This is a genomic window from Corynebacterium bouchesdurhonense (assembly GCF_900078305.2).
Classification (GTDB): domain Bacteria; phylum Actinomycetota; class Actinomycetes; order Mycobacteriales; family Mycobacteriaceae; genus Corynebacterium; species Corynebacterium bouchesdurhonense.
In genome coordinates this window covers 1,204,887-1,259,399 of record NZ_LT546028.1, presented here as the reverse complement: position 1 = coordinate 1,259,399, position 54,513 = coordinate 1,204,887, and the positions used below count along the sequence as shown (strand labels likewise).

Genomic DNA, 54,513 nt, shown 5'->3' with positions numbered 1-54,513 from the left:
ACGGGGATCTACTGCGCGGCGTGTCGTACCGCAAGGCCGGCGCCACCACCCGCTCCCTGGTCATGCGCTCGAAGTCCGGCACGGTGCGTTACGTGGAATCCATGCACAAACTGGCCAAGCTGCAGGAGTACTCGGTGATCGACTACACCGACCCGACCAACTAGAGCGCGAACAGGGCCGCGAACACGCCGAGGCTCGCCACCACATTGTTCACCAGGTGGGCGATGAAGCTGCCCGTGATGCCGCGGTGCAGGCGGGCGAGCCACGCTAGGCCGATGCCTAGGAAGAAGGTGTAGATGACGGCCTGCGGCACCACGTGCACGGCCCCGAAGAGGAGCGAGGTAAGCAGGACGCTCGTCCACCCCGGCATGCGGGTGTCGAAGTAGCCGAGCAGCACCCGGCGGAAGACGAGCTCCTCGATGAACGGGCCGAGCAGCAAATACCCCGCGAGTGTCAGCAGGATCGGCAAGGAGCTCGTCGCCTCGCCCGCAATAGATTCCGCCGCGGTGTCCGGCGACGGCTCGAGGCCGAACAGCGGCGCGACGGTGGCGGTGGCCAACCCGGCGGCGATGATGAGCGCGGGGATGCGCCACAGCAGGTGCCAGCCTCCCTTGCCCAGCGGCGTGAAGCCGAGCTCGAGCCCGCGGCGCCGCATGTGGCGGACCAGGAACCACGCGGGTGCGGCAAGTGACAGCGCGATCGCCGCGGGCAGGGCAACCACGGCCGCCTCCCGCGGAGGACGCAACCGGATCAAGATCAGCCCCTGCCCGATCAGGAGAAGGTAGGTCGCCGCCATGGCCCCCACCGCCACCAGCGCGTCCCTCCCACGCGGCGGGGTGAGTTCCGGCATATCTGCTCCTCGAACGTGACCCATCGGGCATAATCCCAAGGTGTAAGCGTTAACTGCAACGGCAAAGGATCGTAATGGCTGATCAGGAATACCGCATCGAGCACGACACCATGGGCGAGGTCAAGGTGCCCGTCGACGCCCTGTGGCGCGCGCAGACCCAGCGCGCCGTGGAGAACTTCCCCATCTCCGGTCGCGGGCTGGAAGCGCAGCAGATCCGCGCGCTCGGTCTGCTCAAGGCAGCCTGCGCGCAGGTGAACAAGGACCTGGGCAACCTCGATGCCGCCAAGGCCGACGCCATCATCTCCGCGGCGAAGGAGATCGCTGACGGCAAGCACAACGACCAGTTCCCCATCGACGTGTTCCAAACTGGTTCCGGCACCTCTTCCAACATGAACACCAATGAGGTCATCGCGTCGATCGCAAAGGCCAACGGCGTTGAGGTGCACCCGAACGACGACGTGAACATGGGCCAGTCCTCCAACGACACCTTCCCCACTGCCACGCACGTCGCCGCCACCGAGGCCGCCGTTGAGGACCTCATCCCGGCGCTGAAGGTGCTGCACCAGTCCCTCTCCAACAAGGCTGCCGAGTGGCACGACGTGGTCAAGTCCGGCCGCACCCACCTCATGGACGCCACCCCGGTCACCCTCGGCCAGGAGTTCTCCGGCTACGCCCGCCAGATCGAGCTGGGCATCGAGCGCGTGGAGAACACCCTGACCCACCTGGGTGAGCTGGCCATCGGCGGCACCGCCGTGGGAACCGGCATCAACACCCCGGCAGAGTTCGGCGGCAAGGTGACCGAGGAGCTGCGTAAGCTCACGGGCGTCGAGCAGCTGTCCGAGGCGAAGAACCACTTCGAGGCGCAGGCAAACCGCGACGGCTTGGTCGAGTTCTCCGGCGCGATGCGCTCCGTGGCGGTTTCCCTGTACAAGATCGCGAATGACATCCGCCTGATGGGCTCCGGCCCGCTCGCTGGTATCGGCGAGATCCACCTGCCGGACCTTCAGCCGGGCTCCTCGATCATGCCGGGCAAGGTCAACCCGGTGCTGTGCGAGACCGCCACCCAGGTCTCCGCGCAGGTGATCGGCAACGACGCTGCGGTGGCGTTCGCGGGCACCCAGGGCCAGTTTGAGCTGAACGTGTTCATCCCGGTCATGGCCCGCAACGTGCTCGAGTCGGCGCGGCTTTTGGCCAACACCGCCCGCCAGTTCGCTACCCGTTTGGTGGACGGCATCGAGCCGAACGTTGAGCGCATGCGCACCTTGGCCGAGTCCTCCCCGTCGATCGTGACCCCGCTGAACTCGGCGATCGGCTACGAGAACGCGGCAAAGATTGCCAAGCACGCCGTGAAGGAGGGCATCACCATCCGCCAGGCCACGATCGACCTCGGTTTCGTGGACGGCGAGAAGCTCACCGAGGAGGAGCTGGACAAGCGCCTCGACGTACTGTCGATGGCGAACACCGACCGCGCGTAGTGCCCCGCTAAGCTCTACCCCCAGCAACGTCGTCGAGCTGGGGGTTTAGCTATGCCCGATTCCTTTTCTGAGCTGCGCGCCGCCGGCGGCTCCAACCGGCCGTGGGTGATTGCCGGGGTGATTGCGCTCGCGATCGCGCTCATCGGCGTCGCGGCCGCGGCCGGGTATCGGTATGCGCACCCCCGCCAGGAGCTTTTGCTTGGCGACGCCTCCCCCACCGGACCGTACTCCGGCTCCCTGACCCCAACCGGCGGGGCCGCCGAACCGCAGCCGTGGCCCGTGACGGCGGTGTTCGGTGGCGGCACCGCCACGGTGACGCTCACCGAGACCGGCTGCACGGCCTACTTCGATACTTCGCTGCGGTCAGTCCCGCTCACGGGTGCGTGCGCCGGCGCGATCGGCGACGGTTCGTGGCGCGTGGAGGTGCCGGAGCGCGGCAGGGTGGTGGCGTCGTACGTGGAGGACGGGCTTGTGGTGGCGGAGGGCGAATTGACCCCCGGCCTGCGTCGATAGCGCGGACTTGCCCCTTGTTGCACCGGGTGTAATATTGCACCCCGTGCAAAACGAGGATATCGGGATTCGGGAGCGGAAGCGGCTCGCCACCAAGCGCCGCATTTGCGACGAAGCCGCCGCGCTCGTGGATGCCCGCGGTTACGACAACGTGACCGTCGATGACATCTGCCGGGCGTCGGGGATCTCGCGCCGCACCTTCTTCAATTACATGGACTCCAAGGATGAGGCGGTCCTCGGGGTCTTCCCCTTCACCTGCTCGGAGGAGGGCCTCGCCGCTATCCGCGAAACGCGGGCGGACAACGTCCTCGACCTGGTGTTGCGTTCGATCGAGGTCGTTCCCGGCGCCGAAGGCGGAATTTCCCCCAACCAAGCCTGCCGCCGGGAGCTCATCGAGTCGAACCCCGGGCTCCTGCACGCGGAGGCCACTCGGAGGCGGGGTTTCCTCACCGGGATCGCCCAGGCGGTGCACGACCACCTCGAGCGCTTCCCCGAGGATCGGCGTTTCGACGGCCCGCCCGAAGTGGAGGCCCACTCGATCGTCGGGCTGCTGCAGGTGGTGGTCAGCCTCTACCTCTGGCACCCGCCGGACGGCGCGGACCCAACCGAGCACCTCCGCAACCACGCTACCCACCTATCGAACTACGCAAAGGACCTGAAATGGTAGAAACCCGAGGCGCGCGCCCGGACGCGCCCGCCGGATCCGGTGAAGGTCGCAAGCCGAACGTCGGCCTGATCTTCGCCGCACTGCTGCTCACCATGCTGATGAGCTCACTGGGTCAGATGATCTTCTCCACCGCGCTTCCCACCATCGTGGGCGAGCTCGGCGGCGTCGACCACATGAGCTGGGTCATCTCTTCGTTCCTTGTCACGATGACGATCGCGATGCCCATCAACGGCAAGCTCGGCGACATCCTGGGACGCAAGTGGCTCTACATCACGGGCATCGCGTTCTTTGTCATCGGCTCGACGATCGGCGGCTTCGCCAATTCGATGACCTTGCTGATCATCGGACGCGCCGTCCAGGGCCTTGGTGCCGGCGGCATGATGGTGAACTCGCAGTCCATCATCGCTGAGGTGGTCCCGGCCCGCGAGCGCGGCAAGTACATGGGCGTGATGGGCGCGGTCTTCGGCGTCGCCTCCGTGCTCGGCCCAGTGCTCGGCGGCTGGTTCACCGACGGCCCCGGCTGGCGCTGGGCCCTGTGGATGAACATCCCCCTCGGCCTGCTTGCCATGGGTGTGTCCAGCGCGGTGCTAAAACTGCGGACCGGATCGCTGAAGGGCGTCGAGGTTGACTGGCTGGGCACCATGCTGATGGCTATCGCCACCGCATGCCTGATCCTCACCACCACCTGGGGCGGCACCCAGTACGAGTGGAGCTCGCCGATCATCATCGGCACCGCAACCGCGTCGGCCGTCTCCGCCGTGCTTTTCGTGCTAGTCGAGCTGCGCAGCGGCAACCCGCTGATCCCGATGCGCCTGTTTGCCAACCGCAACATGGTGCTCACCACCGCGGCCGGCACGGTGCTGGGCCTGGCCATGACGTCCTCCCTGGCCTACCTGCCCACCTACCTCCAAATGGTGCACGAGCTGACACCGACCGAGGCGGGCCTGATGATGCTGCCGATGGTGGTCGGCATGCTTGCAACCGGCATGGCGGTGGGCTTCATCATCTCGAAGACCGGTCGGTATAAGATGTACCCGCTTGTCGGCATGGCGATCACCACCGCGGGGCTTTTCCTGTTTTCCCGCCTCACCCCGGGCACGTCGCTGACCACGCTGGGCGTCTACATGTTCATCTTCGGCTTCGGCCTAGGCCTGGTGATGCAGGTGCTGGTGCTCATCGTCCAGAACTCCTTCCCCATGTCGGAGGTCGGCACGGCTACGGCCACCAACAACTTCTTCCGCCAGATCGGTTCCGCCGTCGGCGCTTCCCTGTCCGGCTCGCTGTTCATCCACAACATGCGCGAGCACCTGGAGGAGCGGCTGCCTGAGGCTCTGCAAAAAATGGGCCCGGACGCCGCGGCGTGGGCCGAAAAGTTCGGCGAGGGCGCCGCGAACAACCTGACGCCGGAGCTCGTGACCCAGCTCCCGCCGGAATTGAAGGAGGCGGTGCTGAGCAGCTACAACGACGGCCTCACCCCCGTGTTCCTTCTGATGGTGCCGCTGGCGATCCTCGCCTTCATCCTCCTGCTCCCGGTGGAAGAAGAGCCTCTGAAGGAGGATTTGAGCTAGAGCGAAGCCGCCCCGTGGCCCGGCTCAACGGTGGCCGCCGGCGCCGGGGCGCTCCGGGCGAAGAGGGTGCGTTTGGGGGCGTAGGGGTGGGTGGTGTTTTCGGCGGGGTAGCCGCGCGGAGAGACCCAGGTGGGGGTGCCACTTATGTTCTCTACGCGGCCGCGGCGGGGGTTGGTGGGATCGTCGTCGTTGGTTCCGTTGTGGTAGCGGCACAGGGGCGCAAGGTTATCGAGGTTGGTTTCTCCGCCGAACTTCCATGCGGTGATGTGGTGGATTTCGCAGGAGTCGGCACCGTGGCGGCAACCGGGGACGGGGCAGATCGGCATGGCGGCGCGGGCGAGGTCGCGTTGCTTCTTGTTGGCGAAGCGCTCGGTGCGGTAGAGGTTCACGGGGCCGTGCTGGGGGTGGAAGGCGGCGACTTCGATGGTGTCCGCGTGATGCTTAGTGAGGTATTCGGCGCCGGTCATGGTGGTGCCGTCGGTGAGCCCTAGGGTGATGTCGTCCCCGTCGCCGGCCACAATGCGGGTGTAGTCGGGCAGCGGGATGAGCAACAGCGGCCTCGGCACGGCACGGGGCACCCCTACCCCGTCGCGCAGCGTGGTGAGGAAATTGTCCAAGAATTGCCCCGAGGCGGGACGGTCGGGGTCAATATCCCGGCTGATGAGGTGTTCGATGTCGGCGATGTCGCGCTCATCCGCGGTGACTGTCATGGTGCGGGTGCGGTTCCTCGACGCGGTGAAACGCACGCCCTTCTTCGGCGCGGTGGTGGTTTTCGGTACCAGCTGCTTGATCAGCGCGCGCAGGGCTTTGTAGTTCATCGCGGTCGCGAGCAGGCGCAACCGCAGCCGCATGCGGGCGGCGGGGTTGGCAACGGGTTTCAGCGCGTTTTCGATCAGGGTGAGCTGGTCGAGGCTGAATCGCCCCTCGGAGGCGCGGCGCAGAGCCTTTGCACGTTGTTTGTTAGCTTTGGCGGGCCCGTAGTAGACATCGTGGAGGTGTTGCCACTGGTTGACTTTGGCGGTGGAGAACCCTGCGGCGAGCGCGTCATTGCGGCTGAAATCGGCCAGGGTGTCGATGGTGTGGGCGTTGAGCATTGCTTGGAACGGTGTCATGCCCGGCACACTAGAACACAACAGACGAAACGTAAAGGGAACGCAAAACGCCCTGTGGATAACTCGGGTTATCCACAGGGCGCGGGGGCCAAAATGCTTACTTGTTGCCCTTTTCCTCTACAAACGCGCGGAAGGCAGCGTCTGCGCCGCCATCGCGGGTCCACTCGATGGTGCCATTCTCGAACTCCTGGTTCCAGCCAGACTGGTCGGTGTTCGGAGTTTCGGGCATCTTCGGGAAGCCCACGACACGGGCGCCGCGAACGTCGTTCAGCCAAGAGTTGGCAATCTCGCCCCAGATCGGCGCGCCGCCGGTGCTCTCCTTCCAGGTGATGTAGTGCTCGCCGTCGAACGACACGACCCAGCCGCCGTCAATCTCCTCGGCGGCGGTGGGCTGGCCCCAAGAGGCATCGGCGTACTTGTCGATGGTCTCGATGACCCCCTGGGGCACGAGTGCGGTGGCGCCGTCGGCAAGCGCGAGCTCCTCGGTCGCAGCCGGGGTTGCGGCGGAGCTGGAGGCGGACGCCGCAGAGGAGGTCACCGTCGCGGTTGCGGTGCTGGCCTCGGTTTCGGTCGTGGCCGGAGTGGTCACCGTTTCCGAGGCGGTCGCAGTGGCGGTCTCCGAGACCACTGAGGTGGCGTCGGCGCCGGTCTCCTCGTTGGAGCAGGCCACGAGGCCGGTTGCCAGGGAGAGCGCTGCTGCGGACGCGAAAATCTTGCGGTTCATGTCTTAAATATCACCTTTCATCGATATTTTGGGACTTCGGCCATTATGCATTCGCACGCTTTTCGACGCTCCCCCCTCACCCCCTATCGGGGGCCAGCACCGCGCTTCCGGTTGCGGGATCGTTGCTTATGCCCATTGCTGTTCACCCTGCCGCTTATGCCCATTGCTGTTCACCCTGCCTTTCGTCCCGCCCTTTCGCCACGCCCACGAAGTCTTGGATGTCATCGGCGTCGCGCTCCTTCAGCCAGACCAGCGCCACCTCGGTTGCCGCGGCGACCCCGGTCGGAGCCGCCAGCGGCAGCGCCGCGACCTGCTTCTTACTCAGCGCGCGAAGCAGGGGCAGGGGCCCCACCGCGATGCCCACGTTCGCCGCCACCACCTGCAGCGCCGACCGCAGCTCAGCCTCCGCCTCCGCAGTCGGCCCCGCAGCAGAAAAGGCGTAGTTGAGGTGTTCCCCGGACACGTCGGACCAACGCACCTCCTCCCCCACCTCGGCGTAGACGGAATCCTTCGGCACCGCGACGCCGGCCGCCTCCTCGTAGAGCCGCACCACGTGGTACTCCTCGCCGACCCGCGCATCGGGGAGGCGCGCCAGCGCAAGGTCGGCGCCGCCGGGGGCTGTCAGGAGGGGGAATGGGTCGCTTGCAGGGAGCGTCGACAAGCGAGCCCCCGAAAATTCCTCGTAGCGGCGAAACCACTTCCCCGGCTCGGTGCCCGTGACGAACGCGATGGTGAGCATGCCCGAATGCTACCGTCTCAACCATGACTGACCAGCACCCCTCCGGCACCGCGATGAAGCCGGCGACCGCCGCGAAGAAGCTCGGCGTGTACCTGCCCGCCACCCCCGAGACGTTCCAAAGCGGCGCCGTCACACACGCCGAGCTGCGGGAGCTGCAGGACAACCCGCCCGAGTGGCTGACCGCGCTGCGCCGCGAGGGCCCCCACCCGCGGCCCGAGGTCGCGCGCAAGCTCGGCATCAGCATCACCGCGCTGAAGAATAACGGGATGGACCGGCCGCTGACCACCGCCGAGATCAAGGAGCTGCTGGAAAACCAGCCCGATTGGCTGCGAAAGGCCCGCGCCTTACTCGCGGAAGAACGCGGGCCTGCAGAGCCGGGCGCTTAAAAAGCGCTTGGAAAACTAGAGCATCTTCCAGTCTTCCAGGCCCGGGTAGAGCGGGTACTTCTCGCCCAGCGCCGCGGAGCGGGCCTGCAGCGCCTCGAGGTCGGCCGCCTCGCCCTTGATCAGCGCCTCGGCAATGATATCCGCAACCTCGCGGAAGTCCTCGTCGCCGAAGCCGCGGGTGGCCAGCGCCGAGGTGCCGATGCGCAGGCCGGAGGTGACGGCCGGCGGGCGCGGGTCGAACGGCACCGCGTTGCGGTTGACGGTGATACCGGCACCGTGCAGCAGATCCTCCGCCTGCTGGCCGTCCATCTCGGAGTTGCGCAGGTCCACCAGCACCAGGTGCACGTCGGTGCCGCCGGAAACGACGCCGACTCCGGCCTCCTGCGCGTCCGGCTGGGTGAGGCGCTCGGCCAGGATGCGCGCGCCGTTGACGGTGCGCTGCTGGCGGTCCTTGAATTCCTCGGTGGCCGCGATCTTGAAGGCGGTGGCCTTCGCCGCCACCACGTGCATCAGCGGCCCGCCCTGCTGGCCCGGGAACACGGCGGAGTTGATCTTCTTGTACAGCGCCTCGTCGTTGGTGAGGATGAAGCCGGAGCGCGGGCCGCCCAGCGTCTTGTGCACCGTTGAGGACACTACGTGCGCGTGCGGCACCGGCGACGGGTGCAGGCCTGCAGCAACCAGGCCAGCGAAGTGCGCCATGTCCACCCACAGGTAGGCGCCGACCTCGTCGGCGATGGAGCGGAACTCAGCAAAGTCTTCATGGCGCGGGTAGGCGGACCAGCCGGCGATGATCACCTTCGGCTTCACCTCGCGCGCCTGCTCGCGCAGCTTGGCCATGTCAATGAGGTGGGTGTCCTCCTCCACGCCGTACGCCGCCACGTTGTAGAGGCGGCCGGAGAAGTTGATCTTCATGCCGTGCGTGAGGTGGCCGCCGTGGGCCAGGGAAAGGCCCAGGATAGTGTCGCCGGGCTCGGCCAGCGCCATGAGCACCGCGGCGTTGGCCTGCGCGCCGGAGTGGGGCTGCACGTTGGCAAACTCCGCGCCGAAGACCTCCTTAGCGCGGTCGCGGGCGAGGTCTTCCACCACGTCGGCGTGCTCGCAGCCGCCGTAGTAGCGCTTGCCCGGGTAGCCCTCGGCGTATTTGTTGGTGAACACGGAACCCTGCGCCTGCAGCACGGAGCGCGGCACAAAGTTCTCGGATGCGATCATCTCCAGCGTGTTGCGCTGGCGGTCGAGCTCACCGACGATTGCGGCGTGCACTTCAGGGTCAAAGGTTTCCAGATCCTGGTATCGGAGGTCGTCGGTTGCAGACACTTCCACCGGGTCCTTTCGCGTTAGGCAGTAGGCGTACCCGAGCAGTATAAGCCGGGCGGCGCACCGCCCCGTAAGAAAACCTCCGCCGGCAACAGTGACACAATGGTTCCCATGTCTCGTGCAGCGCGCGGCGGGGAGTCGAGCCCCTACCTGGATTTCCACCGCAACGATTGGAAGCAGCGGCGCGCCGGCCTGCCGCAGGTGCTCACCGAGGAAGAGGTGGAGAAGCTGAGCGGCATCGGCGAGAACCTGGATCTGGCGGAGGTGGAGGAGATCTACCTGCCCATCTCCCGCCTCATCCACCTGCAGATCCGGGCGCGGCAGAAGCTGATCAAGTCCACGGAAACCTTTATCGGCGGCGACCCCGGCCACGTGCCGTTTGTCATCGGTATCGCGGGCTCCGTCGCCGTGGGCAAGTCAACCACGGCGCGCGTGCTCCAGGTGCTGCTGCAGCGGTGGGACAGCCACCCGCGGGTGGACCTCATCACCACCGACGGCTTCCTCTACCCCACCGAGGTGCTGCGCGAGCGCAACCTGCTCACCCGCAAGGGCTTCCCCGAGTCCTACGACAGGCGCAACCTGATGCGCTTCGTCACCGAGGTGAAGTCGGGCCAGCCGCTGGTCACTGCGCCCGTCTACTCGCACAATGCGTACGACATCGTGCCGGGCGAGGTCATCGAGGTACGCAAACCCGACATCCTCATCCTGGAGGGGCTCAACGTGCTGCAGACGGGGCCGACGCTGATGGTCTCGGACCTCTTCGACTTCTCCGTCTACGTCGACGCCCACACCGAGGACATCGAGCGGTGGTACATCGAGCGCTTCCTCAAGCTGCGCGAGACGGCCTTCCTGGAGCCGGGCGCCCACTTCGCCGAGTACGCGCAGCTGGACGAGGCCCAGGCCGCGCACAAGGCCCGCGAGCTGTGGCAGACAATCAACCTGCCCAACCTGGTGGAGAATATCCTGCCCACCCGGGTCCGCGCCTCGCTGGTGTTGCGCAAGGGGCACGACCACGCGGTGCAGCGCGTGCGCATGCGCAAGATCTAGCTATTTACCGAAGCGCCTGGAGCGCTGCGAATAGTCGCGCAGCGCGCGCAGGAAATCCACCTTTCGAAACGCCGGCCAGTACGTGTCGGTGAACCAGATTTCCGAGTACGCCGCCTGCCACAGCAAAAATCCGGAAAGCCGCTGCTCACCGGAGGTACGGATCACTAGGTCGGGGTCGGGCTGCCCCGAGGTGTACAGGTGCTCGCCGATAGATTCCACACTCACCTTTTGGGGCATATCGCTTGCCGACGCCCCCTTCGCCGCCTCCTCCCGCAGCAGCGACCGCACGGCGTCCACGATCTCTTGGCGGCCCCCGTAGCCCACCGCGATGTTGACCGTCAGCCCGGCCTTCTCTGTGGTGGCGTCCGCGGAGCGCCGCATCCGCTCCGCCACCTCCGCCGGCAGGAGGTCCAGGTGCCCGACGAGGCGCACCCGGCACGTGTAGTCCTCGGTGGCCAGCTCCTCAATCACCTGCGAGATGATGCCGAAGAGCAGCTCCACCTCCTCCGAGGTGCGCTGCAGGTTCTCGGTGGACAGAAGGTAGATGGTCACCACGTCCACCCCCATCTCGGCGGACCAGCGCACCAGCTCGCCGATCTTGGCGCCGCCGGCGCGGTGGCCGTGAGAGACGTCGTCGTAGCCCTCCTCGCGCGCCCACCTGCGGTTGCCGTCCGCCATCACGGCGATGTGCTTCGGCTTCTTCTTGCCGCGCAGCTCGCGCTTCAGGCGGGCCTCGTACAGGGGGTACAGCAGGGTGGGCAGCACAGACACGAGCGCCATCCTACTCCCGGCAGGTGGCGCCGCGGTTAGATGAACCGGCGCTTGCCGCGGTCCAGGATCCCGGCCTCGGCCATGGCGGCGTCGATCGCCTGCTCGTCGAAGGGGTCGATGCCGTGCATCTCCGCGAACGCTTGGCGGCGGCGAAACCGCGAGTAGCGTCGGTGGAAGGCGAAGCCGATGAACAGCACCACGGCGAGGAGCCCGACGATGATGAGCAAGCCGATCGGCGAGGCCTTGCCGAAGTCGGGCCCCACCGGGGTCTCGGCCGGCTGCTGGGCGAGGAGATACGCCGCGGCGTTGACGGCTGCTGCGTGGACGGTGGTGGTCATTTAGGCGTTGTCCTCCGTATCGTCGACAAGCAACTGCTCCCCCTCGATGCCCGCGAACAAATCGTCCTCCGGCAGCGGCGACTCGACGCGCGACGCCGCGAGCTCGAACTCCTCAGTGGGCCACACGCGCTGCTGGTCCTCGACGGGGCTGGCCAAAAACGCTCCCGCCGGATCAATCTGCGTAGCGTGCGCAGCGAGCGCCCGCGCGCGCTGCCCGAAGTAGCCCGCGCAATCCACCTGCGTGGTCACCCGGGCCATGATGTCCGCCTCGTTTTCCTTCCAGCGCTTGATCATCAGCTCGTACGGGCTCTGCTGGCCGCGCTCCAGCATCAGCGCGTGGAGTAGCTCCATACGCTGCAGGATGAAACCGTGGCTGTAGTAGAGCTTCAGCGGAGTCCACGGCTCGCCGACCTCGGGGGCGAAGGACGGGTCGCCCGCCTTCTCCCACGCGATCATGGAGACCTCGTGCACCTTCAGATGGTCCGGGTGCGGGTACCCGCCGTTCTCGTCGTACGTGATGATTACGTGCGGGCGGAAGTCGCGCACCGACGCGACCAGGCGCTTCGCCACCTCCTCCGACGGCTGGAGCGCGAAGCAACCCTCGGGCAGTGGCGGCAGCGGGTCACCCTCGGGCAGGCCCGAATCCTCGTAGCCCAGCCACTCGTGCTCGATGCCGAGGGCGTCTGCGGCGGCCGCCATCTCCTCCTCGCGCACCTTAATAATGTTCTCCAGCACACCCGGGCGGTCCATGGCCGGGTTGAGGATGTCGCCGCGGCGCCCGTCAGTGCAGGTCACCACCTTCACCCGGTTGCCCTCGGCGGCGTACTTGGCCATGGTGGCCGCGCCCTTGGAGGATTCATCGTCGGGGTGCGCGTGGATTGCCATGAGGCGCAAGCCGCTCACTCGAGCACCAACTTTCCTAAACGTTGCTACGGGGGCATTGCTGAAACAAAGGGCCATCTTAGTACCATCGACGCCGAATCCCTTCTTTCCCCGAAGCGAGGTCGAACACCGTGCCCACCCCGAATCGCACACCCGCCCCGGCGCAGACCGCGGGCCGCTCCCGCTACGGCGGCGCAAGCCGCCAGGGCATCAGCGGGAAAGTGATCGCGGTATTCGTGGCCGCGCTGCTCGCGCTCGTGGTGTTTATGGGTGGGCGGGCGTTCATCAACGACAGGTCCCAGCCGGTGAAGGCGGAGTTTATCTCGCAGGAGCGTGTCGACGACTCCACGGCCCGCCTCTGGGTCGACGTGAAGCGCGCCGACACCACGCGCGACGCCTACTGCCTGGTGTTCGCCGTGAGCTACGACCACTCCGAAATCGGCCGGCGCGCCCTAGTGATCCCCGCGGGCGGTGAGGGCAACCAGCGCTTCCAGGTGGACCTGCCCACCCGGGAGCCGGTTGCGTCGGGGCGCGTCTACGGCTGCTCCCAGGACATCCCGAGCTACATGGACACCTCCTCCACCTACCTCGGGGCCCGCTGAGGGCGCCGGCCCGTGTGATAAAATCCGACGCAGTTAGGTACCTGGCCCAGTCCGCCTGAAGCGGGCGGGCCGTTTTTGGACGTATGAGGGAAGGTAATTCACCCCATGGCTGAGACCCAGCAGCAGTACATCACTCCCGAGATGAAGGCGAAGCTGGAGTCCGAGCTCCAGCAGCTGATTGATAACCGTCCGGTCATCGCGGCCGAGATCAACGAGCGCCGCGAAGAGGGCGATCTGAAAGAGAACGCCGGCTACGACGCGGCCCGCGAGCAGCAGGACCAGGAAGAAGCCCGCATCAAGCAGATCTCCGAGCTGCTGGCCAACTCCACCACCGAGCGCACCGGTGTCGTGGAGGGTGTCGCTCACGTCGGCTCCGTGGTGCACGTGTACTACGACGGCGACAAGAACGACAAGGAAACCTTCCTCATCGGCACCCGCGCCGCGTCCACCGGCAACAAGGACCTTGAGACCTACTCGGAGAACTCCCCGCTGGGCGCCGCCGTGGTCGGCGCGGCCGAGGGCGAGACCCGCTCCTACACCGCTCCGAACGGCCGCGAGATTTCGGTGACGATCATCTCCGCCGAGCCCTATGATTCGGATAAGGCCTCCACGCCGCGCTCGAAGCAGCGCCCGCACTGAAGTCATCTCCCGTACCGAACACACGCAAAGGACCAGACCCGTGACCTCCTCCCACTCTCGCACCGCCGCTGCTGCCCTCGCCGCCGTCGCCGCGCTCGGCCTCGCAGCCTGCACCCCGCCGCACGAGAACCCGTCGGACCTGAAGGTGGACACCGCGACGAGCCAGGACCCGGACTCCCTGGCTTCCACCGGTGAGACCGGCAACGCCGCCACCGCCGCCGCTACCGCCACCAACGTCGCCGAGGCCTCCTCCGTGCGTGCCTCCTCCACCGCGTCCGCCACCGCGACGGCCCGCGCCGCCGGCGACAACACGCCGCTGGTGGACAACTGCGGCCAGACCGGCCTCGAGCGCCCGACCAGCCTGAACCTGGATTGCAAGGACAACCGCGAGCACCTCGAGGACATCGTGTGGGACGAGTGGAACGCGGACGGCGCGAAGGGCACCGCAACCCGCGTCACCGTGAGCCCGGACCGCGTCGTCGAGGGCGCGCAGGTGCTGCTCGGCTCCCCGAAGGAGGTCGACGGCCGCCTCGTGTTCACCGTCATCTCCGTCGACGGCGAATCCATTAACCCGGAATCCGCCTACTAAGCCGGCACGCGAAAAGTCCCCGCACCTCGGCAGGTGCGGGGACTTTTTGCTGCCCCAACGGCTAGCGCTCGCTGAAGTAGGACAGCAGGCGCAGGATCTCCGTGTAGAGCCACACCAGCGTCACGGCGAGGCCGAGGGCCACCCCCCACGCGGCCTGCTCCGGAGCGCCGATGCGCACCATCTTGTCCGCCAGGTCAAAGTCCTGGAGGAAGGACAGGGCCGCCAGAACCACGCAGAAGAGGCCGAACACGATGGACAGGGTGCTGCCGCCGCGCAGCGGGGAATCACCGGTGAAGGCGAACAGCAGCAGGTTGCCCAGCGCCATGATGGCCACGCCGAAGATGCAGCCGGTGAGGATGCGGTTGAAGCGGGAGGTCACGCGGATGGCGCCGGTGCGGTACACCACCAGCATGCCCACGAACACGCCCACGGTGCCGATGACCGCCTGGCCGATCAGCGAGCCGGCGTCCGCGCCGCCGACGGTGAATGCGCCGGCCACGGCGGAGGAGAACCCGCCGAGGAAGAGGCCCTCAAACACCGCGTACAGCAGCGTCAGGGTCTTCGAGCCGAAGCTGGAGCTGAACGAGTGGATCAGCACCACGATGAACGCGCCGATCGCGCCGCCCCAGGTGAGCAGGGCTGCGGTGGGCTGCATGGCGCTCGCGGACATCCAGTAGGACACGATCGCCGAGAGCACGATAACGCCGAGCGTGATGCCCGTCTTGGTCACCACGTCATCGATGGTGATGGGCCGCTGCGACTGCGCCGGGGCCTGCTGAGCCACGGGCGCGGCGTACGGCTGCTCGTAGCCGTAGCCGGCCTGGCTTTCAGCGCCCGGCAAGTTTTTCATTACGGGGTTGCTACTTCTCACGTCCCCCAAATCCTTTCCCTCATCGGTAGAAGAGTGTCACCCATATCAACGGTAGCGCGCGCGTTTTAGTTCCCACACCCGGCGCGGGAGTAGATTGGGCGCCATGGGGTGGCTACGGCAGATGGCTTCACGGGCGCGCAAGGGACCGCAGACGGGCGGCGACGCGATCGTCGCCCACATCACCGCCGCCACCGGGGCGGGTGAGCCGTTCACCTTCGGGTTCGGCGACGTGGAGGTTCTCGCGTACCGGGTGGACGACCCGCTCCCCCACGTCCTCTACGTCACGCTGGGCCTGTCGCGCGCCCGCTCGGCGGTCCCTGTCGCGGGCACGCAGACGGAGCTCACGATGCGCGTGCCGGCGCTCACGCCCGTCCCCTACGCCTGGCCCGCGGAACAGCTCGCGGCGATGGCGAGGCAGGTGCGCGCCTCCGGCAACGAGATCGCGCCGGGGCACTACCTGCGCCTCGGCGCCCCGCTCGCCGGCGCGGCCGGCATCTGCGGGTTCACGTTCGTCACGGACCCGGTGCTGGGCATCATCGATCCGCCCACCGGGGTCGTGCGCTTCACGTACGCCGTCGGCGTGACGACCGCCGAGCTCGAGGCGGCCCTGGCGTGGGACCCGCTGAAGTTCACCGGCGTGTTGGGCGACGCCGTGGCGCTGGGCCTTACCGGCCCGGAGCGCGGGGACATCATGGCCGACCCGCGGGTGCGGGCGCGGGTGGAGGGGTCTGCGGGGAGGGAGGGGTCGTCGATAAGCGCAGAGCTCGCGCATTGCTTGTCGACGTCCCCGAGCGGGCGCATCGACATCGACCCCCGCGCCGCCCGGGCCCTGCTGCGCGCGGCGCGCTACCGCGCCTGCTTCGGCAAACCCTTCGCCCTGGTGCGCGGTGAGACCTGGCTGCGGCTCGCCCCCGGCGCCCCGTTCGAGGCCGACGACGCGCACGTGCAACTGCCCGCCACCCCCGAGCTGGTCAACGAGCTGCTGGCCACCTTCGACGACGCCCCCGGCACCTACCGGCTGCGCAGCGCGCCCGTGGTTATCCACGTGGTGGACATGTCGCGGTAGCGCGTTCGGCTAGGTTGGGTCAGCGTGATCGAATTTGAGCGGGTCTCGAAGACCTACCCGGGATCCGCGGCCCCGGCGGTGGAGGAGTTCAGCCACACCGTCGGCGAGGGGCGCACCACCGTGTTCGTGGGCCCGTCCGGGTGCGGCAAGACCACGCTGCTGAGAATGGTCAACCGCATGGTGGAGCCGACCAGCGGCAGCGTCGTGGTGCGCGGGCGGGATGTTAGGGACACGGACCCGGTGGCGCTTCGTCGCAGCATCGGCTACGTCATGCAGCACTCCGGCCTCATGCCGCACCGCACGGTGGCGGACAACATTGCGGACATTGCGCGGCTGGCGGGTGCGTCGAAAAGCGAGGCCCGCGGGCGAGCCGCGGAGCTTATGGAGCTGGTGAACCTGGACCCGTCGCTGGGCCGGCGCTACCCGGCCGAGCTCTCCGGCGGCCAGGCGCAGCGCGTGGGTGTGGCGAGGGGGCTGGTGAACAACCCGGACATCCTCATCATGGATGAGCCGTTCGGCGCGGTGGACCCAGTGGTGCGCCGCAACCTGCAGCAGGAGGTGCTCTCGCTGCGCGACCGCCTGAACACGACCATCCTGCTGGTCACCCACGACATCGACGAGGCGTTCCTGCTGGGCCACGAGGTGGTGATCCTCGGCGAGCGCGCCGCGGTGCAGCAGGCGGACACGCCGGCGACCATCATCGCGCACCCCGCCAACGACGCGGTGCGCGAGTTCACCGGCGCGGGCGGGCGCGTCCTGCACGTGCAGGAGCGCGGCGGCGACCGGCTCGTGGTGGACGCCGCGGGCAACATCAAGGGTGTGCTGCGATGAGCTCGGCCGTGAACTGGTCCTGGCTCGCCGCCAACGCCGGGCGCATCCTGTCGCTGGCTGGCACGCACCTGGCCATTGCGCTGCCGGCCATCGCGCTCGCGTTCGCGGTGGCGGTGCCGCTGGGCTGGGCGGCGCACCGCTTCCCGCGCACGCGCGAGGTGGTGGTCGTGCTCACCGGGCTGATTTTCGTGGTGCCGTCTTTGGCCATGTTCATCCTCATGCCGCTGGTGTTGGGCACGTCGATCCTCTCCCCGCTGAACGTGGTCGCAGCGATGACGCTCTACGGTGTCGCGCTGATGGTGCGCGCGGCGGCGGACGCCTTCGATGCGGTGCCGGCGGCGGTGCGCCAGTCCGCCACTGCCGCCGGCTACCCGCCCACCCGGCGCGTGCTGGCGGTGGAGCTGCCGCTGGCCGGGCCGGGCTTGCTTGCCGGCTTACGGGTGGTGGCGGCGTCGACGGTCAGTTTGGTGTCGGTGGGGGCGCTGATCGGGGTACCGTCGCTAGGCACGCTCTTCACCGAGGGGTTCCAGCGCAGCTTCCCCACCCAGATCGCGGCCGGGATCGTGGGCACCCTCGCCCTCGCATTGCTTATCGACGCAACCCTAGTTCTCGCCGGCAAAGCCGCCATGCCGTGGACGCGGGGGGCGAGGTAGGTGCAGTTTCTCGCGGAAGCCTTCGCGTTCCTGCTCGCCCCGGAGCACTGGTCCGGCCCGGCGGGGCTGGGCGCCCGAACGGGGCAGCACCTGGGCTACACCGCGCTGGCGGTGGCGCTCGCCGCAATGATTGCCGTGCCCTTGGGCGCGGCGGTCGGCCACACCCGGCGCGGCGCCTCCGCGGTGCTGTCGGCGGCGGGGGCGATGCGCGCGCTGCCGGCGTTGGGCATGCTCACGTTCTTCGCCATCACCCTGCCGCGCGGGGTGACGGTGCCGTTGATCCCCGCCACGCTTACGCTCGTCCTGCTCGCGGCGGCGCCGCTTATAGCTGGTATCGTCGCGGGCTTCGACGCGGTGGGGCGACGTGGTGCACTCCGCGCGCGCCGCCGGCTACAGCGAGTGGCAGATCCTGCGCCGTGTCGAGCTGCCGCTGGCGGCCCCGGCGATCGTTGGGGGCTTGCGCTCCTGCGTGGTGCAGGTGCTGGCCACCGCGACGGTGGTTGCCTACATCGGGCTCGGGGGACTGGGCCGCTACCTCATTGACGGGCTGGCGGTGCAGGATTATCCGCGCATGGTGGCCGGCGCCATCGCCGTGACCGCGTTGGCGCTGGTGGTGGACTTGGCGTTGGCGGGGCTGCAGCGCGCGGTGCGCCCGCCCGGCCTCACCGTCGCGCGCGGCTGAGGTGGTCTACAGTCGGCCGTATGACGTTTGCAGCTTCCCCCGTCCGCCTGCGCGCCGTGATCGCCGCGCCCCTGGCCGCCCTCGGCGTGCTCGCGCTCGCCGCCTGTGCGGACAGCGACCCCACCGCCGCTAGCGGGCCCGGCGGGTCCGGCGAGTCCGGTGGGTCCGGCGAGACCGTGAAGATCGGCACCGCCAACTTCCCGGAATCCGAGATCATCGGCCAGATCTGGGCGGAGGCGCTGCGAGAGGAGGGCTACGAGGTGGAGGTCACCTCCGGCATCGGCTCGCGGGAGGTGTACATCTCCGCGCTGCAGGAGGGCTCGGTGACCCTGGTGCCGGAGTACGCGGGCAACCTCACCCAGTTCTTCGGCGACCTGCCCGAGGGCGCGGACGAGGCCGCGGTGCGCGACACCCTCGCTTCGGTGCTGCCGGAGGACCTGGCCGTGGGCGAGTTCGCGCCGGGCGAGTCCAAGGACGCCTACCGAGTCACCCGCGCCGCCGCGGATGCGCACGGCCTGAAGACGATCGGCGACCTGGGCAAGCTGGACCGCGTGACCGTCGCCGCGCCCCCGGAGTTCGCGGAGCGCCCCTACGGCCCGAAGGGGCTCGCGGACGTGTACGGCGTGGACGCGTCCAGGATCACGGTCACCCCGATCTCGGACGGCGGCGGCCCGCTCACCGTCGCCGCGCTGGTGGAGGGCAAGGCCGACGCCGCCAACATCTACACCACCTCGCCCGCGCTGCTTCACGACGGCACCGAGGCCGACCTAGTCATCCTCGACGACCCGAAGCACCTCATCCCCGCCCAGAACGTGGTGCCGCTCTACAAGGCGGGCCAGCTGCCGGACGGCGCCCTCGACGCCATCAACAAGATCGACGCCGCGCTCACCACCGACGACCTGGTGGCGATGAACCTGCGCAACGTGGGTGCCGAGCGCGCCGAGCCGGCGCAGATTGCCAAGGACTACGTCGCGGGCCGCAAGTAGCCCATGGGCAGAACCCAGCTCGTCTGGTTCCGCGACGACCTGCGGCTGCGGGACAACGCGGCGCTGACCGCTGCGGCGGCGCGCGGCCCGGTGGTGGGCCTGCACGTCGACGAGACGGTCGGCCGGCCCATCGGCGCGGCGGCGCGGTGGTGGCGCGGTCGCAGTGTGGCGTCGATAAGCAACAAGCTCCCCCTGATCCGCGCGGCGGGTGACCCGCGCGAGGTGGTGCCGCGCATCGCGCGCGAGCTGGACGCGGAGGTGCACTGGAACCGCCGATACCACCTCACCGACGTGGACGCGGCTGTCAAGGACGCAACCGGCGCCACCTCGCACCCGGGGTTCCTGCTCGCGGAGCCGTGGGCCATCGCCACCGGCTCGGGCTCGCCCTTTCAGGTGTTCACCCCCTTTTCAAAGGCGGTGTTCGCCGCGCTCGAGTCCGCGCCGCCCCGGCCGGAGCCGGTGCCGGAGCTGCAGCCGGCGAGCGTGGACGCCGCGGCCTTGTCAGACCCGGTCGCGGACAGCGAGCCGTTCTGGGCGGCCGCGACGCTGGCCGCGCACTGCCACCCCGGTGAGGACGCAGCGCTCGAGCGTTTCAACGAGTTCCTGGGCCGGCTCGAGGACGGCGCCGAGTACAACAACAACGACCTCGGCGCGCCCGCGACCTCCGGGCTGAGCCCCCACCTGCGGTTCGGCGAGCTCTCGCCCGGCTACGTGTGGGCGGAGACCGCAGCGCTGGCGGAGCGCCACCCGGAAACCGCCGCCCACGCATGGGCCTTCCTCCGGCAGCTGGTGTGGCGCGACTTCGCCTGGCACCGCCTCTACCACCTGCCGGATATGGCCACACGCAACGTCCGCGGGCAGTTCGACCACTTCGATTGGGCGTGGACGCCGCACGCGGTGCCGGGTTCGGACGAGCGCGCCTTCGCGCACACCGGCATGGACCCGGCGGCGGAGCACCTGGAGGACCTGGCGGCGTGGCAGCGCGGCGAGACCGGCGTGCCACTGGTGGACGCGGGCATGCGCGAGCTGTGGGCGACCGGCACCATGCACAACCGCGCGCGCATGGTGGCCGGGTCCTGGCTGACCAAGAACCTGGGCATTCACTGGCGCCACGGCGAGGAGTGGTTCTGGGACACACTGGTGGACGCCGACGAGGCCTCGAACCCCTTCAACTGGCAGTGGGTGGCGGGTTCGGGCGATGACGCCGCGCCGTACTTCAGAGTGTTCAACCCCCTGTTGCAGCAGGAGAAATTCGACCCCCGCGCCCGCTACGTGGCGCGGTGGGTGCCCGAGGCGCTGACCCCGCTGTACCGCGAGCCGATGGTGGACGTGAAGGAATCGCGCAGGCGCGCCCTCGACGCGTACGAGGAAATGCGCAGCTTCAAGTAAGGTCACACACATGCGTTTGCGTAACACCATCACCAGCGGCATCACCGCTGTGCTCACCGCCGCGTCCGTCGCGCTCGGCCTCGGGGCGGTCGCGCCGGCCCACGCCGCCCCCGCCGGCAACGTGGTCGTCTTCGGCGACTCCTACGCCGCCAACCCGGACAAGTGGAAGAACTACCTCAACCGCGTCCCGGGCTCCTCCACCAACCCGGCGATCGCCACCTACCCCTCCACCGGTGGCTGCCTCCAGGGCCCGGACAACTGGCCGCGCCAGCTCCAGGCCCGCACCGGCATCCCGGTCGCGGACTGGTCCTGCTCCGGCAACAACTCCGGCCACCTCGCCGGGCGCATCAACGGGGCAATCGCCAGCGGCGACCTCCACCCGGGCACCCGCGCCGTGGTCATCTCCATCGGTTTCAACGACTACTGGCCGGGCGCCGTCCTCGAGCTCAACACCACCTACAACCAGCGGGTCATCCAAGACACGTACGTGGCCAAGGTGCGCGAGGCCGCCGCCCGGATCCGCTCGGTGGCGCCGAACGCGAAGATCATCATGCCCGGCATGCTCACCATCGCGGAGCCGTACGGCGCGAACATGCTCTGCTTTGTTAACGTCGTGCCCAACCTGCCCGCCGGCGTCCCGTTCCCCCTGCTGCAGCAGGTGGAAACGTACACGGCCGACAACCAGCGGCGCGCGGCGCGCGAGATCGGCGCGCAGTTCATCGACATCCGCCAGGCCTCGCGCTACCACAACACCTGCGTGAAGGACGCGGACCGCTGGGTCTCCGGATACATCGACACCACCACCGCGAACTACACCATGTCCCTGCACCCCTCGCGCGCCGGGTCCGCGTTCGTGGCCGGCGAGGTCGCCCGCGCCCTGTAGCCCTCTAGCCCTGTAGCCCCGTGCTCAACATCGCGCTGGTGGTGCCCTGCCTCAACGACGCGGACCTCCTCGCCCGCTGCCTGGCCAGCTTCCGCGCCCAGACGCGTCCGCTGGACCAGATCATCGTGGTGGACAACGGCTCAACTGACGCAAGCGCCGCCGTGGCCGCGTCCTTCGGAGCGGTCGTGGTCGGCGAGCCGCGCCGCGGCATCACGTGGGCGGCGCGGGCGGGCTACGACGCCGCGCTCGCAGGCGGCGCCGACCTCATCGTGCGCACCGACGCCGATGCCTGGGCCAGCCCCACCTTCGTCGAGGAGCTCGTGCGCCAGTTTGCATTGCTTATCGACGCCTCCGCTCAGCGCACCTCCACATCCCCAGTGGGCCTCACCGGCGCCGCGACCTTCGACCTGCCCGTAGGAGGCGCCCTGCTGGCCCGCCTCTATCTCGGCGCGTACCGCGCGAGCGTGGGATCCGCCCTGGGGCACCCGCCGTTCTTCGGAACCAATTGCGCCTTCTTCGCCCGCTGGTGGGGCGAGGTGCGCGACGCGGTGGATTCCGCCGACACGTTCGTCCACGACGACATCCAGCTCTCCTTCGCCGTGCGCCCGCACGAGACGGTGCTCTACGCGCCTCAGCTCAGCGTGTGCATGGACGCCCGGGCGTTGCGCGGAGCGGCCCAGCTGCGCACGCGCTTCCGCCGCGGCTGGTACTCGATGCTGCGGGGGTTTCAGACCTCGCCACCCCCGCGCCGCCTACTTGCGCGGTGGGCGGGGCCGCGGGAAGCTTGATCGGGTGAGTGCTTCCCCCGACTATCTGGCGCGCTACGACCGGATGTGCGATGCCGCCTCAGCCCAGGTCATCGCCGCGTATTCCACCAGCTTTTCACTGGCCGCGCGCCTCTTGGCCCCTGCCGAGCGCCGCGACATCCGCAACCTGTACGCGATGGTTCGGGTGGCGGACGAGATCGTGGACGGCACCGCCGCCGCGGCCGGGGCGGACCCGGCGCCCCTGCTCGACGCCTACGAGCGTTCCGTCCTGGGCGCCCCGCGCACCCGTTTCCACACAGACCCGGTCCTCCACGCCTACGCCGCCACGGCGCGGCGCTGCGGCTTCGACCCGGATCACGTGCGCGCGTTCTTCGCCTCCATGCGCCGCGACGTGACGCAGACGCGCTACACCGACAGCGAGTTCACCGAGTACGTCTACGGCTCCGCTGAGGTGATCGGCCTGATGTGCTTGTCGGTATTCCTCGCCGGCCGCGAAGTGGGTGCCGCCGAGCGCGCACGGATGGAGGCCGGCGCGCGCTCGCTGGGCTCCGCCTTCCAGAAGATCAACTTCCTGCGGGACTTCGGCCAGGACCGCGACGAGCTCGGCCGCAGCTACTTCCCCGAGGTTTCGGAGCGCATGCTTGACGACGCAACCAAAGACGACCTCGTTGCCACCATCCGCGCCGAACTCGACCACGCCCGCGCCGCGTTCCCCCTGCTGCCCCGCTCGGCGCGTGCGGGCGTCGCCGCCGCCGAAGCGCTGTTTCACGAGCTGACGGATATGGTGGACGCCACCGCGGCCGCCGACCTGGCCGCCGCCCGCATCAGCGTGCCCGCGCACCGCAAGGCAGCGATCACCGCCCGCGCCGCAGCCCGGCAGCTGCGCCGCCCTACCTCAGGGAAAGGACCCCGCCCATGACCCCCGCCGCCAATGACCGCGAGACCGCAATCGTCATCGGCGCCGGCGCCGCCGGCCTGGCCACCGCCGCGCTGCTCGGGCGCGAGGGCTACCGGGTTACCGTGCTGGATCGCCTGGCCGCCATCGGTGGGCGCTCCGGCGAGGAGACGGTAGACGGCTTCCGCTTCGACACCGGCCCGTCCTGGTACCTGATGCCCGACGCGTTCGACCACTTCTTTGCGCTCTTTGGCAAGCGCACCGCGGACGTACTCGACCTGGTGGACCTCACCCCCGCCTACCGCCTGTTCGCCGAGGGGCACCCGCCTCTCGACGTCACCTCGGGCCGCGCCGAGGCCGAGGCGCTCTTCGAGTCCATCGAGCCCGGCGCGGGCCGGGCGCTTGGAAGCTACCTCGATTCGGCGGCCGAGACCTACGACATGGCCGTCGAGCGGTTTCTGTACACCACGTTCTCCGGCGTGGGTGCCGTGGCGGACGCCGAGCTGCTGCCCCGCTACGGCGAGCTGGCCAAGCTGCTCACGGTGCCGCTGGACAGCTTCGTGGCCCGCCGCTGCCGCGACACACGCCTGCGGCAGATGCTCACCTACCCGGCGGTGTTCCTGTCCTCGCACCCCTCGCGCACGCCGTCCATGTATCACCTGATGAGCCACACGGACCTGGTCCAGGGCGTGCAGTACCCCCAAGGCGGATTCACTGCGGTGATGGAGGCGCTGCACGGGCTCGCTGTCGAACAGGGCGCCGAGATCCGGCTCGGTGCCGACGTGGCCGCCATCACCTTTCAGGGCCGCCGCGCCACCGGCGTCCGCCTCGTCGGCGGGGAGGAAATCCGGGCCGACGTGGTGGTGTCCTGCGCCGACCTGCACCACACCGAGACCCGGCTGCTGCCGAAGGCGAAGCGCACCTACCCGGAGCGCTACTTCGCCCCGCGTGACCCGGGCCTGGGAACCGTGCTGGTCATGCTCGGCGTCGAGGGCGCGCTGCCGCAGCTCGCCCACCACAACCTCCTCTTCAGCAGCGAGTGGGGCCCAGACTTCGAGGCCGTCTTCAACGCGCCCGAGCCGGCCCGGCCGCTGGGTGCCTCGAGGTCGATCTACGTGTCTAAGCCGTCCGCCACCGACCCGTCCACCGCGCCGGAGGGTTGCGAGAACCTGTTCGTGCTCGTGCCGGTGCCGCCCGCGGAGTCGCTGGGCCACGGCGACATGTACCGCGCGCAGGCCTCGCCGGCGGTGGAGCGCATCGCGGACGCGGCCGTCGCCCAGATCGCCGAGTGGTGCGGCATCGCAGACCTCGCCGAGCACGTGGTGGTGCGCAGGACCCTGGGACCCGCCGACTTCGCCGAGCGCTACAACGCCTGGTCCGGCGGCTCCATCGGCCCCGCCCACACGCTGCGACAGTCCGCCTTCTTCCGCGGGCGCAACCGGTCGAAAAAGCTGGACAACCTGCTCTACGCCGGCGCGACCACGCTGCCGGGCGTGGGCGTGCCCATGTGCCTGATCTCCGCGGAGAACGTGGTCAAGCGGCTGCGCGGCGACCGTTCCCCCGGCCCGCTCGAGGAGCGCTAGATGCGCGCCGCGTACCTGGGCTGCCTGCTGTTTTCCCTGGCGGGCATGGCGGTGTGGGACCACCGCCGCCGGCTCGTCTTCTTCCGGGACGCGCGCCGCGCCTGGCCCGTGGCAGTGGGCTGCGTCGCCGCGTTTTTGGCCTGGGACGCCCTCGGAATCGCTACCGGCACGTTCTACCGGGGCGACTCGCCCTACATGCTGGGTGTCGAGCTCGCCCCGGAGCTGCCGGTGGAGGAGCCGGTGTTCCTGTTCTTCCTCACCTACCTGGCCATGAACCTGGCTGCCGAGGCGCGGGAGGTGGCCAGCCGATGACCTACCTGTTCATCAGCGCGCCGTTCATCGCCGCGGCGGCGGGGTTGTGGGGGTGGCGGCGGCGAGGGGGGCGTCGGCAAGCACAAGCTCTCGCTCTCGTGCTGGCGGTGCTGTGCGGGCTGACCGTGCTCTTTGACAACCTGATGGTCGCGGCCGGGCTGTACGACTACCGTGCGGGCAACACCGCCGGCATCTTCCTCGGGCGCATCCCGGCCGAGGACCTCTTCTACCCCGTGTTCGCCGCGCTGGTGGCAACCGCGTTCTGGCCCGAAGGTGACGCATGATCCGCGCCATCCTCGCCGCCTCGCGCCCCATCAGCTGGGTCAACACCGCCGTGCCGTTCGCGCTCGCGTACCTGCTGGACACGGGGCGGGTGGATTGGCGGCTGTGCGTCGGCTTCGTGTTCTTCCTCGTGCCGTACAACATCGCGATGTACGGCATCAACGACGTCTTCGACTACGAATCCGACATCCGCAACCCGCGCAAAGGCGGGATCGAGGGCGCGGTGTTACCGCGGGGCATGCACCGCCCGCTGCTCGTCGCCTCCGCCGTCACGGTCGCGCCGTTCGCCGCCGTGCTCTACGCCGCCGGCACGGGGGCCTCTGCCGCCTGGCTCACGGTCGCGCTCGCGGCAGTGGTGGCCTACTCCGCGCCGCCACTGCGTCTCAAAGAGGTGCCACTGGTGGATTCAGCGACCTCGTCCACGCATTTCACCGCGCCCGCCCTTGTTGGGGCATCGCTTGCCGACGCCACCTTAGAACCGCCCTTCCCCCTCGCCGCCGCCGCGTTCTTCTGCTGGGGCATGGCCAGCCACGCCCTCGGCGCGGTGCAGGACGTGGAGGCGGACCGGGCCGGGGGCCTGCGCTCCGTGGCCACCGAGCTCGGCGCGCGCACCACCACCCGCCTCGCCGCCGCGCTGTACCTGGTCGCGGCGCTTGCGTGCTTCGCCCTACCCGCCACTGGCTGGGTGATCGGCCTGCTGGGGCTCGGGTACGTGGCCAACACGGCCCGTTACTGGAACGTCACCGACGCCACCAGCGCCGGCGTGAACCGCGCCTGGCGGGTGTTCCTCTGGCTGAACTACCTCACGGGCGCGGTGGTGACCATCAGCGTGCTGTTCGTGGCCCTGTGACGCGGAGTGCCCCCAGTCGGGCTCGAACCGACACTGCGCGGATTTTAAGTCCGCTGCCTCTGCCAATTGGGCTATGGGGGCGCGGTTAGCAACTGTACCCCGCCGCTATCCGCCGAAGGAGAAGACCTTCTTGTTGGCCTCGCCGCCCACGGCGGTGGAGCCGGCAACGGACACCTTTGGCGCGTCGAACATGTCGGTGAGGACATCCGCCACCCACTGCAGCAACTCGGTGTCGCGCAGGTTCGGGCTGTTGATGGCCCTGGACTCGCGCGGCATCGGAAGCTGCAGCGCCTTCGCCGCCGCCCGGTAATTCGCACCCGGGTAGAGGCGCTTCAACCGCACCTGCTTCGAGTCCGGCAGCTCCACCGGGTGGAGCTTGATGCGGGTGCCCTGGGTGAGGATCTCGGAGATGCCGGCGGCGCGCGCCTGGTGGCGCAGCCTCGCCACGGCCATGAGGTACTCCACCTCCTTGGGCAGCGGGCCGAAGCGGTCCACCATCTCGTCGGCAACCGCGCGCAGTTCGTCCTCGCCGCGGGCCTCGGCGAGCTTGCGGTAGACCTCCAGGCGCAGCCGTTCCGCCTTGATGTAGCCCTCCGGGATGTGCGCGTCGACGGGGAGGTCGATGCGGATTTCTTTGGGCCCTTGATCGGTTGCGTCGACAAGCTCGCCCTGCATGAGCGCCTTGTAGGTCTCCACCGCTTCCCCCACGAGGCGGACGTACATGTCAAAGCCCACGCCCGCGATGTGGCCCGACTGCTCTGCGCCCAGCACGTTGCCGGCGCCGCGCATCTCCAGGTCCTTCTGCGCGACGGCGATGCCGGCGCCCAGGTCGTTGTTCTGGGCGATGGTGGCCAGGCGGTCGTAGGAGGTCTCCGTGAGCGTCTTGTCCTTGGGGTACAGGAAGTAGGCGTAGGCGCGCTCGCGGGAGCGGCCGACGCGGCCGCGCAGCTGGTGCAGCTGGCTGAGGCCCATGTTCTGGGCATTCTCCACAATCAGCGTGTTGGCGTTGGCGATATCCAGGCCCGTCTCCACGATGGTGGTGCACACCAAGACGTCGTACTCGCGGTTCCAGAAGCCCTGCACCGTCTGCTCCAACAGCTGCTCCCCCATCTGCCCGTGCGCGACCACCACGCGCGCCTCCGGCACCAGCTCGCGCAGTGCGCGCGCGGTCTTCTCAATGTCCGCGACCTTGTTGTGGATGTAGAACACCTGGCCGTCGCGCAGCAGCTCGCGGCGGATCGCCGCGGCCACCTGCTTGTCCTCCTGCGGCCCAACGTACGTGAGCACCGGGTGGCGGTCCTCCGGAGGGGTGGTGATGGAGGTCATCTCGCGGATGCCGGTGAGGCTCATCTCGAGGGTGCGCGGGATCGGCGTCGCCGTCATGGTCAAAACGTCCACGTGGGACTTCAGCGCCTTGATGTGCTCCTTGTGCTCCACGCCGAAGCGCTGCTCCTCGTCCACAATGATCAGGCCGAGGTTCTTCCACTGCACGCCGGTGGCCAGCAGGCGGTGGGTGCCGATGACCACGTCCACGGAGCCGTCGGCAAGGCCGGCGATGATCTCCTTCGCCTCCTTCGCCGAGGTGAAGCGGGACAGCTCCCGCACCGTCACGCCGAAGCCGTCCATGCGGCCGGAGAAGGTGGAGAAGTGCTGCTGCGCCAGCAGCGTGGTGGGCACCAGCACCGCGACCTGCTTGCCGTCCTGCACCGCCTTGAACGCGGCGCGCACGGCCACCTCGGTCTTACCGAAGCCGACATCACCCACAATCACGCGGTCCATCGGCACCGGCTTTTCCATGTCATCCTTCACGGCCTCGATGGCGGCCAGCTGATCCTCCGTCTCCACGAAGGGGAACGCGTCCTCCATCTCGTGCTGCCACGGGGTGTCCGGCGCGAACGCGTGGCCCGGCGCGGCCTGGCGCTTCGCGTACAGCTCGACGAGCTCGCCCGCGATTTCGCGCACCGCGGCGCGGGCCTTACGCTTGGTGGCCTTCCAATCGCTGCCGCCCATCTTGCTCAGGCTGGGCTTCTCGCCGCCTGTGTACTTGGACAGCAGGTCGAGCGACTCCATGGGCACCCACAGCTGGTCCGCGGGCTGGCCGCGCTTGGCCGCCTGGTACTCCAGCACGATGTATTCGCGGCGCGAATCCTCGTCGCCGGCCTTGATGGTGCGCTCCGCCATCTTGACGAAGCGCCCGATGCCGTGCGTCTCGTGCACCACAAAGTCACCGGGCTGCAGCGCGAGCGGGTCGACGCGGTTGCGGCGGCGCGGGGCGCGACGCTTGGCGCCCGCGATGTCGCCGACGCGGTTGCCGGTCACGTCCGTCTCGGTGACCACCACCAGTCCCGCGGCGGTGCTCGTGCCGCCGAACACCAGGCCGCCGTGGGACAGCGCCCGGTAAAGGGTCACCGCGCCATCCACGGGCTCGAGCCCGTCGGAGGCGATGCGGGCGGAAATGCCGTGCTCGCGCAGGCGCTCGGCGGTGCGTTCGACGGTGCCCTTCGCGGGCGCGATGAACGCCGCGCGGCCGTGGTTGTCTTGCACGTGCAGCTTCAGCGTGGCGTAGAGCTGCTCGATCGCCTTCGGGTCGCCCTTCGGCGCCGGCGCGGCCTCGAACTCCAGCGGCAGGGTCTCGGCGTCGTCCGCCGCGAACATGCCGGGCGGGGCGAACGTCCACCACGCGTTGCCGGCCCTCTGAGCCGAGACCGCGAGCGATTCATACGAGCGGTAGGACGACGCGGAGACGTCGAGCCCCTCCACCGCCACGGGTCCCTCGGCACCCATGGCCGCGGCCTCCCAGCCCGCTTCCAGGAACTCGCGGTCCGTGGCCTCCAGGTCCTCGATGCGGGCGCGGACCTTCTCCGGGTTGGTCACCAAGACGATGCCGTCGCCCACGAGCTCTGGCAGCACGGACCACGGAGCGTCCGTCAACGCTGGCAGGAGCGCCTCCTCCCCGTCCGCGTGCGTGCCTTCGGAGATGCGGGTGAGCAAGCTCACCAGGGTCGGGTTCGAGGGGTAGCGCCGCGCAAGGTCGTCGGCGCGTTGTTGCACGGGTGCGTCGATAAGCAACTGGCGCGCGGGGAACAGCGACACCGAGGCGACCTCGTCGATCGTGCGCTGATCCGCCACCGCAAAGGTGCGGATGTCCGTCACCTCGTCGCCCCAGAACTCGATGCGCACCGGGTTGTCCGCGGTGGTGGGGAAAACGTCGATGATGCCGCCGCGGGTGGCAAACTCGCCGCGCTTGGCCACCATGTCCACGTGCTCGTAGGCGTAGTGCTCGATCTCGCGCACCAGATCGGTGAAGTCGCGCTCCGCATCCACCGCAACCTCGATCGGGGCTGACGCTGGCAGGCACGGCTGGCACACCGCGCGGGCGGCGGCGACGATCACGCGCGGCATCTCGTGCAGCACCTTCGCGCGGCGGCCCACCACGTCCGCGCCGGGAGAGAGACGCTCGTGCGGCAGGGTCTCAAACGACGGGAAGTGGGCGACGTTTTCCTCCCCCACAATCGCCTTCAGCTCCGCGGCGAGGTCCTCGGCCTCGTGGCCGGTGGCGGTGACCACCAGCACCGGCACCTCACGCGACAGGGCGCCGGCGGCCCACGGCCGAACCTGGTCGATGGCGGTGACGTGCAGCGTCTGATCTCCCACGTGGGAGACGAGGCCCTTGAGCTTCGGGTCCGTGAGCGCCTGGGTGAGCAGACCGGCGAGCGGCGGCGGGGTCAAAGTCATGCGTCCTTCCCGGTAGTGTCCGGCTGCGTGTGCGGGAGCGCCTCGAGGCCGCGCAGCCCGTTCCAGCACAGATTAGTAATGTGCAGCGCCGCCGACTGCTTGTCCGGCGTGCGCTCGTCCAACCACCACAGGGCGGTGTTGGACACGGTGCCAACGAGGGCCTGACCGTACAGCGTCGCGGCTTGGGTATCCAACCCCCGGTGCTCGAACGCTTGCGCGAGCAGGTAGGACACCTGGGCGGTGACGCGGTTGAGCACCGTGGAGTAGGTGCGCTCCTGGCCGGGTAGCTGCCCGTGAACCACGATGAGGAAGCCGTCCGTCTCCTCCTCCACGTACGTGAGCAGCGCCAGCACGCCGTTCTGGATGCGCTCGTGCCAGCGTCCCTCCTGAATCACGCCCACGATCGCGGCCTGGAGCCGCTCCATCTCCCGCTCCACCACCGCCCGGTAGAGCCCCTCCTTGCCCCCGAAGTGCTCGTAGATCACCGGCTTGGACACGCCGGCGCGGCTCGCGATTTCCTCGACGGTGGTCCCCTCGAAACCGCGTTCCGCGAAGGCTGCGCGCCCGACGTTCATGAGTTGGTCCCGGCGCTGCGGTCCGGTCATTCGCTGACGAGCCATGCCCCACACCTTACGGCCCCCGCGCACGTGGCTTCCCCACCAGGACTCGAACCTAGAATGACGGTACCAAAAACCGTAGTGTTGCCAATTACACCATGGGGAAAGACAGTAGGGAATTGTAACCCATGCGCGGGCCTACCCAAATTGGGCCCGCGCAGCGCCGGCGCAGTACCGGCGCAGCGCCCGCGCCGCCTACTCGTGCCAGCCGGGCACGAAAAGGTCCGGCTCCTGGCCGGGCTCGACCACCACGAATTGCCCCATCATGCCCTTGTCCTCGTGGTTGAGCATGTGGCAGTGGTACATGTACGCCAGCGTCGGGTCCGGGTAGTAGCCGATTTCCACCATGAGGTGCACGGTGGCCAGGGGCGGCACCGTGATGGTGTCGTGCCACCCGGTGGTGAACTCCAGGTCCCCGTTATCCACGCCGATCACGGCGAAGCGCGCGTTGTGCACGTGGAAGTTGTGCATCATGTCGTCGTTGTCGTTGGTCACGTGCCAGATCTCGGGTCCCTTGTGGTCCACCACCTCGTCCACGCGGGCCATGTCCATCGTCTTGCCGTTGATTTCCATGTCCTTCATGCGGAATTCGCGCTCTTTGCTTGCCGACGCAGGCACATCAAACGCCACAACCCCCTCCGCGAGCGCCTCCGGCTCGGGGGCGGTCTCGGGCGGCGCCGCGATGTGGAGGAGGTCGAACTTGTCGGTCAGGCCGAACGTCTTCGCCGTGTCGCGGTCCGGCAGACCGCCGAGGTCCGGCACCCCGTTGCTGCGCAGCACCAGGTCCTTGCCCGGTTTCAGGTCCACCACGATCTCCACGCGCTCGCCCGCGCTGAGCAGGATGCCGTCAACCTCAACCGGTGCCTCGAGATAGCCCTGGTCGGTGGCCACCACCATAAACGGCACGCCCAAAGACAGGTGGTGGAAACGCATGGTCGCGCCGTTGAGCACGCGCAGGCGCAGGCGACGGGTGCTCGCCTCGAAACGCGGCTTGGTCATCCCGTTGACCAGGACGGTCGAGCCGACCCAGCCGTTTTCCTCGTCCAGCTGCCCGTCCTCGGTGAAGTTGGCGTCGGTGATGATCACGGGGATGTCGTCGACGCCGTACTCGGTGGGGAGGCCGGTGTAGGAGGTGTCGTCGTCAAGCACAATGCCCCCGGCAAGGCCGCGGTAGGCGTGCACCGCCGAGGCCTGGTGCGGGTGGGGGTGGTACCAGCAGGTGGCCGCGGGCTGATCCACGGTCCAGGACGGGGACCAACTCTCGCCCGGCGGGAACATCAGCGCCGGGCCTCCGTCCGCGGCGGCCGGCAGGTGCATGCCGTGCCAGTGCACCACCGTGGGCTCCGGCAGCTCGTTGCGCACCGTCATCTCGATGTGCTCGCCGCGGCGCATGTAGAGCGTCGGGCCCTGGTACGGGCCGTTGAACCCCCACGTCTTGGTCATGGTGCCGGGGATCATCTCGAACTCGCCCTCCTGCGCGGTGAGCTCGAAGCGGCGCACGTTGCCCTCGAGGGTGCCCTCCTCCAGCGGCGGGATGCGCAGCGGGCGCGCGTCGGCGTCCGAGCCGAGCGGGGTTGGCTGGTCGGAGCACGCCGCGGCAGCCGAAGCGGTGGCGGCGGCGACCGCCGTCACCACCGCGCCTTTGAAAAACGTCCTTCTACTCATGGTCATTGCTCCTCCAAGTTCGCCGATTTCCTCCAATGATCCTACTATCCGCGCTATGACCGAATCGCTGCCAAACGAGGAGCGCAACGCCCGCCGCTTCATCTGGTCCAACGGGCTGCAAAACATCGGCGACCAGATCGTCGCGCCGAAAACGGTGCTGCCCTGGCTGTTCACCGCCGCGGGGGTGCCGTCCGTCTACACCTCCATGCTGGTGCCGGTGCGCGAGTCCGGCTCGATGCTGCCGCAGGCCGCGCTCACGCCGTGGCTGACGTCGCAGCCCTCGCGCAAGCGCGCGTGGCTGATCGGCTCCTGGGGCCAGGCGGCGGCCGCGGGCCTGATCGCGGTGAGCGCGCTCCTGTTCTCCGGGCACGCGCTCGGCGGGCTGGTGGTGACGCTGTTGGCGGTGCAGGCGGTATTTCGCGCCATCTGCTCGATCGCGGGCAAGGACGTGCAGGGCCGCACCATCTCGAAGGGCCACCGCGGCGACATCACCGGCCGCGCCACGGAGCTCGCGGGCGCGTTCACCCTGGCCATCGGCCTGATCCTCGCCTTCATCCCCAACGACCTGCCGCGGTGGGCGCTCGCCGCCCTCCTCGGCCTCGGCGCCTCGACGTGGGCGCTGGCCTCGGTGGTGTTTTCGCGCATCGAGGAGCCGGAGGCGGAGGTCACCGAGCGCGCGGGCGGCAGCAGCCTGCGCCGCACCTGGGAGCTGGTCAAGGGCGACCGGGATCTGCAGCGCTTCCTCATCGTGCGCTCGCTGCTTTTGGTCACGGCGCTATCCACGCCGTTCATCGTGGTGCTGGCCAGCCAGCAGGGGGCGGACCTGACCGGGCTCGGCGCCTTTGTCATCGCCTCCGGCGGGGCCAGCCTGCTCGGCGGGCGGGTGTCGGGCGCGCTCTCGGACCGGTCGTCGAAAAGCACGATGGCGTGGGCGGCCGGCTTCGCCTCGACCGTGCTCGTCCTGCTGGTGGTGAGCGCATCGCTTTTCGACGCTCCCGTCAACGCCTGGGTCATGCCCCTCGGCTTCTTCCTGGTGAATCTCGCGCACACCGCGGTGCGCGTATCGCGCAAGACGTACCTGGTGGACATGGCGGAGGGCGACCGCCGCACCCTGATCACCGGCGCGTCCAACACCGTGATGGGCGTGGTGCTGCTCGTCGTCGGCGCCGTCTCCTCCGCCGTGTCCCTGCTCGGGCCGCGGGCGGCGCTGATCTTCCTCGCTGCGATCGGCTACGCCGGCGTTGCGGGCGCGGCGCGGCTGAAAGACGTCTCGGCGGCGCGCGGCTAGGCGTTATGCTGGTCGGCGGAAAACTCAACCCACAAGGAGAATTCGCGTGGCCAACCACCTTGAACGCGCCGTAGTCGTGCTCGCGGCCGGCGCCGGCACCCGCATGAAATCCGACCGCCAGAAAACGCTGCACGAAATCGGCGGGCGCAGCATGCTCTCCCACTCGCTGCACGCGGCGGCCGGGGTCCACCCGAACTACCTTGTGGCCGTGGTTGGCCACCAGCGCGAGCAGGTCGCGCCGGCGGTGGACACCATCGCGGCGCAGCTCGGCGTGGAGATCCGTCAGGCGGTGCAGGAGGAGCAGAACGGCACCGGCCATGCGGTACAGGTGGCGCTGTCCGCCATCCCGGATTTCAACGGCACCGTGGTGGTGACCAACGGCGACGTGCCGCTTCTGCGCTCCGAGACCATCGGCGCGCTGGTTGACGCGCACGAGTCGCAGGGGGCGGCGGTGACCGTGCTCAGCCTCGAGTTTGATAACCCCACCGGCTACGGGCGCATCATCCGCGACGCAGACGGAGCCGTGACCGAGATCGTGGAGGAGAAGGACGCCTCCGACGAGCAGCGCCGCGTGCGCGAGGTCAACTCCGGGGTCTTCGCTTTCGACGGCGCGGTGCTGCGCGACGCGCTGACCCGCATCAACACCGACAACGCCCAGGGCGAGCTCTACATCACCGACGTGCTGGGCATCGCTCGCGGCGACGGCAAGAAGGTGGCCGCGTTCACCGCCCCCGACCCGCGCGAGCTGGCCGGCGTGAACGATCGGGTGCAGCTCGCCGCGGCCGGCAAAGAGCTCAACCGCCGCCTGGTGGAGCAGGCCATGCGCGCCGGCGCGACCGTGATCGACCCGGCCACCACCTGGATCGGCGTGGAGGTGGAGATCGGCCGCGACGTGGTCATCCACCCCAACACCCAGCTGTGGGGCTCCACCGTGATCGGCGACGGCGCGGAGATCGGCCCCGACACCACGCTGAACGACATGGAGATCGGCGCCCGCGCGAAGGTGGTCCGCACCCAGGGCGAGCTCGGCGTGATCGGCGAGGACGCCAGCGTCGGCCCCTTCACCTACATCCGCCCGGGCACCGAGCTCGGCGCGCGCGGCAAGCTCGGCGGCTTCGTGGAGTCAAAGAACGCCAAGATCGGCGAGGGCTCTAAGGTGCCGCACCTGACCTACATCGGCGACGCAACGGTGGGCGTCGAGTCCAACATCGGCGCCTCCTCGGTGTTTGCGAACTACGACGGCGTGAACAAACACCACACCACCATCGGCAACTACTGCCGCACCGGCTCCGACACGATGTTCGTGGCTCCGGTGACTGTCGGCGACGGGGCCTACACGGGCGCGGGTACAGTGTTGACCAAGGATGTGCCGCCCGGCGCGCTTGCCGTGAAGGAAGGTCGCCAGCGAAACATCGAAGGCTGGGTGGAAGAACACCGCCCGGGCACCGAGGCGGCGGAAGCCGCACGCAAAGCACGCGAACAGGGTTAAGGGAACAACATGACTGGTTACTCCACGGAAAGCCACAAGGACCTGAAGGTATTTTCGGGCCGCGCACACCCCGAACTGGCTGAGGCGGTGGCCAAGGAACTGGGCATCGAGCTGGTTCCCACCACCGCGCGCGATTTTGCGAACGGCGAGATCTTCATCCGCTTCGAGGAATCGGTGCGCGGCGCGGACTGCTTTGTCATGCAGTCCCACACCCAGCCGCTGAACAAGTGGCTGGTGGAGCAGCTCATCATGATCGACGCGCTCAAGCGCGGCTCCGCCAAGCGCATCACCGCGATCCTTCCCTTCTACCCGTACGCGCGCCAGGACAAGAAGCACCGCGGGCGCGAGCCGATTTCCGCCCGCCTGATCGCGGACTTGCTCACCGCCGCCGGCGCGGACCGCATTGTGTCCGTGGACCTGCACACCGACCAGATCCAGGGCTTCTTCGACGGCCCGGTCGACCACATGCACGCCATGCCGATCCTGGTGGATTACATCAAGTCCAAGTACCCGCTGGACAACCTCTGCGTGGTGTCCCCCGACGCCGGCCGCGTGAAGACGGCCGAGAAGTGGGCCAACATGCTGGGGGATGCCCCGATGGCCTTCGTGCACAAGACCCGCGACATTGACGCGGCGAACAAGGTCGTGTCCAACCGCGTGGTCGGCGAGGTCGAGGGCAAGGACTGCATCCTGCTCGACGATATGATCGACACCGGCGGCACCATCTCGGGCGCGGTCGGCGTGCTGAAGGAGGCCGGCGCGAACTCGGTGGTCATCGCGTGCACCCACGGCGTGTTCTCCGACCCCGCCCGCGAACGCCTCAACGAGTGCGGCGCCGAGGAGGTCATCACCACCGACACCCTGCCGCAGGACACCGAGGGCTGGAACAACCTCACCGTGCTCTCGATCGCCCCGCTGCTGGCAAAGACCATTCGCGAGATCTTCGAGAACGGCTCGGTGACCACCCTCTTCGAGGGCCAGGCCTAGGCCGCGGCGCAGAACCCGCATGATTCGACCTGATTTGGCGGACCTGCCGGCGTACGTGCCGGGTGCGCGCAACGAGCTGGCGGTGAAGCTGTCGTCCAACGAGCTCGCCGAGGGGCCGCTGCCCGCGGTCGAGGAGGCGATGGTGCGCGCGGTGGCGGGCATCAACCGCTACCCCGACATGGGCGCCTTAGGCATTCGCCGGGCGCTCGCCACCCACCTCGGCGTGGCGGTGGAGCAGGTCGCCGTGGGCACGGGCTCGTCCGCCCTGTGCCAGCAGCTGGTGGTGCTCGCTACCCAGCCTCGCGACGAGGTGGTGTTCCCGTGGCGCAGCTTCGAGGCCTACCCGATCTTCACGCGGGTGGCTGGGGCGACGCCCGTGCCGGTTGCGTTGACAAGCGAGCACGGCCTCGACCTGCCGGCGATGGCCGCGGCCGTCACCGAGCGCACGAAGCTCATCTTCGTCTGCAACCCGAACAACCCAACGGGCACTACGATCACCACCGGCGAGTTCGCCGAGTTCATGCACGAGGTACCGCCCGGCGTGCTGGTTGCCCTGGACGAGGCTTACTTCGAGTACAACCGCGCCGCCGACACCCCGGTGGCAACGGAGGAGATACTGAAGTACCCGAACGTGGTGGGCCTGCGCACGTTCTCCAAGGCGTACGGGCTGGCGGGCGCGCGCATCGGCTACGCCTTCGGCCCCGAACCGATCATCGAAGCGCTGAACAAGGTGGCGGTGCCGTTTTCCGTGAGCTCGATCGCGCAGGTCGCGGCCACGGCCTCGTTGGCGGCGGGCGAAGAGCTGCGCCGCCGCGTCGACGGGACCGTTGCGCAGCGCGAGTTGGTCGCCGAGCGGCTGGCCGCGTACGGCGTGCCGGCCTCGCAAGCAAACTTCATCTGGATCCCCGCCGAACGGGTGGACGAGGCGCCCGCCGCGCTGGCCGAGCGGATCGCCGCCGAGGGTGTGCTGGTTCGCGCGTTCCCCGAGGGCATCCGCGTCACCGTCACCAACGAAGCGGAGTCTGCCGCGTTCCTGGCTGCCTGGGAAGCCGTCTCCGCCGGCGCCCGCTAGCCGCGGCTGCGCACCTCGTCGCCGATCACAGGCGGGAGCACGAGCGGGGCGTCTCCGAGTAGCGCCTGGAGGTTGCCCTCCCGCTCGACCGCGCTGGTCACCGCCTTCACCTTGCGGCCGCCCTTGCGCTCGCCCCCGCGGCCGGCACCGCCCCCGGCCATAGGCGCACCGCCCATGGCCATGGCACGCGACTGCCCGGCGCCGCCGGGCGCGGCGTGGGGCGACGCAACCGAACCCGTGCCCACAGTCCCCGCAGACCCGGCGAACCCGGCCGCGCCCGCCAACCCGCCGGCACCGGCCGCGCCCGCCAACCCGCCGGCACCGGCCGCGCCGCCCGGCCCACCCGCGCTACTTACTCCCCCAAGCCCGCCGAACCCGGCGGGAAGCCCAGCCACTGCCCCGCCGCCGAGGCCGCCCGCCGGGACCGGCGCGGCACCACCCTGGCGACCCTTCGCCGCCGGGATGCCCATGCCGCCGAACCCGCCGGGTGCCAGAGAGGCCGCCTGCACCGGACGGGTGGCGTCCAACCCCGCCGCGCGCACGGCGGCACCAGGGGCGGCCGCGTGCCGGCCGCCGGTGGCGTCGGCCCCGCTCCCGGCGCCGGCCCCGCTCCCGGCACTTCCAGCGGGCACCCCCGCCCGCGCCCCCGCGTGGTCTGCGCCGAAGCCAGCGCCGGTCCCGGCGCCCGCGCCGCGCGCGGACTGCCCCCCCTGGTTCGCGGCCCTATGGCGGCCGGCCCCGGTCGGCGCCCCGGCCGCCGCGGGAGCGGCGCCGGCACCCTGGCCGGCTGGCGCGGCGGGTAGTGCCGCCAACTTCGAACCCGCGGGCGCCGTCCGCCCAGCCGGGACCCCGAGCAGCGTCGTCGCGCCCACGTTGCCTAGCGCCGGCGCGAGGCGCGCCGCCGCGCTCTGCAGTGGCAAGGCCCCACCTGCCGGCGTGGTGCCCGGGTGAAGCGTCGGCGGCATGTGCGGCGCGGCCACGGCGGCCGCCTGCGTGGGGGTGGCGCCCGCCGCGATCGCCTGCAGCACGTCAGGGTTGGGCTGGCCGTACTGGCCAATCACGTCCGCCGGCGTCGACGCGTGCGCTAGGTCCTTGTGCCCGTGCGCCTCGAGCGCCTCGCGCACCACGGTGGGCAGCGGCGAGGCCTCGAAGGACGGGGACGTCGGCGCGGACAGCTCGTCGATGGAGAACGGGTCGCCGGAGATGCGGTCCAGGTCCGGCAGGAGCTTGGTAAAGGCCGGGACGGTGGCCGACAGCCCCGCGGCCGCGCGCGGCGGGTAGGCCGCCAGGTACGCCTGCTCGAAGGTTTTGCGCGCCACCGGGTGCACGATGGCCAGGTACGTGGCCGATGCCGCGGCCGCCATCACCGCCTCGCTGCCGATCGCGCTGCCGAGCGCGCCCGAGTGCGCCGCCATGCGGTGGGCGTTCGCCGCGAAGACTGCGCCCGCGCGCTGCACCCGGCTGATCCGCTGGTCGCCCCGGCGCACCCAGTCGGTCTCGGCGGAGGTGGCCAGCGCCTGACGCGGACCGAAGAGCTCGTGCACCGCGGCCGTGATCTGCGCGGCCACACCCTCCCAGTACGCGGCTTCCACGGCGGGCGCGGCGAAGTTGGAGGCAGCCAGCTTGTTGTTCAGCGGCAGCAGCGCCGGGTCGTAGCCCACGACCGGGCTGTGGGGCGCGAAGTCCGTCGCCCGCGCGTTCACGGCGCGCGTGTTCGGCACGTAGTTCCCCAGCCCGCCGCGCACACCGCCAGCGGCTGGGCGCTGGATGCTGGTCAGGGCGCGGGCCCAGGTGCCGTCGGCAAGCAATGCATTCTTGAGATTGACCTCGGCGGTCACCGCGGTGTCCATCACGTGGCTCGCGAACACACGCACCGCCTCCGGCGCGTAGTGTCCGGACACGCGCCCCATCCCGCGCCCCGCATCGCGGTAGCCGGACGCCGCGGTGAACGCCGCGAGCCCACCCGCGGGCCCGAACCCGGCGCCGAGCCCGCCGTGGATGGCCTTGAGCTGGTCCACGGCGCGCTGCACCGCATCGACATCGATTCGCACGTTTTGCAACTTTCCCCCACTTGGTATGAAGTTTGACAGGTTCGCCCCACACGTTAAAGGCGCGTCCGCGGGCCCGGCTAGGGCCCGGCGAGCACTTGAGTGGACAGCCCGCCCGCCCCGGGTTTGGCCTGTGGGTGGGCCACTTGCTACCCTTGAGCGGTCTCGGCGAGGGCCCGCGCATGGGCCGTTATCGGCGCGATTCGATACAGCGACTTTGCGCGCACGCGCGCGCCAAGCCCGCGATCACTCGACGAGCACACCCGTTCAGTGGTCGCGGGCGTTTCCTATCGCCCCGCGGCCCTTCAACCCAGAAGGAGCTAGCTATGGCTATTACCCCGCCCGTTGTGCAGGCTGAGAAGCGCGAAGAGTTTGGCAAGGGTTCCGCCCGCCGCCTGCGCCGCGATGGCAAGATCCCCGGCGTGCTGTACGAGGCCGGCGTGGACAACGTCCACTTCGCCGTGGACCGCATCGAGATGACCGCGCTGGTGCGCAACAACGGCACCAACGCCATCCTGGAGCTCGAGGTTGACGGCGAGAAGCTGCTCAGCATGGTCAAGCACGTGGACCAGAACGTGCTCACCCTCGAGATCGACCACATCGACCTGCTCGGCGTGAAGCGCGGCGAGAAGGTCACCGTCGAGGTCCCGGTTGTCACCGAGGGCGAGGCCGCGGACGACGCCGTGGTGCTGCAGGAGGCCGACGTGGTGGAGATCGAGATCGACGCCCTGAACATCCCGGACGAGATCGCCGTGTCCATCGAGGGCAAGGAGATCGGCGACGTGATCTACGCGTCCGACCTGCAGCTGCCGGCCGGTGCGGAGCTCGTCTCCGATCCGGAGCTGCTGGTTGTCAACGTCACCTTCGAGCAGGTTGACGAGGAGCTCGAGGCCGCCGCAGCTGAGGCCGAGGAGGGTGGCGCCGACGCTGGCGCAGACGCCAACGAGACCGTCGAGATCGCCGACGGTGGCGAGGGCGACGAGGGCGCAAGCGAGTAAGAGCATTTCGCTTGTCGACGGCCGGTGGGAGGCGCTCCCCCGGCCGTTTTCCGCGCCCGGTATCTGGTAGCGTCCAGATCCCGTGAACTCCGTGAACACCGTGAATTCAGCATCCCCCGTCCTGGTTGTCGGCCTGGGCAACCCCGGCCCCCAGTACGAGGCCACCCGCCACAACGCGGGCGTGGCCGTGGTGGGGGAGCTGCTCGGCCGCGCCACGCCCGTCCCGGCGCAGCTGAGCCACCACAAGCGCACGAACACCGAGGTGGCGGAGTTGGCGGCGGGCCGCCTCGTCCCCGGGCGCCAGGTGGTGCTGGCGCGCACCCGCGCGTTTATGAACCTCTCTGGAGGGCCGGTCAAGGCGCTAGCGGACTACTTCGGGGTGTCACCAGCGGACCTGTACGTGGTGCACGACGAGCTGGACCTGCAACCGGGCGAGGTGAAGCTGCGCGCGGGAGGCGGAGACCACGGGCACAACGGGCTGAAGTCGGTGACGAAGTCCCTCGGCGGGGCCGCGTACAACAAGGTTGCCGTGGGCATCGGCCGCCCGCCCGGGCGCATGGCGCCCGCTGACTACGTGCTCAAGCCCTTTTCCTCCAGGGAGCAGGTGGACCTCTCCATCGCCGCCGCGGACGCCGCCGACGCCATCATCGCGGCTGTCGCTGGGTAGCGCGCGCGTGAGGCACGTCAGGCGTGTCGGGCCGCGAACCCGGCCGGACCGCGGCCGGAGAGCGCGAGCTGCTGCGAGGATAGTTTTGCGCGTCTTCATACTTGTTGTATCTCCGGTGTTGGCGCCGGCGTTAGCGACGCCTCGATAGCCGCAGCCGGCGCCGCCGCCAAGTCGCCGCGTTCCGCACCTACTAGGCAGTACTCGTTTTCCTGCGTGAGCGGCCGCAGGTACGGGTATACCGGCGGCAGGTCCGGGTGCGCGCGGGTGAACTCCGTCTCCAGCCCGCGCGCCCAGCGCCCGGAGAAGGCGCGGCTGAGAACCGATGCGCGGCCCGAGCGAAGCAGCTCACGGTTGGCTTCGGACGTCCCGGCCTCCTCCGCAAGCAGGAAGGCGGTGCCGCACGCCACGCTTTGCGCGCCGCGGCCGAGCAGCCGCGCCACGTCGCCGGCGCTGCGCGCCCCGCCGGCGGCGATGATCGGCAGCCCGAGCGGGACCACCCGCTCCAGGAGCTCGTCGAGGGCTTCCGCGCCCGGCTCCTCCGCCACCGTCCACGTGCCGCGGTGCCCGCCCGCGAGCGGGCCCTGCACCACCAGGCCGTCGACGCCCCGGCGCGCGGCCTCCCGGGCATCGCGCTCACCGGCCACGGTGCACCAGGCCTGCGAGCCCGCGGCGTGGAGCAGGCCGATCTGCTCGGCGGTGAAGCATCCGAACGTGGACGACACGATCGCGGGCGCCGCCTCGATAACGGCGGCGAACTTCTCGCCGAAGCCCCAGCTCAGGTCAACCTGGGGGACGTCCGCGCCGAGCCGCGCCGCCACCGCCGACGCCTCCTCGCGAAGCTGCTCGGCCTGCGGCATGAACAGGTTGGCGCCGAACGGGGCCTCGCATTGGGCCAGCCACTCCCGCGCCTGCGCGGGTGTGCACGTGCCGAGCGCGAGGAAGCCGAAGCCGACTGCGTTGACCAGGGCGGGGGTAGACGGGCCGCCGGCCATCGGCGCGGCGACAACGCGGGGCAGATCTGCAATATTCACGGGTACATTATGGGCGTGTTTGCTCTCCTCAATGGTCTCTTTCGCCGCGCCGAACCCGCCGGGCCCGCCGAGCCCGCGCAGTGGCTCGTGGTCGGCCTGGGCAACCCGGGCGCGAAGTACGCGGGCAATCGCCACAACGTGGGATACCTGGTGCTCGACGAGCTGGAGCGCACGGGCGGTGTCGACGGGGCGCGCCTTTTGAAGCCGGGCACGTTCATGAATACCTCGGGCGAGGCGGTCGCGCCTGCTGCGCGCTCGTTGGGGCTTGCACCGGAGCGGGTCATTGTCGTCCACGACGAGCTGGACTTACCCGCCGGCACGGTGCGCGTAAAGCTGGGCGGGAACGAGAACGGGCACAACGGGCTGAAGTCGGTCACCCAGCACCTGGGCACTAGGGACTACCCACGGGTGCGCGTCGGCATCGGGCGCCCGCCGAAGGGCACGGCCGTGCCGGACTGGGTGCTTGCCGACGTTTCCGGGGAGAACCCGGACCTCGACGGCCAGATCGAGCTGGCTGCCGAGGCCGTGCGCCTCATTGTTGCGGGCGGGGTGGCGCGGGCGCAGAATGTGGTCCACGCCAAGTAGGAGCCGAGTAGGCACCGCGTGGGCGCCTACGCCAGTTCGCCCTCCAAGTCACCCAGCACGCGGTCGAGGTCCTTCGACTTCTGCTCGCGGGGGTTGAAGGCGTTGTCCTCCAAGTCGTCGACAAGCGAAAGCGCGACCTGATTGCGCACATCGAACATGGAGAAGTTGGCCACGATCACGCGCCAGTGCTCCACGGCGCGGATCGCGGAATCGAAGCCGTAGCCGACGAACGCGACGGGCTTGCGCATCCACTCCGGGCCGAGCGAGTCGAAGGCGTTCTTCATGGTGCCGGGTACCGAGTGGTTGTACTCGGGCGTGACAAAGATGAAGCCGTCGCACGCGTCCACCGCCTGCGACCAGCGGGTCACGGCCTCGTCCGCGTACTGCTTCTGGGCCGCGCCGGGCGGGGTGACGGCGACGAGGTGGGGGACGTCGAACTCCGCGAGGTCCAGCAGCTGGTAGTCGTGGGTGCCACGGGCCTCCGCGCGCTGGAGCACCCAGCTAGCGATCTGCTCGCCTGCGCGGCCCTCGCGGACGGATCCGAGGATGATGCCGATTTTCTTGGGATTTGTTGCCATGCCACCCAAGCGTAGCGATGCGGGCAACTCGCGCTCCCCCAGCCCGGAAACCCGCACGCGGCGCAGAGGCCGTGAAACTGTTCTACATTGGTGCATCGCCCCTGCGGCGAACATCGCACGTCCGAAGGATTGGTACTGCATGATGGCGAAACCCCGCGTTTCGGTGAGCAACCGGATTCGACAATTGGAGGAGAACGAGGAGTGCAACCGGCTCCTCCGCACTATCCCGTTTCATTGCTCCGAGCTGCCGGCCCCGTTGCTTTCCAAGGATCAGGTCAACGAGTTTCGCGGGTGGCCGTTGCGGTGGGCGGGGCAGACAATCGAGCTTGCCACCCGGCTGGAGCTGTGCCGTCCCGGGGCCAACGGCGGCGCACCGCTTGGCATAGCCCCGTACCTGTCGTTCCTCGACGACCTTCCTGCGGAACTGGCAATTCCCAGCCGTGACCGCCGGGAACTTGAATCCGCGATGAGCACGCGGGCGCCGGCCATCGCAAAGAAGTGAGTCTATTTCGAGCGCAAAGACTTCTTCCTCACAGAGGAGTCGGTCCGTCTCATCGCCGAGGTCGCCGCGCTGGAGCAACACCGCCGAGGCGGCGTTGATCACGAGCAGGTGGAATGGGCGAGGTCTCTCGGCGAGTACCACGCAAGCTTCATCAACGCCACCACCTGGGTTACACTCCGGCTCCTTCGGGCGCGCGGCCTTCCGGTCACGGATGCGCATACCGAGCTCGTGGCACACACACCACGAAGCATTGCGATGGGCGAATTTGATTTCGCTACCGCCAAACACCTGATCGATCTGAAGTGCTCGCTACAACCCGGGTTTGAAGCACGGTGGCAACTGCAGCTGCTCATGTACTGGAGGATGGGTTTGCACTCCAGCAATTCCGAGGGAACAGTGCCCAGGCAGCGCTTCGAGCAGTTCGCCGAGCTCGGCGTCATTAATCCGCTCCACGGGCATTACCTCTTCTTCCGGGTAGCTGAGATTCCGGCGGAGGTCATCGAGTACGTGGACGATGTAGTGCTGGGCTTCGGTCGGCAGGCCCCGCTCGACACCGAGCCGACCGGGCGCTTGGTACCGCCGCCTCAGCGCTTCCCCGTGCAATGCGGAGGATTCGCGTGGGTGCGCATGCCCGAAGGAATCGTCAGCGAGCACGACGCGCTCCTCCCCCACGAGGTTGTGCTTCAGGCGTTCACCACCAAATCCGATGAAGACGCGGCGAAAGCTGTGGCACTCGTCCAAGCCGCGCTCGTCGAACTGCACGCCACCGTCCCGGGGGCTGTGGTCCCCGCAACCGGCGCGGTGAAAGGGACCGGACTTCGAATTGGCCCCACCAACCTAGGCCCGACTAAGCCCGCCCGGTCACACGCAATCGCCCGAGCCGGTGGCTCCGAACTCGGCGCATTTTCCCACCTCCACCTGTAACAACTACGCTAAACCGCCATGAGCACCACCGCCGAGGCCGCCCGCCGCCGCACCTTCGCCGTCATCGCCCACCCGGACGCCGGTAAGTCCACGCTCACCGAGGCGTTGGCGCTGCACGCGCACGTGATCTCGGAGGCCGGCGCGGTGCACGGCAAGGGCAGCCGCAAGTCCACGGTGTCGGACTGGATGGATATGGAGAAGGACCGCGGCATCTCCATCGCCTCCTCCGCCCTGCAGTTCGAGTACGCTCCCGAGGGCCACGAGGGCGAGCCCTACGTGATCAACCTGGTGGACACCCCGGGCCACGCGGACTTCTCCGAGGACACCTACCGCGTGCTCTCCGCCGTGGACGCGGCCGTGATGCTCATTGACGCCGCGAAGGGCCTCGAGCCGCAGACGCTGAAGTTGTTCCGCGTGTGCAAGGCGCGCGGGCTGCCGATTGTCACCGTGATTAACAAGTGGGACCGCGTGGGCCGCGAGCCGCTGGAGCTGGTGGACGAGATCGTCACCGAGATCGACCTGCAGCCCACCCCGCTGTACTGGCCTGTGGGTGAAGCGGGCGATTTCCGCGGCCTCGCACACGTGGGCGCCGGCGGGGAGATCGACGAGTACATCCACTTCACCCGCACCGCCGGTGGCTCCACCATCGCGCCGGAGGAGCACTTCTCCCCTGCCGCCGCCGCGGAGCGCGAGGGGGAGGTGTGGGACACCGCCGTAGAAGAGGCGGAGCTGTTGCTTGAAGACGGAGCCCTGCACGACCAACAACTCTTCGAGCAGTGCATCACCTCCCCCATCATCTTCGCCTCGGCGATGCTGAACTTCGGTGTGCACCAGATCCTGGACACCCTGTGCGCGATTGCGCCGGCGCCGGAGGGGCGCGACGCGGACGAGAAGGCGGTTCAGGTCTCCGCCACGGCGATGGACACGTCCCGCGGCGTGGACGACGAGTTCTCCGGCATCGTGTTCAAGGTCCAGGCCGGCATGGACCGCAACCACCGCGACACGCTGGCGTTCATGCGCGTGGTCTCCGGCGAGTTCGACCGCGGCATGCAAGTCACTCACGCCCAGTCCGGCCGCACCTTCTCCACCAAGTATGCGCTCACGGTGTTCGGCCGCTCGCGCGACACGGTGGAGACGGCGTTCCCGGGCGACATCATCGGCCTCGTCAACGCCGGCGCGCTCGCGCCGGGCGACACGATCTACGCCGGCCGCAAGGTGCAGTACCCGCCCATGCCGCAGTTCGCGCCCGAGCACTTTCGCACGCTGCGGGCGAAATCGCTGGGCAAGTACAAGCAGTTCCGCAAGGGGCTAGAGCAGCTGGACGCCGAGGGCGTGGTGCAGATCCTGCGCAACGACGCCCGCGGCGACGCCGCCCCGGTGATGGCGGCCGTGGGCCCGATGCAGTTCGAAGTCATGCAGGCCCGCCTGGACGTGGAGTACAACGTGGAGACCGTCACCGAGGCGATCCCCTACACCGTGGCCCGGCGCACCGACGCGGAATCCGCGCCAGAGCTGGGCCGCCAGCGCGGCGTGGAGATCTTCACCCGCACCGACGGCGAGCTCATCGCCCTGTTCGGCGATAAGTGGAAGCTCGCCTTCGTGGAGAAGGAGCACCCGGAGTTGACCATCGAGCCGCTCATCGCGGATTAGCGCTGCCTGTCGCGGGTGAGGAACTCGCGCATGGCGGGCCAGTCGCGCTCAACCTGCGCCTGCCCGGCCGCGTAATTGGCCCGCAGCTTCTCCGCGTCGAGCTCGGTGGATTCGACCCCCATCGCATCGGGGAAGAAGAGGTACGCGTTGCCGGCGTCTGCTTCCTGGATAAGCGACTGCTTGGCAGCGTTATAAATACCCGGCCGGGCCACCATGGCGTCGGCGACTTTTGGGGTGCTGCGCAGGATGCGGCGAACGGCGCGCTCGCGCTTCTGCGGGCCCTTGACGTAATCGCGCGGGCGGGTGAGCACCGCAACGAAACGGGTGTAGCCAGCGGAGCGGGCGGCGTCGATAAGCAAACCGCCCGACGTGCCCAGAGCGCCGTCGACGTAGGGCACGCCGTCGATCTCGCGCATTTTCATCAGAATCGGCAGCGTCGACGATGTTCGGGCGGCAAGCGCCACATCGTCCAAGGTGCGCAGGTTGTGGCGGTTAAACGCCACCGTCTCCCCCGTGTCGGCGCGCACCGCCTCGACGTGGACCTCCTCGGTGGTCCGGGCGAACGCGTCGAAGTCAAACGGCAAGACCTCCTCGGATTGCTCGTATGCCCACTCGCCGTTGATCAGGCCTTTGCCCCGCACAACGGAGCGCCAGCCGCCGAATTTGGGGTTGCCCACGAATTCGGTGAACGCGTTTTCAGAGCGCCACGTGTCGCGCGAGGCGAAGTTGAGCGCGTGCACTGAACCGGCAGAAATGCCGCCGACCCAGCCGAATTGCACGTGCTCCGTGATGAGCTTTTCCACCACGGGGGCGGTGTAGGAATTACGGGTGCCTCCGCCCTCGAAAATGAGGGCGGTGTCGCTGGCGTCAATCATGCCCGCGAGCCTACGCGCGCGGACACGGCTTCCCCGATCGCGTCCCAGGCGACCTCGGCGAACCGCTCCGGATCGAGACGCCCGCACCCAGCGGGCAAGTGGCCAAAGTATTCCGCACCGGTGACTGCGGGCAGTTCCGCTACGTTCAGGCGCGTGGGCAGATCCGGATCGTCCGGCATGCTGCCACCGATCAGCCCCAGCACCTCTAACCCCGCCGCGCGCGCCTGCACGCACGTCAGCTCCGCTAGGTTCAGGCTTCCGAGCCCCAGCGAGGTGACAACTACCAGCGGGGCGTCGACGGCCTGTGCGATATCGACGAGCGTGTAATCATCCGCCAGCCGGACTAGCAGCCCGCCGGCGCCCTCGAGCAGCACCACCCGCCCCGGTGCGTCGAGCCCGCGGGCCCACGCAACGACCTCAGCCAACGGCGGTGTCTCTATCCCCGCCCGCCGCGCCGCCAGGTTCGGCGCGAGCGGCTCTGGGTAACGCCACCGCTCGAACGTGCGCACGCCGGCCAGTTTGGCCACGGCGGAGGCATCGCCCTGGCCCGGCGCTTCGCCGGTCTGAATGGGCTTCGCCGCCACCACGTCCACGCCGAGGCGCGCGAGCACGCTGGCGATGGCGGCCGTGGCGACGGTCTTGCCCACGTCCGTGTTTGTGCCGGTCACTGCGATAATCATGAGATCTCCTCCCCGCTCACCCGCACCGCGGCGGCGATGCCGCGGCAAATCTGCGCCACCTCGTCTGCGGTGCAGATGTACGGCGGCATGGTGTAGATCAGCCTGCCGAAGGGCCGGATCCACACGCCCTCGGCCATGGCCGCCTCGGTGGCGGCGCGCATGGGCACGTCGCGCGCCATCTCCACCACGCCGATGGCGCCGAGCACCCGCACGTCAGCAACCCCCGGCGCGCCGCGCAACGGCTCGAGGCCCCGGACGAGCTCCGCCTCGACGCCCTTGACCTGGCGCTCCCAGCCACCCTCGGCGATGATGGCCAGGGATTCCGCCGCCACCGCGCACGCGAGCGGGTTGGCCATGAACGTGGGCCCGTGCATCAGCGCCGCCGGCTGCATGCCGCGCGCGATCTCCTCGGTGGCCAGGGTTGCGGCGAGACTCATGAAGCCGCCGGTGAGCGCCTTGCCCACGCACAGGATGTCCGGCACTACCCCGTTGCCCAGGGTGGTGAACAGCCGCCCGGAGCGCCCGAAGCCGGTGGCGATCTCGTCGGCGATCAGGGGGATCCCCGCCGCGGCGCACAGGTCGCGCACCCCGGCGACGAGCTGCGGGTCGTGGAAGCGCATGCCGCCGGCCCCTTGCACTACGGGCTCGATGATGACGGCGGCGACGGAGGCGTCGATAAGCAATGCGAACTGCTCGAGGTACGCCTCGCGCTCGCTCGGCCGCGCCCCCATGACCGGCGGTGCGGGCGCGAAGATTTGCTGCGCAAGCGCCGGCCCCCACATGGCGTGCATGCCGCCGACGGGGTCGCACACACTCATGGTGGCGAACGTGTCGCCGTGGTAGCCGGAGCGCCACGTGAGGAAGCGGGTGCGCTCCGGGTGGCCGCAGCCGCGCGCGTACTGCAGCGCCATCTTCATAGCCACCTCCACGGCCACGGAGCCGGAATCCGAGTAGAAGACCTGGCTGAACGCGTCACCGGTCAGCTCGAGCAGGCGGCGGGTGAGCAGCGCCGCGGGCTCGTGGGTGAGCCCGCCGAACATGACGTGGCTCATGCGGTCGATCTGCTCCTTCGCCGCCGCTACCAGCCGCGGGTTGGAGTGCCCGTGCACGGCGGACCACCAGGAGCTCATGGCGTCGATGAGCTCGGTGCCGTCAGAGAGCGTCAAGCGCACGCCGCTCGCGGAGGCGACCGGGTACGTAAACTGGCCGGGTTCGGCGTAGGGGTGCCAGATGTGCGCCGCGTCGATGGCGGCGATCTCGCTTGGATCCACGGGGCCTCCTTGAACCTTCTTGAACACCGTTCAACTTCGTTGCGGAAACCGACCCTAGCACCCGCCCGGATCCTGCATACTGCCTTTCTATGAAAAGAATTGAACACCGTTCAAGCGTGGTCGCGGCGCTCGCCGGGGTCGAGGCCTGGGAGCGCTTCAGCTTCTACGGCATGCAGGCGATTTTGGTCTACTACCTCTACCGGGACCTGGGGATGTCGGAAGCCGATGCCCCCGCGCTCGTCGGCGCGTACGGCGCGAGCCTGTACCTGTGCACCTTCGCCGGCGGCTGGGTGGGCGACCGCGTCCTGGGCCCCGAGCGCACGCTACTTACCGGCTGCGGCCTGCTGGTGGCCGGGCACCTGGCGCTCTCGCTGCTCGGCGGCTACGGCGGGCTCGCCTGCGGCCTGCTCGCCATCGCGCTCGGCTCGGGCTTCCTGAAAACCGCGGCGATTACGTTGCTGGGCATGGCGTACCCCGCCGAGTCCGGCCGCCGCGACGCCGCCTTCCAGATCTTCTACCTGGGCATCAACGTCGGTGCGCTGTTCGGCCCGCTGCTCACCGGCTGGCTGGCGCAGCGCCACGGGTACCGCGCCGGGTTCGGCGCCGCCGCCGCGCTCATGGTCGCCGGCGCGCTCTTCTACGCCGCCTTGCGGCCGCGGGTGGTTGCCGCCCTCGGGGCAGATGCTATCCGACGCCCCTACCCACATCTGACGCTGCCGACGATCTCCTGATTCATCACGCGTAGATAGGGTGGAGTGTGAGGGGCCGGTCCGAGGGGAGACCCGCGGGCTGGAGCCCGGCGGGAGGGGCGAAGGTGAATAGGGGGCGGCCCCCGCCACGCCGCCGCCGTTGCCGGCGCGGCCGCCCTCGCCGCGGCCGCCGTGCTGGCCGGGCTCGCAACCGGCGCGCTCACCCCGGCGCGCCTGGTGACCATCCTGCTCGTGCTCACGGTCGCGGCCGCCGCGGTCCTGTTCATCCAGGCGCTGACCTCCACGCGCACCACGGCCGAGGAGCGGCAGCGCGTGCGCGAGTACCTCCCCCTATTCATCTGCTCCACGGCGTACTGGGGCCTGTTCGCCCAGACCGCCGGCGTCTTCGCCGTGTATTCGGACCAGCGCCTGGACCGCGAGATCGCGGGCTTCACCGTGCCGGCGTCGTGGACGCAGTCCCTCAACCCCTTCTACATCCTGTTGCTCTCGCTGCCCGTGGCGGCCGCGGTGTCGCGCCGCGCGTACCGCAAGCACGCGGTGATGGGCGCGGGCCTGGCGCTCGCCGGCGCGGGCATGTTCATCCTGCTGCCGTGGGTCGGCGGCGGCGCGAACAGCACGCCTTTTGTTGCCCTGGCGGGATGCGTGTTGTGCATGTCGCTGGGCGAGCTGCTGATCGGGCCGACCGGCATGTCCTCCACCGGCGCCTACGCCCCGGCGGCGTTTCGCACCCGCTTCTCCGCCCTTTACTTCCTCACCATGGCCATCGGCACCTCGCTGGCGGGCGCGGCATCCGCGCTCTATGACCCGGCGAACCCCGCCGCGGAGCGCGCCTACCTGGTTGTGGTGGGCGCGGTGCCGGTGGCCATCGGCGCGGCGGTGGCGGTGCTGGCGCGGCGCCGGGGGCGTGCAAAAGTAGAGCCCTACGGCGTCAGCGCGCCGCCGGTCACGGCCAGCGTCTCGCCCGAGATGTAGGAGGCGTCCTCGGAGGCGAGGAAGACGTACGCCCCAGCCAGCTCGGCCGGCTGTCCCGGGCGGCCCATGTCGGAGCCCTGGCCGAAGTTGTCCACCACTTCCTCCGGCTGGCCTTCGGCGGGCTGGATCACGGTCCAGATGGGGCCCGGCGCGACTGCGTTGACCCGGATGCCTTTAGACGGCAGCAGCTCCCCGGACAGACCCTTGGCCAGGTTGTTAAAGGCGGCCTTGGTCACGGCGTAGTCCAACAGCTCCTTCGACGGGTCATAGGCCTGGATGGAGGTGGTGAAGATGATGGAGGAGCCCGCCTCCATGTGCTTGACCGCCTCCTTGGTCACGCGGAAGGCGGAGTAGATGTTGGTTTTCATGGTGGCGTCGAAGTCCTCGTCGGAGACGTTGAGGATCCCGTCGTTCCACACCTGGCGCGAGGCGTTGTTCACCAGAATGTCGATGCCGCCGAAGGCCTCCACGGTTTTCTCCACCGCGGCGACGCAGTTGGCAAGCTCCGTTAGGTCGCCCGGGATGCCCAGGGCCTGCTGTCCGGCGTCCTCGATAAAAGCGAGGATGCGCTCCGCGTCCTCCTGCTCCTCGGGGAGGTAGGCAATGGCCACGTCCGCGCCCTCGCGCGCGAACGCGATGGCGGTGGCGGCGCCGATGCCGGAGTCGCCGCCCGTGATCAGCGCGCGGCGGCCGGCGAGCTTGCCGGAGCCGGCGTAGGTGGCGGCGCCGAGGTCCGGCTCGGTGGTCATCGCCACCTCAAGGCCGGGGTTGTCCTGGCGGGGCTCTTTGTCGAACTCGGACGGGTACTTGGTGCGGGGGTCAATCAGTGCCATGCCACCCCACGCTACTTGCGCGCGCCGCGGATTTCTGCCACCGTGCGGTCCGTCCACCGGTGCATCTGCGCCCGCCAGCGCGCGCCGGCGTTGGAGCGCGGGGGCGCCTGGATGGTGTGCGCGGAATCGTGGCCCACCTGCAGCTCCTTCGCGCGCAGGATTTCCGCGTCTATTTTCACGCCCTCGATCAGCACGATGTTCATCGCCCACAGCAGGCCGAGCACGGCCAGCACCGTCCCGAACGCGCCGTAGGTGCTGCGGATGCCGAAGGTGGTGAGGTACCAGCCGAAGCCGGTCCACAGCGCCATGACCACCACCAACGCCAGCGAGGAGCCGACGGTGAGCACGCGGAAGCGGCCCGGGCGAACGTTGGGCGCGAAGTAGTACAGCACCGAGATCAGCGCGATGGACGTCAGGCCGATCACGGGCCAGCGCACGTACGCCCACACCGGCAGGAAGATGCCGGTGAGGTACTCCAGCGCCCCCTCCAGCTGCAGGGGCCTGGCGATGGGCCCGAGCACGGCGGTGACAATGGATTCGGTCAGCAGCGCGCCCAGCGCGATCACGATCGCGCCGGCCACCATCACCAGCGTGACCGCCCACATGGTGAACCAGGTGACAAGAATTGGCCGCCCCTCGGTGCGCCCGTAGATCAGGTTCGCGTTGCGGGAAAAGGAGCGCACGTACGCCGACGCGGAGAGCAGCGAGATCAACACCGACACGACCAGGGCCACGGTGGATTTCCCCGGCGTGCCGATGATGCTCATCACCACGTCCAGCGCCTGCCCGCGCAAATCCTCCGGCACGTACTGCTCGATCAGATCGGTGATCAGAGAGTCCGCCGCCAGCTCCTCGCGGGGCACCAGCAAGCTCACAATCGAGTACACCGCCAGCAGCATCGGCGCCATGGACAGCACGGTGTAGTACGTCAGGGTGGCGGCGCGGTCCGTCACCGCGTCGAATGAGAAGTCCAGCAGCACGCGCTTGCACACCAGCTTCAAGCCGGGCCAACTCAGGCGGTTGCCGCGGACCCAAGGGTCCGGCGCCACGTCGCGCGGGGGCACGGTGATCAAGTCGCCGGCGCCGTACGGCACGACCATCTCCGCGCGGTACGCGGTGCCGTCCGGCTGGGGTGCGGCAATGTCCGCGGCGTTGTCCATGCCACCAACTCTAAGGCGCGCCGCCCCGCCGGCCGGCCTCACCACGCGGCTACGCTTCCACCCATGGGTTTTCTGGACAAGATCCGGGCCGCGTTCGGCGGCGGCGAGCACCTGGTGGAGGTGCCCGGGCAGGCCGACCGCCTGGCCGTGGATCGCCTCGAGGTGCGCACCGCCAACCTCTCCCCCGACACGGACGAGAAGCTGCTCATCATCACCACCTCCCCCGCGGCGCTTGTCGCGCTTCATGCTTGTCGACGCCCCCTTACGCTCACCAACCCCTCCCACCGGCCCGTCACCTTCGTGCCGGTATCCACGGCGGCGACGCCGGTGCTGGACCCGGACGCGGGCTGGCTCATCCCCGTCACCCCGGCAACGGCGCGCGAACTCGCGGGGCTGCCCGCCGGCCCCGGCGAGCACGAGCTGGAAACGCTGCACCTCGCCCTGGTACTCGAGGACGCCCCGCGGCGCTAGCCCCGGCGCGTCCACTGTGGTGGGCACTCGGGCCCCGCGCGGGGGCCCGCGCGGGCATACGTTGTGCACCGGGGGTAAGAACTCCCGCACAACGCACTCACATTCCAGGGGGGAATGATCATGCCGTACGGCACTTTTGCGAGCTACGAGCTCTACTACGACAGCATCTACGCGGACGAGGGCGGGCTGAAGGTGGCCACGCTGATCCTGGACACCCGCACCTTTGAAATGGACGTGATGTTCCTCGAGCCGGGAGGCAAGCAGGCGCCGGACTGGTTCGACGAGCACGACCTGGAGCTGGTGGTGGACCAGATCCGCGAGATGCTGCAGCCCACGCCGGACGGCGCGGTGGAGGTGCTCGAGCCGGACGGGCCGGAGTTCCACCTGGTCCACGGCCCCGTGTTCCAGGCGGAGAGCCTCACCACCGCGCGCCACATGTGCTTCGACTTCGGGCCGGAGCTGACCAACCTATACCAGGCGTTCACGGTGGAGTTCCGCCCGAACGTCAAGCGCCCGGGCACCTTCCCCGTGGCCGTGTTCGTGGCGGACCCGCGCGAGGGCCGCATCCGCGGGCACATCTACGGCGAGCACAACCCTTTCGCCCCCGTGGGCACCACGCGCCAGCAGCACCGGATCATCGCGCGGCGCTTACACGAGTTGCTTGAGACGGTGGCGCGCGGCGGCAGCCCGGACGCGCCCGTGAGCCCGTTCAAGAATATGGGGCCGCAGTTCCGCTCCGAGGCGCTTCCCACCGTTGAGGGGCGCGACATCGGGGACGCGCTGGAGAGGGCGGTTGCAATGGTGGAGGAATGGGGCGCAAAGGAGGCGTCGTAAAGCAAAAGCCCTACGATGGCCGGCATGACCCCTTACGCAGGACCTACCCCACTCAGCTCGCAGCTCAACACCAACTTCCACCTCGGCGCCCAGGACGTGCGCACGCTCACCTGGACGAACCTGGCCAGCGACTGGCTGCCCACCTCCTGGCAGGAATCCATCACCCAACTCTCCCACTCCGTGACTGGGCTGTGGGACTCGGTGTACCGCGCCGTCATGCTCGTGCTCTAGCACGCCGCCCACTCGCCCAGCGCAACCTCCCGAGCGAAGGTAACGTGAGCCGGAGGCAGTAATTTCCTGAGCAAAACTGGGAGGACGCACGTGAAGATCGCGGTACTTGGAGGAGACGGATTTTGCGGCTGGCCCGCGTCGCTCCACCTTTCGGAGATCGGTCACGACGTGGTGATCGTGGACAACCTCTCCAGGCGCCGCATCGACGAGGAGCTGGGGGCGCAGTCCCTCACCCCCATCGCCACCATCGAGGAGCGGCTTGCGGTGTGGAAGGAAGTTTCCGGCCGCGAGATCGGCTTCCGCAACATCGACGTGGCCCAGGATTATGACGCGCTGCTCGAGTTCATCCGGGAGTTCGAGCCGGACGCCGTGATCCA

Annotated in this window: 60 protein-coding genes and 2 tRNA genes (2 of these 62 running past the window's edge); 39 read left to right on the top strand and 23 right to left on the bottom strand. The window is 69.1% G+C overall.

The annotated features are described in order from the left end of the window. On the top strand, positions 1-164 hold the final stretch of the coding sequence (gene glpX / locus BN4252_RS10830; RefSeq protein ID WP_066530720.1) for a class II fructose-bisphosphatase. Its footprint begins 850 nt before the window's first position; only the last 164 of its 1,014 coding nucleotides appear in the window; the start codon falls outside the window, past its left edge; it ends in the stop codon at positions 162-164. On the opposite strand, the gene BN4252_RS10825 is transcribed toward glpX, so the two are convergent. Further along, positions 161-850: a CPBP family intramembrane glutamic endopeptidase gene (locus BN4252_RS10825; protein WP_066530711.1), complete on the bottom strand. Its 690-nt coding sequence runs from the start codon at positions 848-850 to the stop codon at positions 161-163. The genes glpX and BN4252_RS10825 overlap by 4 nt on opposite strands. Before the next feature lie 74 nt (positions 851-924). On the opposite strand from BN4252_RS10825, the gene BN4252_RS10820 reads away from it, so the two are divergent. From BN4252_RS10820 to BN4252_RS10805, 4 genes are read left to right on the top strand one after another with little or no spacing between them, the layout of a single operon-like run. Next, positions 925-2,325 (top strand): class II fumarate hydratase, encoded by a 1,401-nt coding sequence (locus BN4252_RS10820; protein ID WP_066530708.1) that lies wholly within the window; start codon positions 925-927, stop codon positions 2,323-2,325. 51 nt (positions 2,326-2,376) lie between these two features. Then, a complete protein-coding gene (locus tag BN4252_RS10815; protein ID WP_066530703.1) occupies positions 2,377-2,838 on the top strand; it encodes a hypothetical protein in 462 nt (153 codons plus the stop codon). Positions 2,839-2,881: 43 nt separating this feature from the next. Next, the gene (locus BN4252_RS10810) at positions 2,882-3,502 is read left to right on the top strand and encodes a TetR/AcrR family transcriptional regulator (protein ID WP_230208640.1); all 621 of its coding nucleotides are present in this window, start codon (positions 2,882-2,884) and stop codon (positions 3,500-3,502) included. Further along, positions 3,496-5,070, top strand: coding sequence for an MDR family MFS transporter (locus tag BN4252_RS10805; RefSeq protein ID WP_066530697.1), 1,575 nt, complete (start codon positions 3,496-3,498; stop codon positions 5,068-5,070). The genes BN4252_RS10810 and BN4252_RS10805 overlap by 7 nt, the downstream gene beginning before the upstream one ends. Here the strand turns inward: BN4252_RS10805 and BN4252_RS10800 are convergent. The 3 genes from BN4252_RS10800 to BN4252_RS10790 form a co-directional block, all read right to left on the bottom strand. Further along, complete coding sequence (locus BN4252_RS10800; protein ID WP_078056913.1) at positions 5,067-6,182, bottom strand: HNH endonuclease signature motif containing protein; 1,116 nt, start codon at positions 6,180-6,182, stop codon at positions 5,067-5,069. The two genes, BN4252_RS10805 and BN4252_RS10800, sit on opposite strands and share 4 nt — an antisense overlap. Before the next feature lie 97 nt (positions 6,183-6,279). Further along, the gene (locus BN4252_RS10795) at positions 6,280-6,906 is read right to left on the bottom strand and encodes an LGFP repeat-containing protein (protein WP_066530692.1); all 627 of its coding nucleotides are present in this window, start codon (positions 6,904-6,906) and stop codon (positions 6,280-6,282) included. Between the two features lie 154 nt (positions 6,907-7,060). Beyond that, positions 7,061-7,645 carry a LysR family transcriptional regulator substrate-binding protein gene (locus BN4252_RS10790; RefSeq protein WP_078056912.1) on the bottom strand — a complete coding sequence of 195 codons (585 nt, stop codon included), beginning with the start codon at positions 7,643-7,645 and terminating at the stop codon, positions 7,061-7,063. A 23-nt stretch (positions 7,646-7,668) separates the two neighbouring features. Here BN4252_RS10790 and BN4252_RS10785 point away from each other — a divergent pair, with 23 nt between their 5' ends. Further along, entirely contained in the window at positions 7,669-8,031 is a 363-nt protein-coding gene (locus tag BN4252_RS10785) for a DUF5997 family protein (RefSeq protein WP_066530689.1), read from the top strand. A gap of 15 nt (positions 8,032-8,046) precedes the next feature. On the opposite strand, the gene glyA is transcribed toward BN4252_RS10785, so the two are convergent. After that, a complete protein-coding gene (gene glyA, locus BN4252_RS10780; RefSeq protein WP_066531001.1) occupies positions 8,047-9,345 on the bottom strand; it encodes a serine hydroxymethyltransferase in 1,299 nt (432 codons plus the stop codon). Positions 9,346-9,456: 111 nt separating this feature from the next. Between glyA and coaA the strand changes: the two genes are divergently transcribed. Continuing rightward, positions 9,457-10,392: a type I pantothenate kinase gene (gene coaA, locus BN4252_RS10775; protein WP_066530676.1), complete on the top strand. Its 936-nt coding sequence runs from the start codon at positions 9,457-9,459 to the stop codon at positions 10,390-10,392. On the opposite strand, the gene BN4252_RS10770 is transcribed toward coaA, so the two are convergent. Genes BN4252_RS10770 through mca form a run of 3 tightly spaced genes read right to left on the bottom strand, consistent with a single transcriptional unit; the run spans position 10,393 to position 12,404 of the window. Then, complete coding sequence (locus BN4252_RS10770) at positions 10,393-11,172, bottom strand: isoprenyl transferase (protein WP_187370950.1); 780 nt, start codon at positions 11,170-11,172, stop codon at positions 10,393-10,395. Between the two features lie 26 nt (positions 11,173-11,198). Continuing rightward, a complete protein-coding gene (locus BN4252_RS10765; protein WP_066530660.1) occupies positions 11,199-11,501 on the bottom strand; it encodes a hypothetical protein in 303 nt (100 codons plus the stop codon). Then, positions 11,502-12,404, bottom strand: coding sequence for a mycothiol conjugate amidase Mca (mca, locus tag BN4252_RS10760; RefSeq protein ID WP_066530654.1), 903 nt, complete (start codon positions 12,402-12,404; stop codon positions 11,502-11,504). 110 nt (positions 12,405-12,514) lie between these two features. Here mca and BN4252_RS10755 point away from each other — a divergent pair, with 110 nt between their 5' ends. The 3 genes from BN4252_RS10755 (at position 12,515) to BN4252_RS11355 (ending at position 14,213) form a co-directional block, all read left to right on the top strand. Then, positions 12,515-12,985 (top strand): DUF4307 domain-containing protein, encoded by a 471-nt coding sequence (locus BN4252_RS10755; protein WP_230208639.1) that lies wholly within the window; start codon positions 12,515-12,517, stop codon positions 12,983-12,985. 105 nt (positions 12,986-13,090) lie between these two features. Further along, positions 13,091-13,624, top strand: coding sequence for a transcription elongation factor GreA (gene greA, locus BN4252_RS10750; protein WP_066530646.1), 534 nt, complete (start codon positions 13,091-13,093; stop codon positions 13,622-13,624). Positions 13,625-13,664: 40 nt separating this feature from the next. Next, the gene (locus BN4252_RS11355) at positions 13,665-14,213 is read left to right on the top strand and encodes a hypothetical protein (RefSeq protein WP_066530643.1); all 549 of its coding nucleotides are present in this window, start codon (positions 13,665-13,667) and stop codon (positions 14,211-14,213) included. Positions 14,214-14,274: 61 nt separating this feature from the next. On the opposite strand, the gene BN4252_RS10740 is transcribed toward BN4252_RS11355, so the two are convergent. Further along, a complete protein-coding gene (locus tag BN4252_RS10740; RefSeq protein WP_066530640.1) occupies positions 14,275-15,084 on the bottom strand; it encodes a Bax inhibitor-1/YccA family protein in 810 nt (269 codons plus the stop codon). Positions 15,085-15,205: 121 nt separating this feature from the next. On the opposite strand from BN4252_RS10740, the gene BN4252_RS10735 reads away from it, so the two are divergent. The 3 genes from BN4252_RS10735 to BN4252_RS10725 are packed head-to-tail and all read left to right on the top strand — an operon-like array spanning position 15,206 to position 17,634. Further along, a complete protein-coding gene (locus tag BN4252_RS10735) occupies positions 15,206-16,150 on the top strand; it encodes a suppressor of fused domain protein (protein WP_066530635.1) in 945 nt (314 codons plus the stop codon). 24 nt (positions 16,151-16,174) lie between these two features. Beyond that, complete coding sequence (locus BN4252_RS10730; RefSeq protein WP_066530632.1) at positions 16,175-16,981, top strand: ABC transporter ATP-binding protein; 807 nt, start codon at positions 16,175-16,177, stop codon at positions 16,979-16,981. An 8-nt stretch (positions 16,982-16,989) separates the two neighbouring features. Further along, positions 16,990-17,634, top strand: a complete 645-nt coding sequence (locus tag BN4252_RS10725; protein ID WP_066530993.1) for an ABC transporter permease — start codon at positions 16,990-16,992, stop codon at positions 17,632-17,634. A gap of 95 nt (positions 17,635-17,729) precedes the next feature. On the opposite strand, the gene BN4252_RS11665 is transcribed toward BN4252_RS10725, so the two are convergent. Continuing rightward, positions 17,730-17,924: a hypothetical protein gene (locus BN4252_RS11665; RefSeq protein ID WP_392389937.1), complete on the bottom strand. Its 195-nt coding sequence runs from the start codon at positions 17,922-17,924 to the stop codon at positions 17,730-17,732. Between the two features lie 74 nt (positions 17,925-17,998). Between BN4252_RS11665 and BN4252_RS11660 the strand changes: the two genes are divergently transcribed. The 10 genes from BN4252_RS11660 to BN4252_RS10675 are packed head-to-tail and all read left to right on the top strand — an operon-like array spanning position 17,999 to position 26,263. Further along, positions 17,999-18,316 carry an ABC transporter permease gene (locus BN4252_RS11660; RefSeq protein WP_392389936.1) on the top strand — a complete coding sequence of 106 codons (318 nt, stop codon included), beginning with the start codon at positions 17,999-18,001 and terminating at the stop codon, positions 18,314-18,316. 20 nt (positions 18,317-18,336) lie between these two features. Continuing rightward, positions 18,337-19,302: an ABC transporter substrate-binding protein gene (locus BN4252_RS10715; RefSeq protein WP_066530629.1), complete on the top strand. Its 966-nt coding sequence runs from the start codon at positions 18,337-18,339 to the stop codon at positions 19,300-19,302. A 3-nt stretch (positions 19,303-19,305) separates the two neighbouring features. Continuing rightward, a complete protein-coding gene (locus tag BN4252_RS10710) occupies positions 19,306-20,691 on the top strand; it encodes a cryptochrome/photolyase family protein (protein WP_066530627.1) in 1,386 nt (461 codons plus the stop codon). A 10-nt stretch (positions 20,692-20,701) separates the two neighbouring features. Next, positions 20,702-21,574 carry a GDSL-type esterase/lipase family protein gene (locus BN4252_RS10705; RefSeq protein WP_066530619.1) on the top strand — a complete coding sequence of 291 codons (873 nt, stop codon included), beginning with the start codon at positions 20,702-20,704 and terminating at the stop codon, positions 21,572-21,574. Positions 21,575-21,594: 20 nt separating this feature from the next. Further along, a complete protein-coding gene (locus BN4252_RS10700) occupies positions 21,595-22,362 on the top strand; it encodes a glycosyltransferase (protein ID WP_230208638.1) in 768 nt (255 codons plus the stop codon). Positions 22,363-22,405: 43 nt separating this feature from the next. Next, positions 22,406-23,260 carry a phytoene/squalene synthase family protein gene (locus BN4252_RS10695; RefSeq protein WP_066530616.1) on the top strand — a complete coding sequence of 285 codons (855 nt, stop codon included), beginning with the start codon at positions 22,406-22,408 and terminating at the stop codon, positions 23,258-23,260. Beyond that, a complete protein-coding gene (gene crtI / locus BN4252_RS10690; RefSeq protein ID WP_066530609.1) occupies positions 23,257-24,819 on the top strand; it encodes a phytoene desaturase family protein in 1,563 nt (520 codons plus the stop codon). Before BN4252_RS10695 ends, crtI begins: the two co-directional genes overlap by 4 nt. Continuing rightward, positions 24,820-25,131, top strand: a complete 312-nt coding sequence (locus tag BN4252_RS10685) for a lycopene cyclase domain-containing protein (protein WP_066530606.1) — start codon at positions 24,820-24,822, stop codon at positions 25,129-25,131. It abuts the gene before it with no gap. Next, complete coding sequence (locus tag BN4252_RS10680) at positions 25,128-25,415, top strand: lycopene cyclase domain-containing protein (RefSeq protein ID WP_066530599.1); 288 nt, start codon at positions 25,128-25,130, stop codon at positions 25,413-25,415. Before BN4252_RS10685 ends, BN4252_RS10680 begins: the two co-directional genes overlap by 4 nt. After that, on the top strand, positions 25,412-26,263 hold the full coding sequence (locus BN4252_RS10675; protein ID WP_066530595.1) for a prenyltransferase: 852 nt from the start codon (positions 25,412-25,414) through the stop codon (positions 26,261-26,263). Before BN4252_RS10680 ends, BN4252_RS10675 begins: the two co-directional genes overlap by 4 nt. A 7-nt stretch (positions 26,264-26,270) precedes the next feature. Here the strand turns inward: BN4252_RS10675 and BN4252_RS10670 are convergent. The 5 genes from BN4252_RS10670 to BN4252_RS10650 form a co-directional block, all read right to left on the bottom strand. Next, a tRNA-Leu gene (locus BN4252_RS10670) sits at positions 26,271-26,344 on the bottom strand. 24 nt (positions 26,345-26,368) lie between these two features. Continuing rightward, positions 26,369-29,998 (bottom strand): transcription-repair coupling factor, encoded by a 3,630-nt coding sequence (mfd, locus tag BN4252_RS10665; protein WP_066530593.1) that lies wholly within the window; start codon positions 29,996-29,998, stop codon positions 26,369-26,371. Next, complete coding sequence (locus tag BN4252_RS10660) at positions 29,995-30,618, bottom strand: TetR/AcrR family transcriptional regulator (protein WP_066530591.1); 624 nt, start codon at positions 30,616-30,618, stop codon at positions 29,995-29,997. The genes mfd and BN4252_RS10660 overlap by 4 nt, the downstream gene beginning before the upstream one ends. Before the next feature lie 28 nt (positions 30,619-30,646). Beyond that, positions 30,647-30,721 (bottom strand) — tRNA-Gln (locus BN4252_RS10655). 89 nt (positions 30,722-30,810) lie between these two features. After that, positions 30,811-32,280, bottom strand: a complete 1,470-nt coding sequence (locus BN4252_RS10650; RefSeq protein ID WP_096877817.1) for a multicopper oxidase family protein — start codon at positions 32,278-32,280, stop codon at positions 30,811-30,813. Between the two features lie 55 nt (positions 32,281-32,335). Between BN4252_RS10650 and BN4252_RS10645 the strand changes: the two genes are divergently transcribed. The 4 genes from BN4252_RS10645 to BN4252_RS10630 are packed head-to-tail and all read left to right on the top strand — an operon-like array spanning position 32,336 to position 37,116. Beyond that, positions 32,336-33,568, top strand: a complete 1,233-nt coding sequence (locus tag BN4252_RS10645) for an MFS transporter (protein ID WP_078056907.1) — start codon at positions 32,336-32,338, stop codon at positions 33,566-33,568. 46 nt (positions 33,569-33,614) lie between these two features. Beyond that, positions 33,615-35,057 carry a bifunctional UDP-N-acetylglucosamine diphosphorylase/glucosamine-1-phosphate N-acetyltransferase GlmU gene (gene glmU / locus BN4252_RS10640; protein WP_078056906.1) on the top strand — a complete coding sequence of 481 codons (1,443 nt, stop codon included), beginning with the start codon at positions 33,615-33,617 and terminating at the stop codon, positions 35,055-35,057. Positions 35,058-35,066: 9 nt separating this feature from the next. Beyond that, a complete protein-coding gene (locus BN4252_RS10635; protein ID WP_066530589.1) occupies positions 35,067-36,044 on the top strand; it encodes a ribose-phosphate diphosphokinase in 978 nt (325 codons plus the stop codon). Between the two features lie 19 nt (positions 36,045-36,063). Next, positions 36,064-37,116: a histidinol-phosphate transaminase gene (locus BN4252_RS10630; protein ID WP_066530588.1), complete on the top strand. Its 1,053-nt coding sequence runs from the start codon at positions 36,064-36,066 to the stop codon at positions 37,114-37,116. On the opposite strand, the gene BN4252_RS10625 is transcribed toward BN4252_RS10630, so the two are convergent. Then, positions 37,113-39,167: a hypothetical protein gene (locus BN4252_RS10625; RefSeq protein ID WP_066530584.1), complete on the bottom strand. Its 2,055-nt coding sequence runs from the start codon at positions 39,165-39,167 to the stop codon at positions 37,113-37,115. The two genes, BN4252_RS10630 and BN4252_RS10625, sit on opposite strands and share 4 nt — an antisense overlap. A gap of 323 nt (positions 39,168-39,490) precedes the next feature. On the opposite strand from BN4252_RS10625, the gene BN4252_RS10620 reads away from it, so the two are divergent. Together BN4252_RS10620 and pth (BN4252_RS10615) are read left to right on the top strand one after the other, a co-directional pair. Next, positions 39,491-40,162 carry a 50S ribosomal protein L25/general stress protein Ctc gene (locus tag BN4252_RS10620; RefSeq protein ID WP_066530581.1) on the top strand — a complete coding sequence of 224 codons (672 nt, stop codon included), beginning with the start codon at positions 39,491-39,493 and terminating at the stop codon, positions 40,160-40,162. 91 nt (positions 40,163-40,253) lie between these two features. Then, a complete protein-coding gene (gene pth, locus BN4252_RS10615) occupies positions 40,254-40,829 on the top strand; it encodes an aminoacyl-tRNA hydrolase (protein ID WP_230208653.1) in 576 nt (191 codons plus the stop codon). 95 nt (positions 40,830-40,924) lie between these two features. On the opposite strand, the gene BN4252_RS10610 is transcribed toward pth (BN4252_RS10615), so the two are convergent. Next, the gene (locus BN4252_RS10610; protein ID WP_096877804.1) at positions 40,925-41,860 is read right to left on the bottom strand and encodes an NAD(P)H-dependent flavin oxidoreductase; all 936 of its coding nucleotides are present in this window, start codon (positions 41,858-41,860) and stop codon (positions 40,925-40,927) included. A gap of 9 nt (positions 41,861-41,869) precedes the next feature. Here BN4252_RS10610 and pth (BN4252_RS10605) point away from each other — a divergent pair, with 9 nt between their 5' ends. Next, on the top strand, positions 41,870-42,445 hold the full coding sequence (gene pth / locus BN4252_RS10605) for an aminoacyl-tRNA hydrolase (protein ID WP_066530576.1): 576 nt from the start codon (positions 41,870-41,872) through the stop codon (positions 42,443-42,445). Positions 42,446-42,471: 26 nt separating this feature from the next. Here pth (BN4252_RS10605) and BN4252_RS10600 read toward each other — a convergent pair whose 3' ends face one another. Then, entirely contained in the window at positions 42,472-43,023 is a 552-nt protein-coding gene (locus BN4252_RS10600; RefSeq protein ID WP_066530573.1) for an NADPH-dependent FMN reductase, read from the bottom strand. Between the two features lie 139 nt (positions 43,024-43,162). Here BN4252_RS10600 and BN4252_RS10595 point away from each other — a divergent pair, with 139 nt between their 5' ends. From BN4252_RS10595 to BN4252_RS10585, 3 genes are all read left to right on the top strand, one after another. Continuing rightward, positions 43,163-43,525, top strand: coding sequence for a hypothetical protein (locus tag BN4252_RS10595; protein ID WP_066530569.1), 363 nt, complete (start codon positions 43,163-43,165; stop codon positions 43,523-43,525). Positions 43,526-43,780: 255 nt separating this feature from the next. Beyond that, on the top strand, positions 43,781-44,449 hold the full coding sequence (locus tag BN4252_RS10590) for a hypothetical protein (protein ID WP_143341204.1): 669 nt from the start codon (positions 43,781-43,783) through the stop codon (positions 44,447-44,449). Positions 44,450-44,467: 18 nt separating this feature from the next. After that, positions 44,468-46,099, top strand: a complete 1,632-nt coding sequence (locus BN4252_RS10585; RefSeq protein ID WP_066530564.1) for a peptide chain release factor 3 — start codon at positions 44,468-44,470, stop codon at positions 46,097-46,099. Here BN4252_RS10585 and BN4252_RS10580 read toward each other — a convergent pair. From BN4252_RS10580 to BN4252_RS10570, 3 genes are read right to left on the bottom strand one after another with little or no spacing between them, the layout of a single operon-like run. Continuing rightward, the gene (locus BN4252_RS10580) at positions 46,096-46,974 is read right to left on the bottom strand and encodes a patatin-like phospholipase family protein (RefSeq protein WP_066530562.1); all 879 of its coding nucleotides are present in this window, start codon (positions 46,972-46,974) and stop codon (positions 46,096-46,098) included. The two genes, BN4252_RS10585 and BN4252_RS10580, sit on opposite strands and share 4 nt — an antisense overlap. After that, positions 46,971-47,654 (bottom strand): dethiobiotin synthase, encoded by a 684-nt coding sequence (gene bioD, locus BN4252_RS10575; RefSeq protein WP_066530558.1) that lies wholly within the window; start codon positions 47,652-47,654, stop codon positions 46,971-46,973. Before bioD ends, BN4252_RS10580 begins: the two co-directional genes overlap by 4 nt. Further along, positions 47,651-48,925, bottom strand: coding sequence for an adenosylmethionine--8-amino-7-oxononanoate transaminase (locus BN4252_RS10570; protein WP_066530555.1), 1,275 nt, complete (start codon positions 48,923-48,925; stop codon positions 47,651-47,653). Before BN4252_RS10570 ends, bioD begins: the two co-directional genes overlap by 4 nt. An 89-nt stretch (positions 48,926-49,014) precedes the next feature. Between BN4252_RS10570 and BN4252_RS10565 the strand changes: the two genes are divergently transcribed. Beyond that, a complete protein-coding gene (locus BN4252_RS10565; protein ID WP_078056905.1) occupies positions 49,015-49,656 on the top strand; it encodes an oligopeptide:H+ symporter in 642 nt (213 codons plus the stop codon). Positions 49,657-49,806: 150 nt separating this feature from the next. Beyond that, a complete protein-coding gene (locus BN4252_RS10560) occupies positions 49,807-50,607 on the top strand; it encodes a POT-type proton-dependent oligopeptide transporter (protein ID WP_230208637.1) in 801 nt (266 codons plus the stop codon). Here BN4252_RS10560 and BN4252_RS10555 read toward each other — a convergent pair. After that, complete coding sequence (locus tag BN4252_RS10555) at positions 50,556-51,440, bottom strand: SDR family oxidoreductase (RefSeq protein ID WP_066530553.1); 885 nt, start codon at positions 51,438-51,440, stop codon at positions 50,556-50,558. The two genes, BN4252_RS10560 and BN4252_RS10555, sit on opposite strands and share 52 nt — an antisense overlap. 11 nt (positions 51,441-51,451) lie before the next feature. Continuing rightward, complete coding sequence (locus BN4252_RS10550; protein WP_066530552.1) at positions 51,452-52,600, bottom strand: YihY/virulence factor BrkB family protein; 1,149 nt, start codon at positions 52,598-52,600, stop codon at positions 51,452-51,454. A 63-nt stretch (positions 52,601-52,663) separates the two neighbouring features. On the opposite strand from BN4252_RS10550, the gene BN4252_RS10545 reads away from it, so the two are divergent. The 4 genes from BN4252_RS10545 to BN4252_RS10530 all read left to right on the top strand — a co-directional run. Then, positions 52,664-53,071, top strand: a complete 408-nt coding sequence (locus BN4252_RS10545) for a hypothetical protein (RefSeq protein ID WP_066530550.1) — start codon at positions 52,664-52,666, stop codon at positions 53,069-53,071. A gap of 120 nt (positions 53,072-53,191) precedes the next feature. Then, the gene (locus BN4252_RS10540; RefSeq protein WP_143341203.1) at positions 53,192-53,905 is read left to right on the top strand and encodes a hypothetical protein; all 714 of its coding nucleotides are present in this window, start codon (positions 53,192-53,194) and stop codon (positions 53,903-53,905) included. 24 nt (positions 53,906-53,929) lie between these two features. Beyond that, complete coding sequence (locus tag BN4252_RS10535; RefSeq protein ID WP_143341202.1) at positions 53,930-54,136, top strand: hypothetical protein; 207 nt, start codon at positions 53,930-53,932, stop codon at positions 54,134-54,136. 90 nt (positions 54,137-54,226) lie between these two features. After that, a protein-coding gene (locus tag BN4252_RS10530) for an NAD-dependent epimerase/dehydratase family protein (RefSeq protein WP_066530539.1) crosses the window boundary here: on the top strand, positions 54,227-54,513 show its start. 946 nt of this gene lie beyond the right edge of the window; 287 of the gene's 1,233 nt are visible here — the first part of the coding sequence; it begins with the start codon at positions 54,227-54,229; its stop codon lies off the right edge, out of view.

Coding starts and splice junctions, on each gene's coding strand:
- BN4252_RS10825 (WP_066530711.1), bottom strand. CDS start 850: ATGCCGGAACTCACCCCGCCGCGTGGGAGGGACGCGCTGGTGGCGGTG.
- BN4252_RS10820 (WP_066530708.1), top strand. CDS start 925: ATGGCTGATCAGGAATACCGCATCGAGCACGACACCATGGGCGAGGTC.
- BN4252_RS10815 (WP_066530703.1), top strand. CDS start 2,377: ATGCCCGATTCCTTTTCTGAGCTGCGCGCCGCCGGCGGCTCCAACCGG.
- BN4252_RS10805 (WP_066530697.1), top strand. CDS start 3,496: ATGGTAGAAACCCGAGGCGCGCGCCCGGACGCGCCCGCCGGATCCGGT.
- BN4252_RS10800 (WP_078056913.1), bottom strand. CDS start 6,182: ATGACACCGTTCCAAGCAATGCTCAACGCCCACACCATCGACACCCTG.
- BN4252_RS10795 (WP_066530692.1), bottom strand. CDS start 6,906: ATGAACCGCAAGATTTTCGCGTCCGCAGCAGCGCTCTCCCTGGCAACC.
- BN4252_RS10790 (WP_078056912.1), bottom strand. CDS start 7,645: ATGCTCACCATCGCGTTCGTCACGGGCACCGAGCCGGGGAAGTGGTTT.
- BN4252_RS10785 (WP_066530689.1), top strand. CDS start 7,669: ATGACTGACCAGCACCCCTCCGGCACCGCGATGAAGCCGGCGACCGCC.
- coaA (WP_066530676.1), top strand. CDS start 9,457: ATGTCTCGTGCAGCGCGCGGCGGGGAGTCGAGCCCCTACCTGGATTTC.
- BN4252_RS10770 (WP_187370950.1), bottom strand. CDS start 11,172: ATGGCGCTCGTGTCTGTGCTGCCCACCCTGCTGTACCCCCTGTACGAG.
- BN4252_RS10765 (WP_066530660.1), bottom strand. CDS start 11,501: ATGACCACCACCGTCCACGCAGCAGCCGTCAACGCCGCGGCGTATCTC.
- greA (WP_066530646.1), top strand. CDS start 13,091: ATGGCTGAGACCCAGCAGCAGTACATCACTCCCGAGATGAAGGCGAAG.
- BN4252_RS10735 (WP_066530635.1), top strand. CDS start 15,206: ATGGCTTCACGGGCGCGCAAGGGACCGCAGACGGGCGGCGACGCGATC.
- BN4252_RS10715 (WP_066530629.1), top strand. CDS start 18,337: ATGACGTTTGCAGCTTCCCCCGTCCGCCTGCGCGCCGTGATCGCCGCG.
- BN4252_RS10710 (WP_066530627.1), top strand. CDS start 19,306: ATGGGCAGAACCCAGCTCGTCTGGTTCCGCGACGACCTGCGGCTGCGG.
- BN4252_RS10705 (WP_066530619.1), top strand. CDS start 20,702: ATGCGTTTGCGTAACACCATCACCAGCGGCATCACCGCTGTGCTCACC.
- BN4252_RS10695 (WP_066530616.1), top strand. CDS start 22,406: ATGTGCGATGCCGCCTCAGCCCAGGTCATCGCCGCGTATTCCACCAGC.
- crtI (WP_066530609.1), top strand. CDS start 23,257: ATGACCCCCGCCGCCAATGACCGCGAGACCGCAATCGTCATCGGCGCC.
- BN4252_RS10685 (WP_066530606.1), top strand. CDS start 24,820: ATGCGCGCCGCGTACCTGGGCTGCCTGCTGTTTTCCCTGGCGGGCATG.
- BN4252_RS10680 (WP_066530599.1), top strand. CDS start 25,128: ATGACCTACCTGTTCATCAGCGCGCCGTTCATCGCCGCGGCGGCGGGG.
- BN4252_RS10675 (WP_066530595.1), top strand. CDS start 25,412: ATGATCCGCGCCATCCTCGCCGCCTCGCGCCCCATCAGCTGGGTCAAC.
- mfd (WP_066530593.1), bottom strand. CDS start 29,998: ATGACTTTGACCCCGCCGCCGCTCGCCGGTCTGCTCACCCAGGCGCTC.
- BN4252_RS10660 (WP_066530591.1), bottom strand. CDS start 30,618: ATGGCTCGTCAGCGAATGACCGGACCGCAGCGCCGGGACCAACTCATG.
- BN4252_RS10650 (WP_096877817.1), bottom strand. CDS start 32,280: ATGAGTAGAAGGACGTTTTTCAAAGGCGCGGTGGTGACGGCGGTCGCC.
- BN4252_RS10645 (WP_078056907.1), top strand. CDS start 32,336: ATGACCGAATCGCTGCCAAACGAGGAGCGCAACGCCCGCCGCTTCATC.
- BN4252_RS10635 (WP_066530589.1), top strand. CDS start 35,067: ATGACTGGTTACTCCACGGAAAGCCACAAGGACCTGAAGGTATTTTCG.
- BN4252_RS10630 (WP_066530588.1), top strand. CDS start 36,064: ATGATTCGACCTGATTTGGCGGACCTGCCGGCGTACGTGCCGGGTGCG.
- BN4252_RS10620 (WP_066530581.1), top strand. CDS start 39,491: ATGGCTATTACCCCGCCCGTTGTGCAGGCTGAGAAGCGCGAAGAGTTT.
- pth (WP_066530576.1), top strand. CDS start 41,870: ATGGGCGTGTTTGCTCTCCTCAATGGTCTCTTTCGCCGCGCCGAACCC.
- BN4252_RS10600 (WP_066530573.1), bottom strand. CDS start 43,023: ATGGCAACAAATCCCAAGAAAATCGGCATCATCCTCGGATCCGTCCGC.
- BN4252_RS10595 (WP_066530569.1), top strand. CDS start 43,163: ATGATGGCGAAACCCCGCGTTTCGGTGAGCAACCGGATTCGACAATTG.
- BN4252_RS10590 (WP_143341204.1), top strand. CDS start 43,781: ATGGGCGAATTTGATTTCGCTACCGCCAAACACCTGATCGATCTGAAG.
- BN4252_RS10585 (WP_066530564.1), top strand. CDS start 44,468: ATGAGCACCACCGCCGAGGCCGCCCGCCGCCGCACCTTCGCCGTCATC.
- BN4252_RS10580 (WP_066530562.1), bottom strand. CDS start 46,974: ATGATTGACGCCAGCGACACCGCCCTCATTTTCGAGGGCGGAGGCACC.
- bioD (WP_066530558.1), bottom strand. CDS start 47,654: ATGATTATCGCAGTGACCGGCACAAACACGGACGTGGGCAAGACCGTC.
- BN4252_RS10565 (WP_078056905.1), top strand. CDS start 49,015: ATGAAAAGAATTGAACACCGTTCAAGCGTGGTCGCGGCGCTCGCCGGG.
- BN4252_RS10555 (WP_066530553.1), bottom strand. CDS start 51,440: ATGGCACTGATTGACCCCCGCACCAAGTACCCGTCCGAGTTCGACAAA.
- BN4252_RS10550 (WP_066530552.1), bottom strand. CDS start 52,600: ATGGACAACGCCGCGGACATTGCCGCACCCCAGCCGGACGGCACCGCG.
- BN4252_RS10545 (WP_066530550.1), top strand. CDS start 52,664: ATGGGTTTTCTGGACAAGATCCGGGCCGCGTTCGGCGGCGGCGAGCAC.
- BN4252_RS10540 (WP_143341203.1), top strand. CDS start 53,192: ATGCCGTACGGCACTTTTGCGAGCTACGAGCTCTACTACGACAGCATC.
- BN4252_RS10535 (WP_143341202.1), top strand. CDS start 53,930: ATGACCCCTTACGCAGGACCTACCCCACTCAGCTCGCAGCTCAACACC.